A 57,671-nucleotide genomic window follows, 5' to 3' on the forward strand; every position below is an offset into this window, starting at 1 on the left:
CGGGACGCCGCGCAGACCACGATCGCCACCGCGCAGCGCATGTACGGCCCGGCCGCTGCCGCCGCCGTGCGCGCGGCGTTCGCGGCACGGCAGATACCCGGGATCGGGTAGCCGCGGGGGTACCTGCCCCAGGGCCCCGGACCCCGCCTCCGACCCCGCCCCCGGGCACACGGCCGCCTTCCGGCCACGGCACCTGCCGTGGCCGGAAGGCGGCCTTCGGCGTTTCCGGGAGTCCGCCGCTTTTACCGGGTGCTTACGGGCACGTCAAGTCCCGAGATCCCGGCACATGACCCGGGTGTGCCCCCCGGGGCTTACTTGTGGTGCGGGCCTCACCGGACAGCAAATCCGGAAAGGAAATGGGGCTCAGCGAAATCCCGGAAAACCGGGGCACGTCAATACATTCACTCAGCACAGGCAGGAGAAAGTCATGAACCGCAAGATTGAGACCACCGAGGCCGTTCGTCCGAAGCGCCGGGGATTCCGGCTGGCGACGCTGATCGCTTCGGCCGCAGTGATCTCCGGAGGCGTGCTCCTCCCGGCGTCCATGGCGACGGCGGCCCCGGTTCCGGCCCACGTGGCCACGGCCCTCCCGGCGGCCGGCGGCGCCGGTGGCGACGGTGGCGAAGGCGGCGGTGGCCTGGTCGGCGGCGGTGGCGGCTCCGGTGGCTCCGGCGGCGGCAGCGTCACCGGTATCGGCGGCGACGGCGGCAACGGCGGCAAGGGCGGCGACGGCCTCCTCGCCGGAGGTGGCGGCGGCGGTGGCGGTGGCGGCGGCGAAGGCGTGATCGGCGGCGACGGCGGCAACGGCGGCAAGGGCGGCACCGGCCTCTTCGGCGGCAGCGGTGGCGGCGGCGGCGCCGGCGGCGACGGCACGCTGATCGGCGGCAACGGAGGCAAGGGCGGAGCCGGTGGCTTCGGTGTCTTCGAAGGCGGCAAGGGCGGCAAGGGCGGCAAGGGCGGCTTCGGCGGCATCTTCGGCGGCCTCGGCGGAGCCGGTGGTGCCGGTGGCGGCAGCATCTTCTGATCCGCGCCACGCCTGACGGGGTGGAGGCCCTCCGGGGCCTCCCCCCACCCCCACCCCCACCTCTTCCCTCTCTTCTCCTCACTCTCCACTCCCGCACATCGGCTACACAGCTCACGACAACGGAGAACCCCCATGTTCACGATTTCCTGGCAGCGTCCGCTCATCCTGGCGGCGGCCTCGCTGGCTCTCGTCGCCGGTACGGCCTGCGCCGCGAACGCTTCGGAGTCCCACGCCCCGACGGGCACCAGCTCCTCGGTTACGGCCGGCCAGTCCTCGTTCTGCGGCAAGGGCGGCGAAGGCGGCGAGGGCGGCGAGGGCGGCAGGGGCGGTCAGCCCGGCCAGCCGGGTGAGCCCGGCAAGCCCGGTCAGCTCGGGTGCTTCCGGTTCGACGACCTGCCCGACAAGCCGAAGGAGAAGCTGACGGTGGTGGACAAGGTGCAGATGGTGATGATCCTGCTGGCCGACGACTCGGACGCGATGAAGGAACGGATCGCCGACAAGTACAAGATCTCGACCGAACAGCTCGACACCTGGAAGCAGCAGTACCTCGACGGCAACTGGTACGCCCTGATGGACAACGACGGCAACCCGTTCTGCCCGTGAGGCACGGGAACGGAAATCGGAAACGGAAAACAGAGACCACAAAGCTCGGGGAAGGGGCCCGGCCGGTCGGTGACCGGCCGGGCCCCCGCTTTTCCCGACCACTTCTCGACCACTTCTCGACCGCTGTCCTCTTGCACATTCCGAAAGGGAGAATCCCATGCGTGCGCGCTCTTGGAAGTTCCGTCTCGGCCTCGTCGTCTCCTCGGCCCTGATCGGCGCCGGTGCGATGACGAACGCAGCCACCGCGGCACCCGCGGCACCGGCACCCACGGGCCAGGTGGCCCAGGCGGCCGGCAGCCTGCACCTCGGCACCGGCACCGGTGACGGCGGGAACGGCAACTGGCTCGGCGGCGGCAAGATCGGCAGCGCGGTCAGCGGCCTCAAGTCGGGCAAGGGCGGCGTCAAGGTGGGCGACGGCAGCGTCAACGTCGGCGACCGGGTCTGCGCCGGCAACTGCTCCGGAACCGTCAACGGCACCAACGGCAGCAGTGGCGGCGTCTGTGTCGGACGGTGCGACGGCAGCGCCAACGGAGGCAACGGAACGAACGGCGGCCCGGGCGCGGACGGCACCAACGGCGGCAACGGCGGCGTCTGCGTCGGACGGTGCAACGGCAGCGTCAACGGCGGCAACGGAGGCAACGGCGGCAACGCCCTCCCCGGCGGCGACGGCGGGAACGGCGGCCGGGGCGGCGACGGCGGCATCTGCATCGGCGCCGGCTGCCAGACCAGCGGCCGCGGCGGCAACGGCGGCGCCGGCGGCAACGACGAGGACTGACCCGCACCGCTCCACGGCCCACGGGCCGCTCACCCGGCCGGCGCCCTTCACGGGGCGCCGGCCCGCGTGGTCCGGGGCGTACGGCGGTGCACGCCCATAGACTTCAGGCAGGGAAGGGGGCGGCTGATGGCCACGGCATCGAACCCGAGCCGGAACACGGGCCGGCCCTCCGACCTGATCGGGAAACAGATCGCGGGCTACCGGGTCGAGCGCATGATCGGCCGCGGCGGCATGGCCGTCGTCTACCGCGCGAAGGACCTGCGGCTTGACCGCACGGTGGCGCTCAAGCTGATCGCCCCGGAGCGTGCCCGCGACGACACCTTCCGGCAGCGCTTCACCCACGAGTCCCGGGTGGCCGCGAAGATCGACCACCCGCACATCGTGCCCATCTTCGAAGCCGGCGAGACCGACGGCGTCCTGTACATCGCCATGCGGTACGTCTCCGGCCTCGACCTGCGGGCCCTGCTGGACCGCGAGGGTCCGCTGCCCGTGGCCACCGCCCTCCGCATCGCCGGCCAGGTGGCCTCCGCGCTCGACGCGGCGCACGGCCACGACCTGGTGCACCGGGACGTCAAACCGGGCAACATCCTGGTCGCCGCGGGCACCGACAGCGACCACCCCGAGCACGTCTACCTCACGGACTTCGGACTGACGAAGAAGGCCCTGTCACTCACCGGGTTCACGACCGTGGGCGAGTTCGTCGGCACGCTCGACTACATGGCCCCGGAGCAGATCTCCGGGCGTCCGGTCGACGGCAGGTGCGACCTCTACAGCCTCGCCTGCGTGGTCTACGAGACCCTCGCCGGCGGGCCGCCCTTCGAACGCGACGAGGACGTGGCGCTGCTGTGGGCGCACCAGTACGACCAGCCCCCGCCGCTCACCGAACGCAGGCCGGACCTCGCGTCCGCCGCCGACGGGGTGCTGGCGAAGGCCCTGTCGAAGGTCCCCGAGGACCGGTACGGCTCCTGCCTGGAATTCGTGGCGGCCCTGCGCGCCGCCACCGGGACCGGCAACGGCCCGCGCACCGGACCGGTTCCCGCCGCGGCCCCGGTGCCGCCGCCCGAGCCCCCGGCCTGGGCCGGGCCGGTCTTCCGAGGCCCGGCGGGCGCGCCGTAGACCACGCGGACAGGTGCCCTGTGACGCGCCTGTGACAGTCGACGGACAGCGCCATGACGTCCCCCGGCCAGTCTTTTGAGCAAGGACATAAACGGACATTCCGCCACATGTTCCTCTGCTTCCGAAGGCGCGAGCAGTGAAGGCCCGATCCGATCCGTTCGGAGGAATCCCATGAGCCTCACCCTCACCATGCCGCAGGTCGAAGCCCCGGCCACCACCCTCGCCCCCCGCGAGCAGGAGGCACTGCGACACATCGCCGCCGGGTGCACCTACCTCCAGACCGCCCGCAACATGGGCCTCTCGAAGCACACCGTCGACGCCTACCTCCGCCGCATCCGGACCAAGCTGGGCATCTACACCACGGCCGAAATGGTTCGCACGGCCATCGCACTGGGCCTCTGACGCCTGACGGAACCGAACGGGCCGGCGCCCGCTCCCCACGGAGCGGGCGCCGGCCCGTGTCGTGCCGCCCGGACCCGGCGGCTCAGAACCCGGCCGGTCAGAACCCGGTCAGGGACTGCTCCGCCCAGATGGTCTTGCCGATCGGGGCGTGCCGGGTGCCCCAGCGCTGGGCGAGCTGGGCGACCAGCAGCAGTCCCCGCCCGCCCTCGTCGAAGGTACGGGCCCGCCGCATGTGCGGGGCGGTGCTGCTCGCGTCCGACACCTCGCAGATCAGGGTGCTGTTCTCGTGGATCAGCCGCAGCTGGACCGGCGGCTGGCCGTACCGGATGGCATTGGTGACCAACTCGCTCACCAGCAGTTCCGTGACGAAGGAGGCGTCCTCCAGCCCCCAGGCCGTGAGCTGGTCGGTGGTGTTCCGGCGGGCCTGGGCCACCTCGGACGGATCCGAGGCCAGGTCCCAGACGACCACCCGGTCCGCGTGCAGGGCCCGGGTCCGGGCGATGAGCAGGGCCACGTCGTCCTCGGGACGGTGGGTCAGCAGGGCCGCCAGCACCCGGTCGCAGACCGTCTCCAGGGTGGCTGCGGGACGGGTCAGCGCCGAGAACATCGTGTCGAGGGCCTCGTCGATGTCGTGCTCACGGGCCTGCAGCAGGCCGTCGGTGTACATGGCGAGGATGCTGCCCTCGTCGAGGTCGACCTCGACGGTCTCGAACGGCAGGCCGCCCAGGCCCAGCGGCGGGCCGGCCGGCACGTCCAGGAAGTAGACGGAGCCCTCCGGCGAGACCACCGCGGGCGGCGGGTGGCCCGCCCTGGCGACCGTACAGCGGCGGGTGACCGGGTCGTAGACCACGTACAGGCAGGTGGTGCCGATACCGCCCGCGGCGTCCCCGGAGTCCCGGTCCGTCTCGTCCGCGGACAGGTGGATGATGAGGTCGTCGAGGTGGGTCAGCAGTTCGTCGGGCGGCAGGTCGACATCGGCCAGCGTGCGCACCGCGGTGCGCAGCCGGCCCATGGTGGCCGCGGCACGGATGCCGTGGCCCACCACATCGCCCACCACCAGCGCCACCCGCGCCCCGGACAGCGGGATCACGTCGAACCAGTCGCCGCCCACACCGGCCTCGGTGCCGGCGGGCAGGTAACGGTAGGCGATCTCCAGCGCGGACTGGTCGGGCAGCGTGTGCGGGAGCAGGCTGCGCTGCAGGGTCATGGTGGTGGTGTGCGCCCGGTGGGGGGCGGGGGCCTCCGCCGCTTCCCGGCCGGTGTGGCCGGCGTCCTCCGGGGCGGCTCCGGAGCCGGCACCGGCGGGCAGCAGCATCTGCGGCCCGTCACCCTCGGTCGAGGGCCGGTCGTGCGCCGTCAGGCACACGGCGTGCACCCGGCCGTCCGCGCCCCGCAGCGGGTCCAGCGAGGTCGTCCAGCCGTGCTCCGCGCTCGTACCGGCGGGCCGGACGAAGGCCTCCATGTGCTGTGGTTCCCCGGTCTCCAGAGCCAGCCGCATCCTGCGCTCGACCTCGTCGCTCACCGGATCCGGGGCGATCTCCGGCAGCCGCAGGCCGCGCATCTCGGCCTCGCTGAGCGCCAGCGTGCGCTCCATGCCGGAATTCGCCCGCACCAGCCGCAGATCCGCGTCGAAGATGGCCTGGAAGCAGGGGGACTGGGTGAACGCCCAGTCCTTCAGCGGCTCCCCCGGAGGTGCGCTGGGACCGCCCGCCACGGCGGACACCAGGAACCACTTGGCCGTACCCCCGGAAGAGGTCCAGCGGTGCGCGATCAGCCCCACTTCCAGCCGGCGGCCGTCCCGGTGCCGCAGCACCACCGTGCCGCTCCACCGCTCCTGTCCGGGCGGGACCGGCGGCGCCGTGCCGTCGGTGCCGTCGGCGAGCAGCCGGTCGGCGGGCAGGCCCACGACCTCGGAGGGCGCGTAGCCGAGCAGGCGACTGGCGTCCTCGCTCCATTCGGTCACGATGCCCTGCTCGTTGACGGTGGCCGTGGCCGTGTACGCCGGCCCGTGGGAGGCGTCCGGCTCCTCCGGCCGCTCACCCGGAGAGGTGGGGAGTCGCTCCATCGCCGCTCATCTCACCCTCGCTCGTCTTCAGCCGCTGTCCCACGTGGACGTCCACGGCCAGGGGCTCCACTCACCAGGATGATCCGGCGGGCCGGGGAGCACCAACGCAGTGCGGCGCCAGGACGAGGGCGAGGACCGCTCCTCCCGCCCGCCACACCATCGCGCGGCGCCGTCCGCCGAGGACGGGCGGCTGCAGGCCGAGGAGCTCGACACGGCGGGGAGCGGCACCGAAGACGCTGCTCCGGTCGGCCTTGACCGCGGCCTCCTTCAGCGCCCACACCCCGGCCATCGCCTCGGGCCGGTCCGGGTCGACGAGGGAGAGCTCCCCGGCGGAGAGGACGCGGTCCGCGACCCGGCGCACCGCGGCGGCCGAGACCGTCTCGCAGAGGTCCACCCCGACCGGCTCCGGTGCCAGGGCCGCCGCGGTGTGGCGGGCGGTGTGGCTGATGGAGACGTGCACCCCGGGCACCGGGCTGCCGCCCACCAGGACGCGGGGGCTGCCGTCCTCCCGGGGGAGGATCTCCACCTCCTCCGCCGGCGCGGCGACGGCCTCGCCGACCAGGCGCTTGGCGAGACCGCGGCCGGCCACCCACTCGGCCTGCCGCCAGGCCGGCAGGGTCCGGACCAGGTGCTGCTCCGCCCGTGAGAGGTGCGGCGCCCGGTCGTGGCCGGTACGCCCGGCCACGAGGACGCCGGCTCCACCCCACCGGTGGACGCGGCCGGGCACGATCGGCGGAAACGAAGGGAAAGGGGACGGGGACGGGAAGGCGGTGTCCATGGCGGCGGCTCACGCGGCGGGCGCCAGGGCCAGGCGCCGCTGCTCGTGCTCCAGCGCGGACACGGCCTGCCGGATCTGGCCGGGCGTGTGGTCACAGGTGACGAAGAAGCGCAGCCGGGCCAGTTCCTCCGGTACGGCCGGGTGGAGGATCGGGTTGACACTGACGCCCTGCCGGAACAGGGCCTCCGCGAGCCGCAGGGTCTTCGACGAGTTCCCGACGATGGCCGGAACCACCGGCGTGTCCCGGCTGTCCCCGACGTCGACGCCCGCGTCGCGGGCGAGGCGGACGAACAGCGCGGCGTTCTCCGCCAGACGGGTCACGCGCTGCGGCTCGTCCCGCAGTACCCGCAGGGCGGTCAGGGAGGCGGCGGTGTCGGCCGGGGTCATGCCCGCGCTGTAGACGAAGCCCGGGACGGTGTAGCGCAGGAAGTCGACGACCGCGCGGGTCCCGGCGACGTATCCGCCACAGCTCGCCAGGGCCTTGGAGAGCGTGCCCGACCACAGGTCCACGGACGGGCGGTGGATGCCGAAGTACTCGCCGATGCCGCGCCCGGTGGCACCGATCGTTCCGACGCTGTGCGCCTCGTCGACCATCAGCAGCGCGCCGTGCCGGCGCTTGACCTCGACGAAGGCGGGCAGGTCGGCGATGTCTCCGTCCATGCTGTACACGCCCTCGACGACCACGAGCACCCGCCGGTACTGGTGGCGGACCTGTCCGAGCACGGCGTCGAGGGCGGCCGCGTCGTTGTGCGGGAACGGCCGCCGGGTCGCGCCGGAGAGCCTGCAGCCCTGCAGGATGCTGTCGTGCGCCAGGGCGTCGTGGACGACGAGGTCCCCGGGGCCCACCAGGTGCCCGATCACGGTGACGTTGGTGGCGTGGCCGTTGGTCAGGGTGACCGCGGCCTTGCTGCCGAGCAGGCCGGCGAGCTCCGCCTCGAGCTCCAGGTGCAGCGGGCGGCTGCCGGAGAGCAGCCGGCTGGCGGACACCGAGGTACCGCAGCGTTCGACGGCCTCCTTGGCCGCCTCGGTCACCCGGGGGTGCGTGGCCATGCCGAGGTAGTTGTAGCCGGCGAAGGAGAGGAGCTCCCGCCCGTCGACGACGGTCGTGTCCGTCATCCCGCGCTCGTGGACCAGGAAGTACGGGTTGGGCAGCCCGAGCCGGGCGAGCGTGCCCAGGCGCTCGGCATGGGCGGCGACCTCGGGGAAGCACTCGATCCGGGTGATCTCGTCGGGGAGGGGGACGGCGTCGGGCGCGTCCGGTGCACCCGCGGTCTCAGGGACACCCGGGGTCTTGGGGACATCCGGGATGTCCCGCGCGGGACGGTCCGTATGCGGGTCCGGGGGTGCGGCGGCCGCGTGCCCGTCCCCGGACCGCTGTTCGGGGAGGGGTGCCGGTACGGCGGCTCCGGCGGAGGCGCCCGGGGAGGCTCCCGGGGAGGTGCTCGCGATCATGGCCGCGATGCCGCCGACGGTCGGCCGGTCGGCAGCCCGCTCGCCGAGGGCGCACATCGGCCACTCCCGGCTCAGGGCGGTGAACAGGTCGGTCAGCATCAGCGAGTCGAAGCCCAGGTCATCGACCAGCCGCTGGTCCTCGCGCAGATGAGCCACCGGGAAGGCGCTGATCCGTGCCACGTGCGCGAACACGGAGCCGGTGACCTCGTCGTGCTCCCCGGTCGGCGCGGGCGCCTCCTCTCGTACCTCCTCCGGTATGTGCGGGGCTCCCGAGGCCGCCGGTTCCGGCGCGTCAGGCGCTGCCGGTGCGTTCGGTGCGTCCGGTGCCGCGGGCCGGTGTGCGGGGAGGGTCGAGGCCAGGCCGCTGAGCAGCGTCACCTGCTGTTGGACCAGCTGGAGCAGCTCGTTCAACAGGCCGTTCACCGGATGCTTCGCCGGATGGTTCATCGGGTGCTTCATCGGGGTCTCCGTCGAGGGCGCGGGGGTGGGCGCGGGTGCGGGCCGGGAGGGAAGGGAGACGGCGGAGGGGTCCTCCTGTGCCGCACGCCCGCCCGGCACCCAGTAGGACCGGGCGTCCAGCCCCGCCACCGGCAGGTCGAGCAGGCGGCGCTCCGCCACGGGAACCAGGGCGCGCGGGTCGACCGGGGCGCCGAGGACGGCCAGCTGTGCCAGGGCCCGGACGAAGCCGGTCGCCCCGTCCGCCGTGGTCCCGTCGACCGCGATCACGTGGAGGTCGTCGTGGCCGTAGAGGACCCGCTGGACCGAGCTGAGCAGCGAGCTGCCGCCGTTCACCTGCAGGAAGATCCGGGCCCCCTGGTCGTAGGCGGTGCGCACGGCATCGCCGAAGTGGACCGGCGCCGACGCGTGCCGGGCCCACAGCTCGCGCAGCTCGTCCGGGTCCTCGCAGAGCGCCGCGTTCACCGACGAGACGAACGGCAGGACGGGGCGTCCGACCATGCGCTCGGCCAGACCGGCGCGCACGGTGTGCTCCACGGACGCCAGCAGCGGCGAGTGGAAGGCGCCGGACACCTCCAGTGCCGCGGTGACGATGCCCGCCCGGGTGCAGGCCTCCCGCAGGGCGGCCAGCCCTCGCGGGCTGCCGCTCACCACGACCTGCCGCTGCTGGTTGAAGCAGGCGAGCCAGACGTCGTCGATGCCGTCGAGCAGCCGGCGGCAGGTCTCCTTGTCGGTCTGCACGGCGAGCATCCCGCCCGGCAGAGAGCTCTCGGCCTCGCGGAGGGCGGCGCCCCGGTGGACCAGCAGCCGGACGGTGTCCTCGGCGGTGAGTGCCCCGGCCGCCGCGGCCGCCGCGAACTCCCCGACGCTGTGGCCGAGGGCGAGGTCGGGGGTGACCCCGCAGTCGGCGAGGAGCCGGGTGGCCGCGATCTGGACGGTGCCGACCACCGGCTGGCACACATCGGTGGCGGTCAGCCGCCGCCTGAGCTCGTCGGCGTCCCCGAGGGCGGCCGCCGCCCGGCCGTACACCAGATCGGCGGGGTCCGGACCGGCGTCCCGCCGGGCCACCGCGCTCAGTGCGCCGACGGTCTCCCGGAAGCCGGGGAACCGCTCGTACAGGTGCCGCATCATGCCCGGGCGCTGGCTGCCCTGGCCGGGGAAGAGGAAGGCGGTACGGCGCCGTGCGGCCGGCAGCGGAGCGTCGGCGGCGAAGGCGCCGTCGCCGAGGTCGCCCCGGGCACCCTCCTGGAGCTGCCGGCGGGCATGCCGCAGCCGCTCGGTGAACGCGTCGGTGTCCGAGGCCACGATCGCCAGCCGGGTCCGCAGCGGTGCGCGCGAGCCCAGGGTGTGGGCCAGCGCCGCGATCGGCGGCCGGCCGGCCGGGCCGAGCGCGCTGAGCGCGTCGAGCAGCTCGCCGATGTGCCGGTCCAGCTGCTCCTGACTGCCGGCCGAGAGCAGGAGGAGCTGGGGTGCCACTCCTCCGGCGCGTACCGGGGGCGGGGCCGCGGCCGGGCGGGGCCGCTCCTCCAGGACCACGTGGACGTTCGTGCCGCCGAACCCGAAGGCGCTGACGGCCGCGCGCCGCGGGGTGCCCGCGGCCGTACCCGTGGACGGCCAGGGCAGCGCGGTACGGGCGAAGCGCAGCCCGGCCGCGGAGACGCCCAGGTCCGGATGGGGAGAGGTGTCCGGCTGGGGCACGATCGTGCGGTGGTGGACGACCAGCGCCGTCTTGATCAGCCCCGCGATGCCCGCCGCGGAGAGGGCGTGCCCGATGAGCGCCTTGCCCGCGCCCAGGTAGCACAGCGCGGGGTCGTCGTCGGGGTACTCGGTGCGCAGCCGGCGCAGTGCCTCGATCTCGGCCCGGTCGCCGGTGGCGGTCCCGGTGCCGTGGGCCTCCAGATAGGCCACCGACGAGGGAGCGACCCCCGCGTCCTCGTAGGCGCGGAGCAGGGCCCGCAGCTGGCCCTCGGGGGTGGGCACCAGCGGTCCGGGGGACGCGCCGTCGTTGGCCGAGCCGATGCCCTTGATCACCGCGTAGACGCGGTCGCCGGCGGCGAGCGCGTCGGCGAGCGGCCTGATGATGACGGCGCCAGCGCCCTCGCCGAGGACGAAGCCGTCGGCCGCCTCGTCGAACGGGCGGCACACCCCGGTGGCGGACAGCGCCCGCAGCCGGGAGAAGCCGACCAGACCGTCGGGGGTCAGGCTGAGGTACACGCCGCCGACCACGGCGATCCGGCAGCTGCCCTGGCGCAGCTGCGCGACCGCCTGTTCGAGGGCGACCAGGGACCCGGAGCAGGCGGCGTCGACGGCGAAGCCGGGGCCGCCGAGGCCGAACTGCCGGCTGACCGTGCCGGCCGCCATGTTGAGCAGGCTGCCCGGCAGGGTGAACGTCTGGACACTGCTGTGCGGACCCGCCTCGGCCCTGACGGCCGCCAGGCCGTCCGGGTCGTCCGCGTCCGCCGGGCGTACGGCGTCGGCCAGGGCCACGGCCCGGATGGGGGCCGACATCAGATCCTTGTAGTCGGACACCGACACGCCGACGAACACCCCGGTGTTCTCCCGGTCGAAGTCGCCCCGCCCCAGCCCCGCGTCGTCCAGCGCCTCACGGGTGACGTCGAGCATCAGCCGGTGCTGCGGGTCCATGGCCCGGGCGCGGGCGGGAGGGATCCCGTGGTGCAGGGCGTCGAAGCGGTCCACCTGGTCCAGGAAGGCGACCTGGTCGGTGTACGAGGCGTTGGCCGCCGACGGGTCGCCGGGCTCGTGGAACGGCGCGTGGTTCCACCGTTCCCGGGGGACGGCGGAGAACTGCCGCTCGCCGCTCTTCAGCAGCTCCCAGTAGGCGTGGACGTCGCGGGCGCCGGGGAATCGGCAGCCGAGTCCGGTGATGGCGATGTCGCTCATGACGGTCTTCCTCACGGTTCGTACGGGGCGGGGTGTCCGGGCCGGCCGTCAGCGGCCGGCGGGGGAGGGGGAGGGGGCGGGCGGAGGTGCGGAGAGCAGGGCCGAGGTCGGGCACCTGCCGGCGGCCGGGGGAGGACCGGTGGCCGGGCGCGCCACGGGCGGAGCCGTCGGCACCAGCGGCGCCGGCGGCCGCGGCACGCGTGGCCTCAGGGGCCGGGGCGCCCACCAGTTCAGGCCGCCCGCCAGGCGCATGAGCGCCGGTACGAGCACGCCCCGCACGAGCGTGGCGTCGAGGAGGACGCCGAGGCCCGCGCCGATCCCGAAGAACTGCAGGAGGGAGACCCGGGAGGTGCCGAAGCTCAGGAGGGTGAAGGCGAGCAGGGCGCCCGCGGTGGTGACGATCCCGCCGGTGTGCGCGATGCCCGAGACGATCGAGCGGGCGTTGTCCTGCCCGGCGTCGTGCGCCTCCTTGATGCGCGCGAGGACGAAGACCTCGTAGTCCACCGACAGGCCGAAGACGATGCAGAACAGCAGCACCGGCATGGTCGTGCTGAGCGGTCCGGGGGTGAAGCCGAGCAGGTGCTGCAGATGTCCCGTCTGGAAGATCCACACCATGGCCCCCAGGACGGCCGCGAGGCTCAGGGCGTTCAGGACGATCGCCTTCACCGGGAGCAGCACGCTGCGCGTGAACCCGAGCAGCAGGACGAACGTGGTGAGGGTGATCAGGGCGAGGGCGAGCGGGATCCGGTCCCCCACCGTGGCCTTGGCGTCGACCAGCACCGCGCTCGGTCCGCCGACCAGGACCTCGGCGCCCGCCGGGGCGGGAACCGCGCGGACCTCGTGCACGAGCCGCTGGGCGGCACGCGACTGCGGGTCGGCCTGCGGCACCACGGAGAGCAGCACCGGGCCGTCGGCGGGCGGCCGGGCCGCCGGTCCGGCGGACGCAGCCTGTGCGCCGGAGCCGGTGACGGCTGCGCGATCGCCGTGGCGGAAGGTGCCCTCGGGCCCGTTGACCCGGTCGACGTGCGGCAGCGCGGAGAGCCGGCGGGCGTAGTCCTGCCGGGCCTGCGGGGACGGGGTGCCCGTCATGACCACGGTGACCGCGCCCGCGCCCTCCGCGTCGAACGCGTCCCGTACCAGGTCGCCGGTCTGCCGGCCGGACGCGCTCACCGGCAGCGCCCGGTCGTCGGGGGTGGCGAAGCCGGCGTGTGCGAACGGCCCGGCGAGCACCACCAGCAGGCCGATCACCGGCAGCGCCGCGAGCAGCGGCCTGCGGACGACGATCCGCGCCAGCCCGGCCCAGAAGCGGGACCGGGAGCCGCCGTGGACCCGTCGGCGCCACGGCACCGCCCAGGCGTTCACCCGGCGGCCGAGGAGCGCCAGCAGGGCCGGCAGCACGGTCACGGCGCTCACCGCGGCGATCGCCACCACGGCGATGCCCGCGTAGGCGAAGGACCTCAGGAAGTACGGCGGGAACGCCAGCAGCGTGGCGAGTGCGGCGGAGACCGTCGCGGCGCTGAAGACGATCGTGTGGCCCGCGGTGCGCACCGTGCGCAGCGCGGCCTCGCGCGGAGCGAGTCCGCCCGCGAGCTCCTCGCGGAACCGGGAGACGACCAGCAGGCCGTAGTCGATGCCCAGCCCCAGGCCGAGCGCCGTGGTCAGGTTCAGGGAGAACACGGACACGTCGGTGACGGTGCCGAGAACGCTCAGGACCAGCAGCGTCCCGGCGACGGCCAGCCCCCCGATCAGCAGCGGCAGGGCGGCGGCCACCAGACTGCCGAAGACCAGGACCAGCAGGATCAGGGTCCCCGGCAGGACGAAGGCCTCGGCCCGCTTCAGGTCGGACTCCGAGAGGTCCTGCAGCTGGGCGTCGATCAGCGCGGGCCCGCCCACGTGCACGCTCAGGGCCGGTCCGGCCGCGGCCGTACCGCTCAGCTCTCCGTCCAGCCGCTTGACCCGCTCCGCGAGCCGCTCCCCCTCGCCGTCCACGTGCGCGAGCACCATGGCCGCGCGGCCGTCCCGGCTGCGCAGCTCCGCCGCGTCACCGTTCCAGTACGAGGTCACCGCGGTCACGTGCGGACGGGAGGCGAGGCGCGCGGTCAGGGCCTCGCCGGCGCTCCGGGCGGCCGGATCGTCGACCGAGCCGCCGGCGGTCCGGGCGACGACAACCAGGTTGGGCGAAGCGCCGAGGTGCTCGGCCGCCAGCCGGGCGGCACGGCTGGATTCGGAGCGCGGATCGTCGTATCCCCCGGTCTTCAGCCGGCCGGTCGCCTCCGCACCGAAGACGGCGGAGACGAGGAGGAACACGAGCGCGGCGAGCAGGACGAGTCGGGGACGACGGGTCGCGAATCCCCCTGCACGACGGAACATGGGTGCCTCCGGTCCGGGTGGCGAATCGGTCCTGCTCGGGCGCAGGAGCGTCGATTTCCACCGTGCCGGGAGGCGGGACGGGGCCGTAGCCCCGGCTATTCGTCACTTGACAGGAGCCGCGGAGGCGGTGCGGGCCGCCGGTGCACTACTCGTCGGCCGGCTGTTCTTGTTGCTGCTGGTCCTCCTGTTGCTGCTGGTTCTCCTCCTGTTGCTGTTGCGGCTGGTCTTGCTGCTGTTCCTGCTGCTGTTCCTGCTGCTGGTCTTGCTGTTGCTCTTGCTCTTGCTGTTGCGGCTCCTGTTGCTGCTGGTCCTGTTGTTGCTGGTCCTGCTCTTGTCCGGGTACGTCGCCGGGCTGCTCGGCGGGAGGTGCCTCGGTACGCGGTGCCTCCTCCGTTCGGGACACCTCGGGGGCGGGCGTGTCGGGCGCCTGGGAGGTCGGGGCCTCGGGCGCCGGGGTCTCGGCCGGCGCCTCGGTCTTGGGAGCTTCGCTGGTGGGCGGCGGGGCGGAGGGCGCCTCGGTCGTGGGGGACTGCGCCGGGGTGTCGGTCTTCGGCGTCTCGGTCTTCGGGGTCTCGGTCTTCGGGGTCTCGGTCTTGGGCGTCTCGCTCTCGGGGGTCTCGGCGGGCGAGGACTCCTTCGCCGGCGACTCGGGCGGCGGGGATTCGCTCGTGGGGGACTCGCCGGGGGCGGGAGAGGACTCCTCGGCCGGGGTCTCGCCGGCCGGCGTCTCGGTCTTGGGCGTCTCGGACTCCGGCGTCTCCGTCTTGGGCGTCTCGGTCTTCGGGGTCTCGGTCCTGGGGGATTCGCTCTGGGGCTCATCGGTCTTGGGGGTCTCGGCGGGAGAGGACTCCTTTGCCGGGGCCTCCGTCTTGGGAGTCTCGTCTTCCTTGGGCTTCTCGGTACCGGGGGGCTTGGTTTCGGTGGGCTTCTCGGTACCGGTGGGCTTCTCGGTGGCGGGGGCCTTGGTCTCGGTCGGCTTGTCAGTGCCGGGCGTCCTGGTGTCCTTGGGCGTGTCGGCCCCGGGGCTCTTGGTGTCCTCGGGCGTCTCGGCCCCGGGGCTCTTCGTGTCCGTGGGCGTCTCGGTGCCGGGAGGCTCGGTGTCCGTGGGGGGTGCGGTACCCGGGGGCCTGGTGTCCGTGGGCGTCCCGGTACCCGGCGTCCCCGTGCCGGTGGAGGGCTCGGGGGGCGGCGGCCACTTCGTCGGGGGCAGCGGCCAGTGCCGGGGCGGGGCCGGCGCCCGCCTGTCGTGCTCTCCGCGCTGGTCGCCCACGTTCCGGTTGACCCAGTGCTTGTCCTTCTGGTCGAAGAGGACGAAGACCTTGACCGGCTTGGGCGCGCGGTTGACCACCACGACGCTCTGCGGCCGGTATCCGGGCCAGGAGGTGCCCTTCTGCGCGGGCGTGCCCTGCTGCGCGACCGCACGGCTCAGCGGGTTGCCGCAGGCGCACCGCACCTTCGGCTCCCCGTGGTTGTCCACGAGCACGGCCGTACCGGCCTGGAGCACGGCCTGGTAGCTGATCGGGGTGCCGTCGCGGTAGCCGTGGTTGGTGACCCGGGTGTCCGACCGAAGCTGTACGGGCGTCAGCGAGCGCAGATAGCCGGGAACGGAGGTCTCCCGGACCCCCAGCACCGTGGCGAACGCCCGGTTCTTCGCTGGATCGGCGTTCAGGAAGCGGACCTGCTTCTCCACGTCGCAGCTGGCGGTGTTGCGGCTCCCGCCGTACAGACCGGGCTCCGATCCCGTGACGCTGGCGAGGACGGCGGCCGCGGTCGGAGGCGCGTCGGGCTGGGCGCCGGGCAGTGCCGCCGTCGTGTTGGCCGTCGACGGGGTGTAGGGATCGGGCCCCGAGGTGTTCGTGGGCTGGAGGATGATCTCTCCGGCCACGGCCGGACCGCCGTCCGGCCGGGTGAGGACGACGGCCAGGACCACGGCGCCCACCACGGCGGTGGTGACCGTGGCGATCCGCGGCACCGACCTCCACCAGCGGCCGTTCCCTCCGTTCCCGGGCGGCCGCCCGGACCCGCCTCCGCCGTCTCCGCCCCCTCCACCCCCTCCGCCGCCGGACGGCGGTGGCGTCGGCGGCGGCGGAGGCGGCGGAGGCGGAGTGGGCGGTGGAGGAGGCGGCGGCACGGAGCCCGCCGGATCACCGGAAGGGCGGCCGGAGAGGGGCCCGGCGGGCGGTCCCGTAGGACGTTCTGAACGCGGTCCGGAACTCATCTTCCCCTCCTCCGCCTCGACTGGGTGGGAACCGGCTGACGGCTGACGATAGGACCTTCGTTATGCCGCTTTGTGAGAGGTTTCACACCTTTGAGTCTTATTGTCCGCTCAGTCGGCGTGGAACCGCAGCATCTGGCGGCCCCCGGGACGGGCCCGGCCGGGCCGGCCGGTGGGGTCCCGGCGGGATGCGGCCCCCGGACACCCCTGGGCAACCCGCGCACTCCGTTAGCATGTTCGGATTCGCGACACGCCCTCGTCGCCCACCCTTCATCGGGGGGAGCATGTCATCCGGTCGATGAGTGGCTTATTTGACCAAAACCTAACAAATCGGCCAAACAATTGATAACAAAAGTATCGCGGTTGTTTTCTCGAATAGGCGGCGAAATGACGGTCGGGGGGCGTCGGGCACGGGTGGTTCTCTGGGCCGCTGCGGGGGTGGTGGTCCTCGGATTCCTCATCGCGCTGGAGATCACCGCACGCCACTACGGCCTGCGGGGGCCGATGACCAACCAGGTCCGCGAGGTGGTGTTCGCCCCCAAATCGGCGCCGCTGCTCTACGGCAGCATGGCGCTGATGATGACGGTGCTCACCTGGCGGCAGCGCTTCCTCTCGATCGGCACCGCGATCGGCATCGACCTCGTCTTCTTCCTGGTGCGCCTGGCGACGGACGCCAAGATGATGCCGGGCAACGGTGCGCTGTGGGTGGTCCTCGGCTGGGGGGTCGTCGCGCTGGCCCGCCGCACCGGCGCGGAACGCATGCTGCTGCTGAAGGGCGTCGGGCTCGGTCTGCTGCTGGTGACCGGCCGCAAGGTCGGTGACATCTGGCTGCTCATCACCTCGAACAGCCGTCCGATGGTGCTCGACCAGTACGTCGCGACCGCCGACCACGCGCTGGGCAACCCCTCCTGGCTGGCGGGCCGGCTCGTCAACGCCACCGGTCCGGTCGGCTTCCACATACTCGACTGGGTCTACGCCCAGCTCGGCGTGGCCGCGGTCCTCGTCTCCCTCTACGCGCTGCGCAACGTCGCGGCCGAGCGCCGGTTCCCGCGCCACCACCTGGTGCGCACCTTCCTGGTGATCGGCCTCCTCGGCCCCGCGTTCTACATGATCTTCCCGGTGGTCGGGCCGATCTACGCCTACGGTTCCGAGGCGGGCGCGCACTGGGCGGTGGCGAACCTGTGGCCGGACATCATGCCGCAGCCGTCCGCCACTCCGCGCCCCATGCCGTTCGACGGGATCACTCCGCGCAATTGCATGCCCAGCCTGCACACGGCCTGGGCCACCGCGATATTCATCCATTCCCGAAAGGGCCCGCGCGTTCTGCGGTTCTTCGGCACGTTCTGGCTCATCGCCACGCTCGGGGCGACGCTGGGATTCGGCTATCACTACGGCGCGGACATCATCGCCGGCGTGGTCTTCACGCTCACGATCGAAACGGCTCTGCGCGCGCAGGCACGCGGCTGGGACCGGGCGGGAATTCGACTGGTCGTCCACGGCACCACGGTCTTCACCGCCTTCCTGCTGTCCTACCGCTACCTGCCGGTGGAGATGTCCCGCCACCCGTGGGTGTTCGGCCCCCTCCTCGTCCTGGCCACCGCCTCGGTGATCTTCGGCTACGTACGGACCACCAAGCGGTGGGAACCGAAGGCCGTCGTACCCGCGCCGCGGCAGCCGGAACGGCAGCCCGAACTGGTCTGAACCGCGTCCCCGGACGCGGGCCGGTGGTCGCGTCGCCGCGCCGCCTGGACACTGTCCCCAGGGGGCCTGCGGCGCGGCGCCCCGGCGAGGCGGTGATGAGCATGGCCGGACCGGCCCGGATCGGCACCCGGACGGCCGTGGTACTCACGCTGGCCGTCCTGCTCGCCGCCAACCTGGCGGTGCACCGGTGGCCCGGCCGCCCCGGCCTGCTGACGGCCGTCGTGGGCACCGCCCTGCTGCTCGGCGTGCTCCGGTGGGCCGGCGGCACCCGCGCGGACGCGGGCCTGGCCCCCGGCACCCTCGCCCGCGGTGCCCGGTGGGCGCTGGTCCTGATCGGGCTGGTCGCCGCCGTCTACCTCGCCGGGGCTCTGCTGCCGGCCACCCGGGTGCTGTTCGAGGACCGCCGCCACGAGGCGATGACCGGGGGAGAGGTGCTGTTCCGGGTCCTCGTGCTGGTTCCCGTCGGCACCGTCCTGCTGGAGGAGACCGCCTTCCGCGGCGTGCTCTACGGGCTGGTGGACCGGGACCGCGGCCCGGTGTGGGCGACCTCCGTGTCGAGCGTGCTGTTCGGCCTGTGGCACGTACTGCCCTCGCTGGGGCTGGCCACCGCCAAACCCGCGCTGGGCGGCACCCTCGGGGACTCCGCGGCCGGCGCCGCCCTGGCCGTCCTGGCGGCCGTGCTGTTCACGGCGGCGGCGGGCGTCCTGTTCTGCGAGCTGCGCCGCCGCAGCGGCAGCCTGCTCGCTCCCATGGGCCTGCACTGGGCGGTCAACGCCCTCGGCTACCTCTTCGGGTTCCTGCTGCGCTGACCCGCCGGCCGGCGGGCCGGCGCAGCAGGAACCCGGCGGTCTCACCCCTGAGGCCCGACGATCTCCTTGAGCCGGTCCAGGTCCTGCGCCGTGAACCCGGAGGGCCGCATCACCGAGTTCCAGCCATCGACGTACGAGACCTTGTACGTGTGCCCGTGCCCGTCCGGCACGCCCGTGGAGAACGGCAGGTCGGCGGTGATCTGCCAGAACGTCACGAAGGGGATCCAGACCATCGACTCCAGCACGTCGTTCCCGGGAGCGGAGCCGATCCAGTCGGGCTCGGAGAAGACCAGGCTCGGGCTCCACCAGACGATCGGATCGGACGGGTGCATCAGGTAGAGCACCCGGGTGCCGTCCCACGGCTTGCCCGCCGGAGTGATCCCGGTCGCCGGGTCGTCGGTGAACCGCACGGTCCGCCCCTCCCGGTAGACGGGCTCCACCTCGGGACTCCCCGCGTCCCGCCCGTCACTGAACTCGCGGAACAGCGCGTTGAAGTTGGGCGGGCCGGCGAACAGCGTGCCGGCGGTGCGGTTGCGCAGGTCGTACTCCCCGCTGAAGGCCGTCTCCCCGCCGAACGACCCCAGGCTCTCACCCGCCACGAACAGGCGCGGGCGCTGGTCCGGGGGCAGCTTGGACCAGGTGTCGTAGACCGCGTCGAAGAGCTCGCGGCCGGCCTCCCGAGCCTTGGACTGGTCGACCAGGTAGGACATCCACGAGGGCAGGTACGAGTACTGCATCGCCACGGTGGCCGAGTCGCCGTTGCCGAGGTACTCGAAGGTGTCCACCGCGGCCGGGTCCACCCAGCCGCTCCCGGTCGTCGTCATCACCAGCAGGTTCTCGCGTGCGAAGCCGCCCGCCCGGTCGAGGTCGGCGACAGCCCTGGCCGCCCGGGTCTCCGCGTCCCCGGCGGTCTCCAGGCCGGCGTAGGCGCGGATCGGCTCCAGGGCCGCGCGGTGGGTGAACGTACCGATCTCCTGGGCCGACGGCCCGCTGCCGGCGAAGGCCCGTCCCTCCCGGCCCAGCGTGTCCCACGGGACGACCGAACCGGGCCCGCCCGAGCGCAGGGTCGTGGTGGGCTGGTGCACGCCCTCCGGCGTCTCGGTGTCACGGAGGGAGAACGCCTCGTTGGCCGTGTTCACGAAGCCCTGCAGCAGCAGCCCGTTGAACGCCGTCCAGGCCAGCACCACCACCGCCAGCCAGCCGACCACCCGCGCCGCCCGCTCGCCGATCCAGCGGTCGAGCAGCCGGGCGGTCCAGCGGTACGCGGCCCGGAGCCCCCGCCCGGCCAGCAGGAGCAGCCAGAAGACGACCACGGCGACGAACGGGCAGGCCACGGCGGTGAACACGTTGTACTCGGTGATCCCCATCAGCTCGCGGATCTCGTGCTGCCAGTACTGCCCGAGCCCGAAGGCGACGCCGAACAGCACGATCCCGGCGACCAGCAGGACCAGCCACGACCGGCGCGAGGGGACGCGTGCCTCCCGGTCGGCGAAGGCGCGCCACACACAGGCCGCCAGCACGCCGAGCCCGTACCCGATGGCCGCGCTGATACCGCAGACCACCCCCTGCAGGACGCCCCCGCGGGGCAGCAGCGACGGCGTGAAGGACACGCACGCCAGGAGGAGCGCGCCCCAGCAGCCGGGCAGCGTGAAGTGGAACAGCCGGCGGAGCCTCCCCGGCGCCGGCTCCTCCGGCGGGGACGCGGGGGGTCCCGGCGGGGACACATGAGGTTCGTTCGTCATGGCTGACCTCCGGGAGCGTGCTCCCCGGGCCCGCCGGGCCCGTCGGGCGGGACGGTCCACTCCGCTCCGGTGCGCGTACGGAACGCGGTGACGGCGGACTCCAGGGTGGGGAAGAAATGACGGGGGTCGATGGTGCGGTCCAGCTCGTACCGCTGGATCTTCCTCCGTACGGGATCCTTGAGCTCGGCGAACACCAGGTGCACGCCGTCCGCGTTGAGCTGCTCGTCGAGCTCCTCGAGCACGTCCGCGGCGGTGGTGTCCACGTCGGTCATGGGTTCCGCCGCGACCACGATCCAGCTCGGCTTCGGGTCCGCGGCGGCCAGCCGCCGGACCTCGTCGCGGAAGGCCCCGGCGTTGGCGAAGAAGAGCGGCGCGTCGAACCGGTAGATCACCAGGCCGGGCAGTCGCCCGGCCCGCGGGTAGGACCGCACGTCATGGAAGCCCTCCAGCCCCGGCACCCGCCCCAGCACCGTGTTGTACGGCCACCAGGCGCGCCCGAACACGTTGAGCACGGACAGCGCCACGGCGATGGCGATGCCGGGAAGCACACCCAGCAGGGCCACGCCGACGAAGGCCGAGGCGCACAGCAGGAACTCCGTGCGGCGCTGCCGCCACAGCCGCACCGCCCCCGGCACGTCGGCCAGGGACAGCGAGGCGGTGACGACCACGGCCGCCAGCGCCGGCTGGGGCAGGTTGCGGAACAGCCCGGGGACCAGCAGCAGCATCAGGACGATCAGAGCCGCCCCGACCACCCCGGTGAGCTGGGTCCGGGCCCCCGCGCGTTCCGCCACCGCCGTCCGGGACCCGCTCGTACTGACCGGGAAGCCCTGGAAGAACGCGGCCGCCAGGTTGGCCGCGCCGATGCCCGCCATCTCCTCGTTGCCGCGGACCTCCGCCCCCGTCCGGGCCGCGAAGGCCGACGCGTTGGAGATCGTGTCGGCCAGGGACACCAGGGCGATGCCCAGCGCACCGGCGAAGAGCGGGGCGAGGTCGGCGAGCCGTACGTCGGGCACGGTGAACGGGGGGAAGCCCTCCGGCAGCACCCCGACCAGGCCGACGCCGCGCTCGCCCAGGTCGAAGACGGCGGCCGCGGCGATCGCCAGGACCACCATCACCAGCACCGCGGGGACCTTGGGCAGGAACCGCTGCAGGACCAGGATCAGGACGATCCCGCCGATGCCGACCGCGGCGGCGGCCGGCACCACCGCCCCCTCGGCGATCTCGTGGACCAGGCCGGTGAACTCGCCGATCAGGCTGTCCGCGTCCACCGAGAAGCCGAGCAGCTTGGGCAGCTGGCCGATCAGGATCGTCAGGGCCAGCCCGTTCATGTACCCGATCATGGTCGGTTTGGAGATGAGGTCGGCGATGAAACCGAGCTTGGCCACCGAGGCCAGGATCATGATCACCGCCACCATGAGCGCCAGCATCGAGGCCAGGGCGACCGCCCGGTCCGGATCCCCGCCCGCCGCCACCAGCGGCAGCACGGTGGCCGCGATCATCGGCCCCAGCGAGGAGTCAGGGCCCAGCACCAGGATCCGGGAGGGCCCGCACACCGCGTACCCGAGCAGACAGAGGATCGACGTGTACAGACCGGTGATCGACGGCAGACCCGCCAGCTCGGCGTAGGCCATGCCCTGCGGCACCAGCAGGGTGGTCAGCACGACCCCCGCGACCAGGTCCTTGACCAGCCACTCGCGCCGGTACGTGGCCACCGCGCGGACCCCGGGCACGGCCCGCAGCCGGGCGAGTGCCCCGTGGCCGCTGTGCTCGGTGGTCACGGACGGTCCTCCCGCTCAGGAGCTCCTCGCCCGGCGGGCCAGGAGCTTGCCCAGCTCCCACACGAGCAGGAGCACGACGGCGGACAGCAGCGCCCAGCCGAACTGCCGCGCGTTGATCTCGGTCGTCCCGAGGATGCGCCGGAAGCCGTCCAGCTGGGTCACCATCACCGCCAGGAGAATCTGCGCCAGGGCGACCCAGTTCATCTGCTTGCTGTCGAACGTGGACGTCGTCAGCACGGACTCCGTCTCACTGCGGCATTCGAACGCCGCCACGACCAGGCAGAGCGCGAAGGCGGTGAACGCGATCGACTGGCCGGTCCCGGTGCTGCCGAAGTGGTCCTGACCGAGCCGGATCAGCCCGAGCAGGATCACCGTGATCGCCAGTCCGGCCAGCCCGACGGTGACCAGCACGGGCCGGGTGAGCACCGATTCCCCGCGGGGACGCGGTCTGCGCCGCATCAGTCCGGGGCTCTCCCGGTCGAAGCCGAGCGCGAAGCCGAAGGAGGCGTTGACGACGAAGTGGATCCACAGCACCTGCGGCGGGGTGAACGGCTCGCCCGCGGCGATGTTGAGCACCGTGGCACCGAGGAACGTCAGCACGAACGTGACCAGCAGGAGCAGCACGAACCGGATGTACTTGGTGAGGTTGTCGTAGATCGTCCGGCCCTGCTCCACGGCGTAGACGATGGTGGCGAAGTTGTCGTCGGAGAGGATCATGCGTCCGGCGTTCTTCGCCACGTCCGTGCCGCTGCCCATGGCGATGCCGATGTCGGCGGCCTTGATGGCGGGCGCGTCGTTGACGCCGTCCCCGGTCATCGCGACCACGTCGCCCTTCTTCTTGAGGGTGTTGGCGAGCAGCACCTTGTGCTCCGGCGCGACCCGCCCCACCACACCGATGCCGTCGATCCGGGCGAGCCGTTCCTCCTCGCTCATCGCGGCGAAGTCGGCGCCGAGCACCGCCTCACCGGGGATGCCGAGCTGCCGGGCGATCGCCGCCCCGGTCGTGACGTCGTCCCCGGTCACCAGGCGGACCGTGATGTGCGCGGACCGGGCGTCGGCCACCGCGGCCCCGGCCTCCTCCCGGGGCGGGTCGACCATGCCGACGAGACTGCTCATGCGCAGGCCGGTGACGTACCCGAGCAGGTCGCCGTCCGGATCGAACCCGTCCGGGTCCAGGTCACGGGTGGCGGCGGCCATCACCCGCCGGCCCTCGCCGCCCATCCGGGCGGTCTCCTCCTCGGCCCGGGCGCTCAGGTCGGCGTCCCACGGGACGGTCGCGCCCGCCGCGAGCGCGGTCGCCGCCCGCGCCATCACCGCGGGCGCCGCGCCCTTGACGAAGCAGCGGACGACCGGCCGCCCGGAGGTGTCGACCGCCGAGTTGAACGTCGCCATCAGCTTGTAGCCGGGGTCGAACGGGAGGGTGGCGAGCCGGGGCAGGGCAGCCCGGGTGCCCTCGGTGTCCAGTCCGGCCTTGTGCGCGAGCACCAGCAGCGCGCCCTCGGTGGGGTCGCCCACCACCGTGCCGTCCACCAGCTTCGCGTCGCTGGCCACCACGTACGGCAGGATCGCGTCCTCGATCCCCGAGGCGGCGGACCCCGTGGCGCCGGAACCTCCGGCATGGTGGACCCTCCCGTCGAGCCTGTAGCCCGTGCCCGAGACGGTGTACCGGTCGGTGGGGCTGAGCACTTCGACGGCGGTCATCTCGTTCATCGTCAGCGTGCCGGTCTTGTCCGAGTTGATCGCCGAGGTGAACGCCAGGGTCTCGACCGACGGCAGCTCCTTGACGATGGCGTTGCGCCGGGCCAGATTGAGGCTGCCGACGGACAGGATCGCCTGGGTGACGGTCGGCAGGGCCTCGGGGATGGCCGCGATGGCCAGCGAGACCGCGCTGACGAACAGGGCGTCCCAGGCCTGGCCGCGGCTGCGCCCCAGCGCGAACATCACGACCATGGTCAGGCCGGCAGCCCCGGTGATCCACAGGGTCAGGGTGTCGAGCTCCCTGGTGAGCGGCGGCACCTCCTTCTCGGTGGCCGACAGCATCCCGGAGATCTTGCCGAGCTCGGTGTCCTCGCCGGTCGCCGTGACCACCACGACACCGCTGCCGTGGGTGACCGGCGTGTTCATGAACGCCATGTTGGTCAGGTCGCCGGGAGCCGCCTTGCCGGCCGGCAGGATCACGGTGTCCTTCGCGGCGGGCACGCTCTCGCCGGTCAGCGCCGACTCGTCGATCTGCAGGGCGCTGGCCTGGACGATCCGCCCGTCCGCGGGCACCTGGTCCCCGGCGGAGATCAGGACGGTGTCGCCCACGACGAGCTGCTCGGCGGGGATCTCGGCCTCCGTGCCGTCCCGGCGCACCCGGGCCGTCGCCTTCATCATCGACTTCAGCGCGTTCATCGCGCTCTCGGCCTTGCCCTCCTGGCGCAGCCCCACGACCGCGTTCAGCAGGGTCAGCACGATCAGCAGGATCGCGGTGGTCCATTCCCGGATGAGCATCGAGACGACGGCCGCGGCCACCAGGACCAGCTGCATGTAGCTGCGGTACTGGGCGAGGAACCGGCGCCAGGCCGGTACCCGGGCCTCCTCGGGCAGCGCGTTCGGGCCGTGCGCCGCCAGGAGTTCCGCGGCCCGCGCCGCGGACAGACCGGCCGCCGGATCGACGCCGAACGCCGCCGCGACCTCCTCCGGAGTCCGTGCGTACCAGCCGTCGTCCGGAGGCCGGGCCGGTTCTCCCGTGAAATCCGACTCCACCGTCATGGTTCCGCCTTCGGTCCGCGGTCAGCCCCGCCCCTTCTTCCCCTTCTTCTCCTTCCTGTCCGCCTTGTTCCTCTCCGCGTACGGATCGGCCGACGCCCCGGCCGGGGCCTCCCGCTCCAGCTCCCGCCGGGTGGCGAGCAGCTCCTTCCGGGCTTCCTCGCCCACGTCGGGGTACTGCGGATCGATGCCGATCAGCGTGTGCGCGAGGACCGCCGCCGCGCAGATCCGCGCGAACCACTTGCGGTCGGCCGGTACGACGTACCAGGGGGCCCACTCGGTGCTCGTGGCCGACAGCATCGCGGAGAACGCCAGCTGGTAGTCGTCCCACCGGCGCCGCTCCCGCACGTCCGCCGCGGAGAACTTCCAGTTCTTCTCCGGCAGGTCGATCCGCTTCAGGAAGCGGATCCGCTGCTCCTCCCTGGACAGGTTCAGGAAGATCTTCACCACCTTGAACCCGTTGTCCGTGAGGTAGCGCTCCCAGTCGTTGATCTCGCGGTAGCGCCGCTTCCACACGTCGGGGCCGCGGGCGTGCTCCGGCAGCTTCTGCCGGAGGAGGTTCTCGGGGTGGACGCGCACCACGAGGACCTCCTCGTAGTGCGAGCGGTTGAAGATGGCGATCTCGCCGCGCTCCGGCAGCCGTTTGGCGTAGCGCCACAAGTAGTCGTGGTCGAGCTCCTCGGCGGAGGGCACCTTGAAGCTGCTGACCCGTACGCCCTGCGGGTTGACCCCGCTCATGACGTGGCGGATCGTGCCGTCCTTGCCGCCCGCGTCGAGTGCCTGCAGGCACATCACCACGCCGTAGGAGTCCGCGGCGGCGAGCCGGTCCTGGTACTCGGCGAGCAGCGAAACCCCGGACCGCAGCAGCTCGACCCCCTCCGCCTTCTTCAGCCCGGCCCGGTAGCGGGGGTCGAAGTCCCGGTCCAGGCGCACCTTCGACCCCGGTTTCACCCGCAGCGGCCGGATGAACTCCGCGATGCGTTCGGCCCTCTCGTCCGACATCACCGACCGTCCCTTCCCGGGGCCTGTGCCCTGGCGCTCATTGTCTGCTCGCCCCGGCAAGATCGCCCGCCGGGTTCCCGCCGGGTTCCCGCCGGTCCCGGCCGGGTCCCGGCCGCCCCCCGGTCACGGCCCGTGCCAGATCCGCTCGTAGGCCTCCCGGTAGCCCGGCGGGTCCCAGGACGTGGCCCCGCCGCTGTTCGCCGCCGTCACCACGTGGACGGGGGCGACGTAGCCGCTGGCGGGCCGGCCGGCGAAGGCGCGGTTGAACTCGTCGACGATCTGCCAGCCCTGCTGGTTCAGCGGCTCGGGGACGGTGGCGGCCTGGTACTGCTCGCTGTTGATGCGCTGGAAGGCGGACGGATCGCCGTCGCCCGCACCGATGTTGAAGGGCGGCCCCGCGCCGGGGCGGCCGGCGGCCCGCAGCGCCGGGGCGGCGTCGGCGAAGTACAGGTCGTTGATCGCGACGGAGTCCGTCCACCGGTCCCCGAACCGGGACAGCAGCGAGGAGACCTGCTGCGGGGTGCGCTGGGTCGCGTCGGGGATGGGGATGTTCTCCGTCGCCAGCAGCCGCACCCCGGGGCAGTCGGACAGCCGGCGTTTGATCAGCTCGGACTTGTTGCGGGCGAACGGGATGGAGTCGTCGGTGAAGACCACGGTCCCGGAATTCCCGCCCGACCGGGCGATGACCCAGTCCGCGCTGATCCCCGCCACCTCCTCCACCCTGGTGGTGATGTTGGTGAAGAGCCGGGGCCTGGTACTCGGCCCGGGGGAGCTGACGGCATGCCACCCGACCAGCGGAATGCCCGCGGCCTCGGCCCGCGCCGTCTGCTGCGCCGTCAGCAGGGGATCGAAGCCCCCGATGACGATGCCCGAGGGCTTCAGGGTGACCGCCTGGCTCAGCGCCGCCTGGATGCCCGCCGGGGTGCCGCCCCCGTCGATCACCCGGACCTGCCAGCCGATGGCCGCAGCGGCCTCCCGGACGCCCTGCGCGACCCCGGCGACCCCGGGATTGGTCATGGTCTGGGCGACGTACACCAGGGTCCTTCCGGGAACCGCCGCCGGGCCGCCCGTGGGCCCGTTCCAGGCGGGATCGGTCCGTTCGGCCCGCTCCACCGCCCCCTTCGCCCGGGCGAGCACGGCGGGACAGCGGGCGGCGGGTGACGCGGCCGGAGCCCGGTCCCGGCCGCCTCCACAGCCGGTGGCGAGAACGGACACGGCCGCCCACAGGGCCGCGGCCGCGAGGACGCTGTTGCGGTTCGGGTACACGGTGCTCCTGAGGTGAGGCGCTCGAGGGTGGTCAGTGGGTGTCCGGGGCCTGTGCGCGCAGCCGCCGCCGGGCCGTGTAACCGGACAGTCCGACGGCCAGCAGCAGCGTGCACCCGTTGAACAGCGGGGTGGCCCAGAACTGGGCGCCGAGCTGCCCGATCCCGGCCAGTCCGACGGCGAGCAGGGCGACGGCCACCAGGGTGCCGAGCGCGTTGGCGCGGCCCGGCCTGACCGTGGTGGAGCCGAGCAGCGCGCCGACGAACGCGGGCAGCAGGTAGTCCAGGCCCACGCTCGGGTTGCCGATCTGCTGCTGAGCGGCCAGCAGGACCCCGGCGACCCCGACGACCAGGCCCGATCCGGCGAAGGCGTAGACGGAGTACCGGCGCGTGGGGATGCCGATGATGCGGGCGGCACGCGGATTGGAGCCGACGACGTACAGGTACCGGCCCAGCGGCAGCCGCTCCAGCACCACCCAGAGGACGGCCACGGCGGCCGCCACGTAGAAGGCGGGCAGCGGAAGGCCGAGGAACCGCGCGTCGTAGAGACCGGTGAACGCGGCCGGCAGGCCGTCCGGGCCGGGCACGATCCGGCCACCGTCCGTCAGCCATCCGGTGAGGGCGTACATGATGCTGCCGGTGCCGAGGGTGGCGATGAGGGAGTCGATCCGGGCGAACTCGACGATCACCCCGTTCACGGCGCCGACCAGCGCCCCGCCGAGGACCACGGCCAGGCACGCGGCCGGCCACGGCGTTCCCGCGTCGACGATCAGGTACATCACCAGGACGTGCGCCAGGCCCAGCCCGTATCCGACGGACAGGTCGAACTTGCCGGTGGCGATCGGCAGCGTCACGCCGAGCGCGAGCAGCGCGGGGATCGACTGCCCGGACAGGATCGAGGACACGTTGTCCCGCGTGGGGAAGGTGTCCGGCAGCATGGCGGAGAAGACCGTGAAGAGCACGACGGTCAGGACCAGCAGCCCGTAGCTGCCGAGGAGGTGGTGCCCGCGCGGCGACCAGCGGGTCACGGGGCGGTGTCCCCGGTGATCGCGGGCATCGCCGAGGCGGCACGGGTGAGTGCGGCGGGCGTCAGGGCGGCACCCGTGAGTTCGGCCGCCACCGAGCCGCGGACGAACACCAGCGCGCGGTGGCAGAGGTCGGCGACCTCCTCGAAGTCCGTGGACACCAGCAGGATCGCCAGCCCCGCGCCGGCCGCGCCGTCGAGCAGCCGGTGGATCGCGGCCTTGGCGCCGACGTCCACGCTCGCCGTCGGCTCCTCCAGGACCAGCAGCTTCAGCCTCCCGCGCAGGGCCCGGCCGAGGACCACCTTCTGCTGGTTGCCGCCGGACAGGGTGGCGATGGCCACCTCGGCGTTCCGGGGGCGTACCGCGAACCGCTCGATCAGGGCCGCCGCCTCGCGCCGCTCGCGCCGGGGGAGGAGCGGGCGCCACCCCGGCACACCGGCCGCCCGGGGATTGGCCAGGAAGTTCTCCCGGACCGTCAGATCGGGGGCACAGCCCTCCTCCTGGCGGTTGGCGGCCACGAAACCGACCCCCCGGCCGAGGGCGGCGGCCACCGACCGCGGATGGTACGGGCGCCCGTCGAGCAGCACCCGCCCGACGGGCGGCGGCAGCACACCGGCCAGGGCGCGGCCCAGGTGCATGTGCCCGGCTCCGGTCAGCCCCACCATGCCGAGGATCTCCCCGGGCGCCAGGTCCAGGCTGACGGCCCCGGTGCGCCCGGTGGTCACCGCGTCCAGGCTCAGCACGGGCGGCCGGCCCGCGGGCACGGCGGAGGCAGGGCCGCGCCCGGTGGGCAGGCCGCCCGTGATGTCCCGGACCAGCCGGGCGGGCGGGTACCCTTCGAGCCGTCCCTGGCCGACCAGGCGGCCGTCGCGCAGCACCGCGAACGCGTCGGCGACCCGGTACACCTCGTCGAGCCGGTGGCTGACGTAGAGGATGCCGTGCCCCCGGTCCCGCAGCCGGTGCAGGACCTCGAAGAGCCGGGTGCAGTCCGCGGCGGGCAGGGTGGCGGTCGGCTCGTCCAGGACGAAGAGCGTCGCCGTGGGGGTTCTCCCCCTGGCTTCGCCGGGGGTACCCCCACCTGCTCGAGCGGAGCCGAGAGCCTGGGGGAGGGCCAGGGCCCGGGCGATCGCCACCAGGGAGCGCTCGGCGGGCGGCAGGTCCACGACGGGCGAGTCGGGGTCGAGGTGGCCCGCGACGATCGCCAGGGCCTCGGCGCAGCTCTCCCGGGTACGCCGCCACGAGATCAGGCCGCGCCGGCACGGGTAGCCCGTCCCGAGGGCGATGTTCTCGGCGACCGTCATCCACTCGACCAGGCCGAGGTCCTGGTGGATGAAGGACATCGCCGCGGAGGCCGCCTCGGAGCCCAGCGGGTGCCCGGCGACCGTCACCTCGCCCTCGTCGGCCCGGTGCACCCCGGCGAGGACCTTGATCAGCGTGGACTTCCCGGCGCCGTTCGGGCCCAGGAGGGCCAGCACGCTGCCGCCGTACAGGTCGAGGCCGACCCGGTCGAGTGCCACGGTGCCGCCGAACCGCTTGCCCAGACCCCGTATCCGCACGAGGGGTTCCCCGCCGGGGTGCCGGGGCCGGGGGCCCGTCGGGGTGTCGGATGGGTCTTGGGCGTCATGCACGGACGTCTCCGGGGCCGGCCTCGGACCTCCCTCTCGGGAGCGTGGGACAGGGTGGATGCTACTGGGAGGAAAGCGGCATCTCCGTGCATTGTGGAACGCGCGGTGGATGTCAGGCGGCATCCAGGGCGCATTCGGCCCAGATCACCTTGCCCTCGGGGGTGTAGCGGGTGCCCCACGCCTGGGACAGCTGTGCCACGAGGAACAGGCCGCGCCCGCCCTCGTCCGTGCCGGCCGCCCGCCGCAGGTGCGGGGCGGTGCTGCTGCCGTCGGAGACCTCGCAGATCAGGGTGCGGTCGCGGATCAGCCTTACCCGGATAGGCTCGCCGCCGTACCGGACCGCGTTGGTGACCAGCTCGCTCAGCATCAGCTCGGTGGCGAACCCGAGCTCCTCCAGCCCCCAGTCGGCCAGCCGGCGGGTGGCGGCGGCACGGATGTCGGAGACCCGTGCGGGGTCGGCGGGCACGTCCCACACGGCGATCCGGTCGTCGGGCACGGTGTGGGTGCGGGCGACCAGCAGGGCGATGTCGTCGGAGGGGTGCTCGGGAGCCATCGCGTCCATGACGGCCTGACAGGTGTCCTCGGGGGGCCGGTCGGGGTGCGACAGGGTGTGCCGCAGCTCGTCGAGGGCGAGGTCGATGTCGCGGTGGCGGTCCTCGACCAGCCCGTCGGTGTACAGGATGAGCGTGCTGTCCCGGGGGAGCTCGATCTCGGCCGTCTCGAAGGGCAGGCCGCCCAGACCCAGCGGGGGACCGGCGGGCAGGTCGGGGAAGGTCACGGTGCCGTCAGGGCCGACCAGCGCCGGCGGGAGGTGACCGGCCCGGGCCATGGTGCAGTGCCGCGAGGTCGGGTCGTAGACGGCGTAGAGGCAGGTGGCGCCGACGATGCCGTTGCTGCCCGTGGGGCCGTCGTCGCCCTCCTCCCGGTCCAGCCGCACCAGGAGGTTGTCCAGGTGGGTGAGGAGCTCGTCGGGGGCGAGTTCCAGCTCGGCGAAGTTGCGGGCCGCGGTCCGCAGCCGGCCCATGGTGGCAGCCGCGTGCAGGCCGTGGCCGACGACGTCGCCCACCAGGAGGGCGACCCGGGTGCCGGACAGCGGGATGACGTCGAACCAGTCGCCGCCCACCCCGGATTCGGCGGGCAGGTAGCGGTGGGCGACCTCGACGGCCCCCTGCTCGGGCAGGCCGCGCGGGAGCAGGCTGCGCTGCAGGGCCAGGGCCAGGGTGTGCTCCCGGGTGTAGCGGCGGGCGTTGTCGATGCACAGGGCGGCCCGGGCGCAGAGTTCCTGGGCCAGCCGGCTGTCGTCCTCCCCGTACGGGGACGGGTCGCGCAGGCGGTAGAAGCTGGCGATGCCCAGCAGGGCGCCGCGGGCGAGCAGCGGGACCGCGATGAGCGAGTGCACCCCGTAGTCGAGGAGCCGGCCGGACCGCTCGGGGCTCTGGGCGAACCAGCCGGCCGCGTCCTTCAGCTCGGGCTCCAGGACCGTCTGCCCGCTGGTCAGACAGCGCATGTGGGGGGTGCCGGGGCGGAAGTCCAGCTGCTCCCCGACCCGGTAGAGAGGGCAGTCGTCCGTGATGCCGTGGACCACCGTTCGGTGCAGGTCGGTCTCGGGGTCGAAGGTCTCGTCGCCGCGCAGCACGGCCTCGGGCAGGTCCACGGTGACGTAGTCGGCCAGGCCCGGTACCGCGAGCTCGGCGAGCTCCTCGGCGGTCCGGGTCACATCCAGGGTGGTGCCGATCCGGGCACTGGCCTCGGCCAGCAGCTCCAGCCGGCGCCGCGCCTGCACGGCGTACTTCCCGACCTCCGGCTCGCCTACGAGGACCAGACCGCGGACGCTGCCGGGGCGCGCAGCGCCGGTGCCGGCACCCGGCCCGGCGGCCGCCGGGCCGCTGCGGGGTGCGACGGAGAGGTGGTGGACGGGCGGTGTGTTGCTGCCGATCACGGCCTCGACGACCATGCCCTCCACCCCGGAGGGACTGGTGACCGGGTGGCTCAGCAGGGTCGCCTCCCGGCCGTGCGGCAGGGTCACGTCGACGGCGCCCCGCCGCGACAGGGCGATGAGCTCGGTCGCCTTCTCCTGGAGGATCCTCCGGTCGTGCTGATCCAGTTCCAGATCGGGCAGCTCGGCCAGTTCCTCCAGTCCGTCCGGCGCGGCCGGGACGGCCGGCCCGACGTGGCGCCCGTCCGGGGCGGCCCCGCCCGGCGCGGCGCGCCGTTCGGCGTCCAGGTAGGTCCGCAGCAGTCCGCGCTCGCGCTCCGAACTCTGCTCCGTCAGCCGCTGCTCGATCCTCTCGGCGGCCCGGCGGACCAGGACGGCCAGGGCCGGGCGTTCGTAGGCGTGCGGGTAACCGAAGCAGAGCACGCCCACGATGTGCCCGCTGAGCTGGTCCCGGATGGGGGCGGCGCAGCAGGCGCTGGTCTGGCTGCGTTCGGCGAAGTGCTCGGCGCCGTACACCTGGACCAGCCGCCGTTCCGCCAGCGCGAGACCGATGCCGTTGGTGCCGGCGTACCGCTCGGCGAAGACGAATCCCGGCACGCTCTGGATCGGGGGCAGGGTCCGGGCCAGCGCGGGGTCACCGAAACGGCGTTGCAGCACCGTGCCGTTCCCGTCGGCGACGGAGATGTTCATCTGGCTGCCGGAGAAACGGGACTGCAGCTGGTCGAGCACGGGTCCGGCCGCCCGGACGAGCCGGCTGTCGGGATCGAAGTCGTCCCGGTACGGCAGCTCGCTCTGCTCCGCGGACAGCCCCAGCAGCCGGCAGCGCAGCCAGGAGTTCAGGATCGGATTCCGCACCCCGGCTCCGACCGGCTCGCCCCCCAGGAACAGCTCACGGGAGCGTGCGGGGCCGATCTGTTCTCCCGTGACCCCCATCTGCATCACTTCCCCTGGCCGGGTCTGTGCCGCGAAGTTGAATCAGCGCCTTTGAGTATATTCCCGGCGATTTGCACCTTCACAGGAGAGCGACCGGATCGACCGGGGATCCCGTCCCGCCGGGGACGTTGAGGGGCGTCACGACGATCATGAACTCATGGCGACCCGCCGCGGCGCACGCGGCCGACAGCGCCTCCAGGTCCAGGTTGTCCAGCAGGGGCACCCCCATGGCCGCGACGGCCAGGGCGTGCACCGGGGAGTGCACCCCCTCGACCGGGGAGGGGCGCAGGTCGCTGTCCCCGTCGGCGCCGAGCAGGCTGATCCCGCGCCCGGCCAGCAGCGGCAGCGCGTCCACGTGGAAGCCCGCGCTCGCCGCGCCCACGTCCCACGGTCCCGCCTCGCGCAGGCGCCGGAAGCGGCCGGAGCGGAGCAGCACCGCACACCCCTCGTCGACCGTGACCCCGAGCGCCTCCTCGGCGGCCCGCACGTCGCGGGCGTGCACGGGCTGCCCGGGCTCGAGCCAGTCCGTCCCCAGCACGGCGGGCAGATCGAGGAGCACGCCCTTGGTGACGAGCGGGCCGAGCGCCGCCACCGAGCCGAAGCGGGCGCCGTCCGCGCCGATGACCTCGCGGGCCCGGTGCCCCCCGTAGAGCTGCCCGCGGTAGGCGACGTGGGAGAGCGCGTCGAGGTGACTGACGGACTTGCCGTGGTAGTCGACGGCGAGGAAGTCCTTGTGGGTGGCAGGCTCCGGCGGTTCCACATCGCCGAGGTCGGACATGTAGTGCAGGGCCGGCCTGGGGTTGTCGGGGCCGGGCCGGGTGTTCCAGGGCAGCCCCAGGGGTACCGCCGTCCCGTCCCGGACCAGGCCGGCGGCCCTCCGCACGTGGTCGGGGGTGACCCGGTTCCAGGCGCCCCGGTCGGCCCGCTCCCAGCGGCCCCAGGTGCGGACCGCGGCGAAGAGGGCGTCGAACTCCTGACGGGAGACCCGGGGAGGCTCCGCGGGGTCGGTGCTCACTCCTGTATCCCTACCCGGTCCGGGCGGCGGCCGGACATCCCGGTGAGCGTCCGGTGGCGGGGGCCGTGAAGCGCCCTGTAGCGCCATGAAGCGCCGTGAACAGCCGCGACGAGTGGCGTGCGCGGACCGGGGGGAGGCAGGCTGGACTCATGAGAGCGCCGTTGCGCGCGCCCCCGGGACCGGGAGCCGGCGGCCACCACCAGGTCCTCTTCCGACTCGCGGAGGCCGTGCCCTTCGCGATTGCCCTGCTGGTGCTCGTCATCGAGCTCACGCCCGCACACATCGTGTACACCGGTCCGATGCTCGTCGCGACACCCGCTCTCGCGGCGGTGACCATGGGCCCCCGGGGCACGCTCGCCGCGGCGGGGGTGGCGGTCGTGGTCAGCGTGATCACAGCCACCCACAACCAGGCGTGGGGCGGCCAGCAGGTCTACACGAACCTGTTCGCCCTGACCCTCGTGTCGGTGGCGAGCTTCATGACCAGCCGGGCGGTGAGCCGGCGCAGGGAGAACGAGCTCAACCAGATCCGCCGGATCGCCGCGGCCGCCCAGGAGGTCCTGCTGCGGCCCGTACCGGCCCGGCTGGGCCCGGTACGGGCCGCCAGCATGTACCTGGCGGCCGAGACCGGAGCCCAGATCGGCGGAGACCTCTACGACGCGGTCCAGACCCGCTACGGGATACGCATGATCGTCGGCGACGTCCGGGGCAAGGGGCTGCCCGCCGTGCGGGCCGCCGCGGTCGTGCTCGGCGCGTTCCGCGAGGCCGTGCACTACGAGGACGACCTGGTGGAGGTCGTCAACCACTGCGGAGCGGCCCTGCGGCGGGACGCCGCACTCGCCGGCTCGGGCCGGTCGGGCGGTGAGGACTCCCTGATGGAGGGGTTCGTCACCGCGGTCGTGGCCCAGATCCCGGACGGCGACGGCGTCGAGCTGATCAACCGGGGGCATCCGGCGCCCCTGCTGCTGCGCGACGGCACGGTCCACTCCCTGACCCCCAGCACCCCCCTGCCACCGCTGGGCCTGGAGGAGTTCATCACCGGGCCGCCCGGGCGGCTGGACAGCTACTCCTTTCTGCCCGGGGACCGGCTGCTGCTGCACACCGACGGGGTGATCGAGGCCCGCGACGGCGACAACACCTTCTTCGACCTGGCCGGGGCCATGCAGCGGATGGGCGGCCATACCCGGAAGGCGTTCCTGGAGGGCCTGCGCCAGGCCCTGATCCTGCACACCCGGGGCCGTCTCTCGGACGACGTGGCCATCCTCCTCGTCGACCGGCTGGACGCGTGACCGTAGGGGCTCTGGCCGGTGTGACCGGACGGGCCGGAGTCGCGGCACGCGAAAGCGACCTACGAAACGGTCTCCCTGCGCCGGCATGGTCCGGATCAGGTGATGGGGGTCGCCTTCGGGTCGGGGACCGTCGGGCCTCTCAGCCCTACCGTTGCAGTCGGCCAGGGCGGCAAACCTGCTTCCGCCACAGTCGGCTACTCCGGTCGGACTCCCTCGCTCGCTTCGTAGGTCTTACATCAAGCATTGCCCGTCACAGGCCATCGAAACCTTTTTGTCCGGTCTTGTGAAGATTTTTCTCGCCGGCCGGCCTCAGGGGCAGCCCCAGGGGCAGCCCAGGGGCGGACTCGGGACTCGGGGGCAGGCTCCTGGCGGCCGGCCGGCGCCCGCCGCGACGCCCGGAGCGGGAGGGCGGTCGGCGGGGAGCGGAACGGCGGCTTGCAATTTCAGGTACGGATATGGGCGGACAAGCAGGCTTCTGGGGTGCCTGCTTGGCCGTCACGTCCTGTTCCGTGAAAAACCGAGCATTCGATTATCAAGCTGTCATTTCTCGGCAAGGAGACAGGTTCCAGGGCATTGCCTGAGCGGGGGCCCGGATGGTATTTTTCGAGTCTGCGCCTTATGGGGACGAGTCGCGACGGTCGGGAGTGGGGGGAGTTGCGAGAGGGCACGTGAGGCGGATCAGATCCAGTTCGAATCGCGGGCGATCCGTAAGGCGTCAATCCGGTTGCGTGCTCCCAGTTTCGTGACCATCGACGAGAGGTAATTGCGCACGGTGCCCTGGGAGAGGTGCAACCGTGCGGCGATCTCGACCACCGTGTCGCCCCGGGAGACGTGCTCGAGCACGGAGAATTCGCGCAGGCTCAGCGGGCAGTTCTCGTTGACCAGTGCGGCGACGGTCAGTTCGGCGTCGAACACCCGCTCGCCCTGGTACACGCGGTGGATGGCCTCGAAGAACTGGCGCGGCGGAACGCTGCGCTCCACCATGCCGCCGATGCCGGCCGCGAAGGCTTGACGGACCACGGACCGGGTGAACGCGGTCGCGAGTAACATGCTCCGGCAGCCCGGGAGGCTCGCGATCTTCTCCGCGACGACGATCGCGTCGCTGTCCGCTCCCTCGAAGCTGATGATCACCACGTCCGGCTTGTGCGACTCGGCGAACTGCAGTGCATCGAGATTGCTTTCCGCTGAACCGACGACACGTATCTCCTCGTGTCGTTCGAGTAGTGCGGTGAGTCCGAATCGGGACAGGTGCAGGTCATCGGACACCAGTACATCGATTCCCACTGGATCCCCCAAAGTAGTTCCTCGACCGGCCGGTCGGGCCGAAAGTAGCAACTCGCGTCCGAGAATAGCGAACGCGTGCGAAAATTTGAAGCAGGCACTCCCACCCGAGGCGTGAATTGCGGAAAGGCGGAGCCGCCCTGGAGTGAAACGGATGCGTTTCGAGGCGTGCCCGGAGGCCCTGCCAGCATCACCGAACTGCTGCAACGCAACAGAATCGGCCGGTACCGGATCGGTGAACAGCAGTCGCAATTCCGGTTCCGGATGGAATGCCTGTCCCGGGGTTGGTCCCCCCCGGGCTCGGTGCGCGCACGGTCGGTCACCCCGCCCGCCGGCCGGCCCTGGTCATGGGCTGGATCCGGTGCGGTCGGGTTCCCCCTGAACGCCGTGCGGGGTGCGGCTATCCGCGGCGGTGAGTCCGCCCGCGAGGTCGATCCCGTCGCGCCGCCTGGTAACGCACGTTCATTTCTCTCCTTCGGGTGTGGCAGTCGCACCAGGGCTCCTGCCCTCGGGTGCGTTCAGCAGAAGGAGGCGTACCTCGCGGGTGGCGGCAACGCGTGTCCCGCGTACGCGGAAAAGCGAAACCGGCGCCGCAGTCGTGATGCTGTGACGGCGACGCGGGAATGGGCGCAGCAGCCGGGTGGTGCGCTGAGGTCAGCCAGGGGTTATCGCCGGATCAACTCATGCTGGAGCTGCTGCACGGTTCGCGCGGCAGTCCGGGCGCTGTGGAGTCCTGCAACGGTCGCCATGCTTCCATGTGTTGGCGTAGGTACACAAAGCCCCCGAGTAAACCACCAGTCAAAGATTGACTGAGCACGTTTCCCCCGTCTTCCACCCGTATAGGTGTACGCGGTCACACGGTAGCGGTGGGGCGGCTGATTGTCACCCCTCCTGCTCGAGGCGCAAGCGTACTCTTCTCGATGCCTCAACTCGGTCTATATGTAGGTGTGTTGGAGGCCGCGATCAGCGTGGCCGGCGGTCGGTCGCAGGGGCCCGGGCGGCTCTCCGCGCAGGCCACGGGCCGGGTCCGGGTGACCGCCGACCCGCGCCGGCCACGAGCCGATCGCCCCTTCCTCCGGCGTGTCCCCGGCGTGTCCCCGGCGCCTCTGCGCAAGTTGACGGGGCATCAGCCATGCGGGCGCGGTAGGGTAATATTCGGACGCGTTTCGAAATGGCGGGGGCGGGTTGGCCGGGCGGGGCGGCGGGGCCGCCCGGGCGGAGTGGGGGACCGGAGGTGTGGGGGTGCGGGGGCGCTGCCCCGGATGCCCCGGCGCGCCCCGGACCGGGGTGCGCACACCGCCCCGTCCCCCGTCGCCGCCCGCGTTCGGAATGCCGGTGTTTCCACGCGTGTCGGCAGTGCGCCATTAAGCGTGTTCATGTCTCGGGGTTCACGAGATCGCTACTCGCAGGTACGCTCCAAATTCGACGACCGCAATCCGCCGAAGCCGGCCGGGCCGAGCCCCGTCCCGGGCCTCTCCGGACGCCGTGCAGGATTAACCGCAAGTCGTGAGAAACGCATATGCGAATGACCGGGGCGGACGTTGTAGCTTGGGCGGCGGAAACAGATACGTGACGGTATCCGTCGGCGGAAGTCTCACAGCTTCGCGCGTCGTGTTCGCGAGCTGACGAGCCGGACCGCCGAGCGCGCTCGTGCCGGTTGACCCTGGTCAGAGCCATGGCGCGATGCCGTCACAACCGGATCGGTCCGGCATTTGAGTGCCCGGGAACTGTCGACTCGGCGGGCATCGAACTGGGAGGAACCACAGCATGAGCATTCCTGTCTACATTACGTCGGCCGCGACCTGGATTCCGTCCGCGGAATCGTGCAAGGACGCGCTGGCCGAGGGCAGGTACAGCGACGAAGAGAACGAAGTCAATGACATCCCCTGCCTCCCGGTGGCCTCGGCCGGCATATCTGTTCCGGACATGGGTGTGATTGCGGGACGCAAGGCCCTCGAACGCGCCGCCGACGTGGTCGGGGAGCGGGTCGACCTGATCCTGCACGCCTCGATCTACCACCAGGGCCGCGACCACCACTGGAACTCCGCCCCCTACATCCAGCGCGAGCTGGGGATCACCGACGCCTTCGCGCTGAACGTGGAGGGGATGTCCAACGGCGGCATGGCCGCCATGGACCTGGCGGTGGCCCAGCTCGAGACCGGACGTGCCAAGAGCGCCCTGATCACCACCGCCGACCGGTTCTGCCCGCCCGGCTTCGACCGCTGGCGGGGCTCGTACGGCATCGTCTTCGGCGACGGCTCCACCGGCATGGTGCTCTCCACGACCGGCGGCTTCGCCCGCATCAAGGCCATCGCCTCGCTCACCGACGCCACCCTGGAGCCGCTGCACCGGGGCACCGACCCGTTCACCTCCTCGTACGGCGAGGTCATCGACGAGAACCTGCGCGTGGCCAAGAAGTCCTACCTGGAGGAGGTCGGCAAGGAGTCGGTGCTGCAGCGCGCCGAGGAGGCACTGCTCAGCGTCGTCCGTACGGTCTGTGAGAAGACCGGCCACAAGACCGACGACTTCGCCAAGGTCCTGCTGCCCAACATGGGCAACCTGATGATGCACGTCCAGTTCTACAACCCGCTGGGCATCACCGCCGAGCGCACCCTGTGGAACTGGGGCCGCTACACCGGACACCTGGGCGCCGGAGACCTGACCGCGGCCGTGGCCCGCCTGGTGGAGACCAAGGAGGTCAGCCCCGGCGACCACGTGCTCCTGGTCGGCGCCGGCGGCGGATACTCGCTGACCGCGGCGGTCGTCGAGATCGAGTCGCTGCCGGAGTGGACCGAGATGACCACGGACTTCGAGCTGCCCGCCGACGTCGCCCGCTGAGACCGCAGCCGGCGTTCGGGGGCGAGCGCCGGCTGCCCCGGGCCCGTCGCGCCCGTCGCGCCCATTCGGCCGTGACGGCCCTTCGGCACCTCCCTCGCACCCCGCCGTATCCGTGACCCGAGGAGAGACACGTGCCCCTCGACCGTTTCATCCGTGCCCTGATCCAATGGCAGGCTGTCGACCGACCGGCACCGGTGCGCACGCTCACCGTGGAGCAGGCCCGCCGCCGGTACGCCGACAGCGCTGCCCGCACCCGCGGCGGCGCCGCGCCCGAAGCGGTCGCCGCGGTGTCGGACCGGCTGATCGGCGCCCGGGACGGCAGCTTCGGGGTGCGCGTCTACCTCCCGGTCACCGACCGGGGCCGCCTGGTGACCTACCTGCACGGCGGGGGCTGGGTGGTCGGCGACGTCGACACCCACGACGGGGTCTGCCGCCGCATCGCCGCCGCGCTCGGAGCGGTGGTCGTCTCCGTCGACTACCGCCGCGCCCCGGAACACCCGCACCCCGGCCCCCTCCAGGACGGCATCGCAGCCGCCGAATGGGCGGACGCCGGCTTCCCCGGGCGGGAGCACGTGATCGCCGGCGACAGCGCCGGCGCGAGCCTGGCCGTGGGGATCGCCCTCCACGCGCGCGACCACGGCACCATGGGCTTCGCCGCGCAGCTGCTGGTGTACCCCCCGGCCGATCCGGACCTGACGTCGGAGTCCGTCACGGCGTACGGCTCGGGCTACCTGTCCGACGCCGACGACCTGCGCTGGTACTACGAGCAGTACGTGCCGGAGCCGCGGCGCGGCACCGACCCGGCGATCGACCTGCTCCGCGCCGATCACCGCGGGCTGCCGCCGGCGGTGATCGGCACCGCCGAGTACGACGCGCTGCACGACGACGGCGTCGCCCTGGCGGCGCGGATGGCCGCCGACGGCGTCGCGGTGCAGCAGGTTCCGGCGCCCGGGCTGGTGCACGGGTACCTGCTGCTGGCTGATGTCGTCCCCGCCGCCGCGGAGGCGACGGGCCGGGTGCTGGCCGCCGTCGAGCACGCGCTGACCCCGGTGGCGGTGCCGCACTAGCCAGGCCCCCGGCCCCGGGCCGGGGGCCCCAGTCCTGCAGCCCCGGGCGCCGTGCCGGTTGCCCGGCGCCGGCGTGGCCCGGGCCCGTAGGGCTTCCGGAGACTTCCGACCCACCGGCCGGCGGCGCCCCGCCGCGCGCCGTGGACCGCCTCCCCGCCTCCCCGGCTTTCCCGGCCTCCTCAGCCTCCTCAGCATTCTCAGTCTTCACAGCCTTCCCGGCTTCCTCACTCTTCCGGACCATCCCGGCTTTCCCCGGCCCTGACGGGCAGACGGTGCACCCGGACGGCGCGCGCCGGCCCGCGTGCACGACGACCGGCCAACAAGGAGACCTGACCGTGAGCACCACCGGACCGCATACGACCGTGGACGTGCGCACCCTCCGCGACGCCCTGCTGCTGCGCAGCGAGAAGCAGCCCGACGAAACCGCCTTCGTGTTCCTCCAGGACGGCGAGTATCCGCAGGAGACGCTCACCTACCGCGAACTCCACCACCAGGCCGGCCTACGGGCCGCCGCCTTCACGGCCGAAGGCCTCGCCGGCCGGAGCGCCGTGCTCGCCTACCCCGCGGGACTGGAATTCGTCCGCACCCTCCTGGGGTGCATGTACGGACGGGTGGCCGGCGCCCCGGTGCAGGTGCCCCGGCGACGCGACGAGGTCGAGCGGATGCGCCGGATCGCCGACGACGCCGGCACCACGACCGTGCTGACCACCACCGACATCGCCCGGGACCTCCTGGAGAACTTCGGGGACATGCCGGCCCTGGGCGGACTCACCCTGCTCGCCACCGACACCCTCCGCTACGACGCGGCCACGCCCCTGCCGGCGCCGCCCGGTCCCGAGGACACCGCGCTCCTGCAGTACACCTCCGGCTCGACGGGCAACCCCAAGGGAGTCGTGGTCACCCACGCCAACTTCCTGGCGAACGTGGCCGAGACCGACGAGGTGGGCCCGTGCGAGCCGGACGGCACCGTGGTGAGCTGGCTGCCGCACTTCCATGACATGGGCATGCTGTTCGGCATCGTCATGCCCCTGTGGGCGGGCATTCCCTCCTATCTGATGCCCCCGGAGGCTTTCATCCGCCGCCCGATCCGCTGGCCGGAGGCCATGGCCCGGTTCGGCGGAACGCACTCCGGCGGCCCCAGCTTCGCCTACGAGCTGTGCGCGCGGGCCGCCGCGGACGGCAAGGCCGGCTCGGTGGGCGACCTGTCCCGCTGGCGGCTGGCGGCCAACGGCGCCGAACCCGTCCGCTGGTCCACCATCCGCGCCTTCACCCAGGCGTTCGCGCCCCACGGCTTCGACTCCCGCGCCATGTGCCCCGGTTACGGCCTGGCGGAGAACACCCTCAAGGCCACCGGCTCCCGTCCGGAGGACGAGCCCGCCGCCCTGTGGGTGTCCGCCGCCGCCCTGCGTGACGGCACCGCGCTGCCCGCCGCCGAAGACGCCGAGGGGGCCGTGCCGCTGGTCAACAACGGCGGCACGGTCGGCCGCACCCGGGTACGGATCGTGAACCCCGTGACCCGGCGGAACCTCCCCGAGGGCCGGGTCGGCGAGATCTGGATCACCGGCCCCTGCGTGGCGGCCGGCTACCTGGGCCGCGAGGCGGAGAGCGAGCAGACCTTCCGGGCGCGGGTCGCCGGACCCGGTGCCCCCACCGATCCCCACCTGCGCACCGGCGACCTCGGCTTCCTGTACGGGGGTGAGCTGTACGTCACCGGGCGGCTGAAGGACGTGATCATCCGCAAGGGCCGCAACCACTACCCGCAGGACTTCGAACTGTCCGCCGAACGCGCCGTACCGGGACTGCACCCGAACAGCGCGGCCGCGTTCTCCTGCGACGACGGCGAACGCGAGCGGCTGGTGCTGGTCGTCGAGGCCGACGGCCGGCTGCTCAACACCACCGGCGCGGAAACCATTCGCCGCCGCGTGTACGACGCGGTGCGCGAGGGCCACCGGATCACCCCGGACGAGGTCCTCGTCGTACGGCGCGGGGCGCTGCCGAAGACCTCCAGCGGCAAGGTGCAGCGCCGGGAGTGCAGGCGGCGCTACGAGAACGGGGAACTGAACGCCGCGGGTGAAAGGGCCCGGTGACGGGTAGTCTGCCCGGCGTTGATTCCTCCATTGCGTTTGTGTGAAATGCACGGTGACGTATGTGAAGTTAATCTGTCGCGACGCGAACTCCGGCTGATACGGTCGGGATTGTTCCGCAGATTTCAGGCAGGGGGGCCGGTACTGTGCCAGACCAAGCTGTAGCAACGGATACGCCCTGGGAGAAAGTGGCGGATTCGATCGAGTTCATTCCCGCCGAATACGCCGTCAGGACCCAGCCGGAATCCGTGGCGCGGGAAATGCTGCGCTGCGGGCCGGCGGAGATCGACGGGCTCGTCGGGGCGGGACTGCCCTTCGAGGAGCGGTCGGGGGTGCGCCATTTCGACGCGAACGACCTGTACAACCTCGGAATGTACTCGGGCAGGTCGAACACTCAGCCGGAGCTCGCGTTCCGCATGCTCTTCCGGTTCGCCGGCCGTTCGATGGACGACCTGCTCCGCGAGAAGACCTGGGAATTCCGGGTCCACCTGGAATGCACGGAGTGCGACGGGGTCGCGCCGTGGCGGTTCGAGGCGCCCGACGCCGTCCGTTTCGGCGGGCGCGTCGACGGCGGTACGGCCCCCGGGCCGAGCGCCGGGTCCGCCGAGTACGCGGCCACGGTCACCACGACCGGCGCGCGGACCCCGCTGGTCTCCTCCGAGCTGCGGGGGCTGACCCGCGACTACCTCGGGGCCGGCTACCGCTGGCAGATGATCCCCGTGGCCATGCAGGCCGACTACCGGCTGGTGCACGACCTGGGCGCGACGAGCTGCATCGCGGCGAGCCTGCTTCTGGCCGAGCGGTTCCGCGCCGCCGGGTACCGGGCCGAGGCGAAGCGGGGCTGGTTCTGCGGCGTGCTCGGCGGCGCCCTGGACCTGCCGCACGCCTGCGTGGAGGTCGAGGACGAGGACGGCGTGCTCAAGACCGTCGACATCGCCAAGGCGCAGCTGGCGGCCCGGCTGTCGGCGGACACCGGGGACTTCCAGGAACTGTGCATCGGGTCGATCTACAACAAGGTGATTCCGTCCACCGCTTCCGGTAACGGGTCCTTCGGTTATCACGAATGTGGCTCACCGCTGCCGGTCCATGTGCGCGCGGATATTCGATCGGTGCGTTGAAGCTGAATTCTCGAGCCACTCTCGTTTGGAAGGATGAGTCAAGATGGCGGTACGTGAGATCGAACCGGTCGTGCTGGAGCTGAACCGGCTGGAGCAGCTGGCCGAGTCGGGTTACTACAACCCGTACACGATGTTCGACTGGCCCGAGAAGATCGAGCCCGACCTGCCGTGGATGAGCGAGAGCCTGACCACGCTGGCCGGCACCCCGATGTGGGACGAGCTGACGCGCGAACAGCAGATCGCGCTGACCAGGTACGAGGCGATCAACTTCTTCAGCCTCAACATCCACGGCATCCGCGAGCTGATGAGCGAAGTCGTGATGCGCATCCACGAGCGGACCTACGCCGACGTCTCGGAATTCCTCCACCACTTCATCGGTGAGGAGAACGAGCACATGTGGTTCTTCGCGCAGTTCTGCCTGCGCTACGGCGGCAAGCTCTACCCGGCGCAGCCCACGCTGAAGGCCGACTCCGTCGACCACCTCTCGCCGGTGGCCCGCGAGCTGATCGTGTTCGCGCGCATCCTCATCTTCGAGGAGATCGTCGACTACTACAACGCGCACATGGCGACGGACGAGTCGCTGCCGCACATCGCCCGAGAGATCAACCGCGTCCACCACCAGGACGAGAGCCGGCACGTCGCGTTCGGCCGGATGATCTTCACCAACCTGCTCGGCCAGGTGGAGAAGCGGGACCCGGCCGAGGTGCCGGTGGTCGCCGAGTACCTGGAGAACTACCTGCAGTACAGCATCGGCACCCTCTACAACCCGGCCGCCTACCGCGACGCCGGCATCCCGGACCCGCTGGCCCTGCGCCGTCGCGCGCTGGAGCACCCGGCCCGGATCGAGGCCCACGACCAGGTGCTGAAGCGGACCCGGAAATTCCTGTCCAAGTCCGGCGTGGGCCGTGAGGTGATCAAGTGACGACCGAACCGATGCAGGCGGTCCGCGAGTTCATCACCGGCCGCAACCCCAGACTCGGGCAACTGGCCGACGACCTGGACCTGATCGACAGCCGTGCCATCAACTCCCTGGCCTTCGTGGAGTTCATCTTCCTGCTGGAGGAGCTGACCGGGGAGCCGATCGACCCGGAAGACCTGGACCTGGACGACTTCCGCACCCTCGACGCGCTGGAAGCACGATTCTTCAAGAAGGAGCCGGCCAGATGACCACAGCGACCGACAACGGCCTCGGAGTTCTGGGCGGCACCCAGCTCAAGCTGCTCCGGGCCACCGACGCGGTGTTCCTGCGCCTGGCCGAGGGCTGGGACGCGCCGGAGTTCCGCTACCCGTTCCTGATGCGGTGTCAGGACCTCGACACCTTCGACTACTACGACAACTTCCCGCACCTCGGGCTCACCGCGACCCGGCTCGACCCGGAGCGCCTGGGCGGCCTGCTGGGCGGGGCGTCCCGGCCCGTGGACCGGATGCCCACCGAGGTGATGGAGCCGACCGCGTTCGCGCTCCCCTCGGCCGCCTGCTACTCGGTCTACGTCGACCTGGCCGGCTCCAAGCTGCCCGAAGAGGGCACCATGGTGACCACGGTCGGCACCTGCTTCCGCAACGAGGACCACTACCGGGGCCTGCAGCGGCTGCTCGGCTTCTCCATGCGGGAGATCGTCTGCATCGGCCCCGAGGACCGGACGAAGGACCACCTGCTCCGCGCCAAGGACGCCGTCACCGCCCTCTGCGCCGAACTCGGCCTGGACATGAAGATCGAGGTCGCCACCGACCCGTTCTTCGACAAGAACAGCGGCAAGGCGAAGATGCAGCGGCTGTTCCCGGTGAAGGAAGAGTTCATCGTGGGCGGCCTGTCCATCGGCTCGGTCAACTACCACCGGAACTTCTTCGGCGAGCGGTGCTCCATCGAGGCCGGCGACACCACGGCACACACCAGCTGCCTCGCCTTCGGCCTGGAGCGGTGGGTGCACACCCTCACCGAGCGGTTCGGCAGCGCCGAGGCCGCCCTGTCCGCGGTCGAGAGCCTGAGCTGATGCGCCCCACACTGGCGGCGGTGCTGGGCCTGGACGTGGGCCTGCTGCAGTCGGGCATGGGCGGTGTCGCCGGCGCGGAGCTGGCCTGCGCGGTGTCCAACGCCGGCGCGGCGGGCTGCGCGGGCGGCTACAAGCTCTCCGGCGGCGCGCTGTCGGCCATGCTCGACCGGCTGGCCACGGGCACCGACCGGCCCGTGGGCATCAACCTGATCCCCGAGGTGGTCGGCCCGGAAGAGCTCGACCGCCAGCTGGCGCAGGTGCTCGAAGAGACACCGCGGCACGTGTACGTATCCCTCTTCGGCATGCCCGACGACAGGGTGTTCGACCGGGTCGCCGCCGCCGGCCGGCACCTGGTGGTGCAGGTCGGGACCGTCGAGGACGGCGTCCACGCTGCCGACCTGGGCGCCGTGGTGGTGGCCCAGGGCATCGAGGCCGGCGGCCACCTGCTCGGCACGTCCACGCGTGACGAGCTGGTCGCCGGGCTCCGCGCCAAGCTGCCCGCGGCGTGCATCGCCGCTTCCGGAGGCATCGGATCGCCCGAGGAGGCGGCCCGGGCCGTCGAGGCCGGCGCGGACGGCGTACTGCTCGGCACCGCCTTCGTCGTCGCGCACGAATCACGGGCCCACGAACGCTTCAAGACACTGGTGACCGCGGCCGCCGAGAGCGACACCGTGATCACCGACGTCTACGAGATCGGCTGGCCGGGCCGGCGGCACCGGGTCCTCTCCACGCCCGTGACCGCCGACCCGGCACAGCCGAAGAAGTTCATCGGCAAGACGGTGGTCGAGGGCAAGCCGTACCTGGTGCCGCGGTTCAGCGCGGCGGTTCCCACCGAAGCCACCACCGGCCGGATCGAGGAGATGGCGCTGTACTGCGGCCTCTCCTGCGGCGCGATCCCCGCCCGGACACCGGCCGCCGAGGTCGTCGCCCGCTTCGCGGGCGTGCTCCCGGGTTCCACCGAGGTCAAGAACTAGCGAAGGACGAGGACAATGACGGACACCGAAGCGCCACAGAGCCCCTACGACCTGACCTACCTGGAGGACACGGAGCGCATCCGCACCCGGGACGGCGTCGAGCTCTACTACGAGTCCCACGGCGAGGGCGACACCACGGTCCTCACCCTCAACAACTTCTTCATCACCGCCCCGTTCTGGCGGTCCCACACCCAGTCGCTCATCCAGAACCACCGGGTCGTGAGCTACGACCTCGCCAACCACGGCCGCTCCACCCGCCTCGACCGCGAGCCCACCTGGGAAGAGCACGCGGCGGACGTGATCGGCCTCCTCGACGGCCTGGGCATCGAATCGGCCTACCTGGTCGCCACCTCCGCCTCCACCCAGATAGCCCGGGACGTGGCGCTGGCCCACCCCGACCGGGTCAAGGGCCTGGTGCTGGCTGGCCCCGTCTACGGCCTCCGCGGCTTCCGGCGCCACCGGCAGCTGAACAAGTCCTGGCTGCTGACGCTGCAGAACCACGGCATGGCCGCGCTGTACAGCCAGATCTACGCCGAGGTGATCAGCGGACAGATGAACGAGGAGGGCGGCACGCCGGCCTTCCTCGGGTTCCGCGAGAGCTTCATGGCCATGTCCACCCCCGAGGAGCTGGCGAACGGCCTCTCCCTCGTCCAGACCGGCGACACCGACCCCGAGCTGCTGACCCGCGTCACCGCACCGACGGTGATCTACCTCGGCGACGACGACATCCTGCTGAGCCCGGGGCGCGGCCGGGACGTGGCCGCCCTGTTCCCCGACGGCCGCCTGGAACTCGTCCCGAACGCCGGCCACGTGCCCTTCCTCGACGACCCCGACGGCTTCGAGGCGGTCATCCACAAGCTCATCGAAGAAGTGGAAGCGCGTGACTGACACCGAGGTCCGGCAGCGGATCCGCGACCTCCTGGTCGAGCTGTTCGGCGGGGACCGCTTCGCCGACGGCATCCCGGACTCCGTGTCCCTGCGCGAGGCCGGACTGCCCTCCACCGGACTGGTCAGTCTGCTGGTGGCGATGGAGGACGCGTTCGGGTTTGAATGGGACGACGACGTCCAGCCGGAGGTACTGCGTTCCATCGACTCCCTCGCGGGCCACGTCCTGGCGCTGCGCGGCTGACGGCCCCGGCAGGGCGGGACGTACCGTGGCGGTCGAACTGGAACTCCCCGCGGGCGTGGCACCGGAGACGGCGGTCGCCTGCCGCCCGGTTCCCTGGCCCCACGGTCCGGCCGAGCAGTTCACGGCGGGCCGCCGCGCGGCCGCCGCGGCCCTGGCGGCGGCCGGGTCGGCCGAGCGGACCGTGCCGAGGGAACCCGGCGGCCGGCCGCGCTTCCCGAGCGGGTTCGCCGGTTCGATCTCCCACACCGATCACCTGGCGGTCGCCGTGGTGGTCCCCGGTGCCGCGGCGGTCGGGGTCGACATCGAGAACGCGACCGTCAGTCCACGGGCGGCCGCGTTCGTCCTCCGCGAGCGGGAGCGGCGCCTGCTGCTCCCGTCCGCCGGGCCGTACACCCCGCGCGATCTGTTCGCCGCCAAGGAGGCCGCCTTCAAGGCCCTGAACGGCATGGGCGCACTCGGGGAGTTCGTGTTCTGGCGGATCGAACTCAGCAGCTCGGACGCCGGGTTGACCGCGTCGTACCGCGGTGAACCGGTACCGGTGTGGGTCCGCTCGGAAGCAGATCTCTCGTTCGCCGTGTCGATACGGCGCTGAACTCCGCGATGCGCCTCCTCCTTCTGAGCCCGCACCGGCCGAAGGAAAGGCGTCCGAACGGGGAAGGAAGGCAATGAGCCACGACATTCTCGCGGTCGTCGACGAACTGTTCCGTCGAGAACTGCAGGTACCCGACATCAACCACGACGTCCCACTGGTGGACTACGGCCTGGACTCCATCCGCTCGATCAACCTGATCGTCGAAATGGAGTCCCGGTTCGACGTGCACATCTCGGACGAGCAGGCGGCCTCCATGCAGACCCTGCGCGAGGTCGTGGACCAGGTCACCGCGTCGCTGGCGGTCACGGTCGGGCACGGGGACGGTGACGCGTGAACGCCCGAGCCGATTTCGCACGGTACGCCCGGCCGGAGTTCGCCCGGCTCTTCCGCGCGCTGCACCTGGACGTGACCTACACGGCCGGCCAGGGCGACCACCTCACCCTGGCAACGCCGGACGGAGCCGGGGGAGCCCACGGAGCAGACAGCACCGACAGCACCGACAGCACCGACGGCAGCGACCGGGTCCTCGACCTCGTCGGCGGCGCGGGGTCCTCGCTGTTCGGCCACAACCACCCGGCCCTGCTGGCCGTCGCCCGCAGCTGCTTCGACGAACGGACCCCGTTCCACGCCCAGGCCAGCATCCGCCCCGGAGCGGCCGAGCTGGCGGAACGGCTGTCCGCGATGGTCGGCGCCACCACCGGATCGAGCTACGTGGTCACCCTCGGCAGCACCGGAGCCGACGCGGTGGAGGCCGCGGTCAAGCACGCGACGGTCGAGCACCGCCGGCGGCTCGGCGCCCTGCAGGAGGAGTGCGAGGTGTCCCTGCGGCGGATCCGCCGCGACGGTCTGGCCGCAGTCCCCTGCGCGACCGGGCCGGCCGAAGGACGTCCCTGCGCGGAGGTACTGACCGAGACCCTCGACCGGATCGCCGGGATGCGGCGGGCGGAGCCGGTCTTCGCCTCCCTGCGGAACGCCTTCCACGGCAAGACGGCCGGCGCCGCCACCCTGACGCACGGCGGCAACGTACCCGCGGACCTGCACGTACCGGGCCCGCGGCACCTGCGCCTGCACGACTGGACGCCCGAGGCGGTGGCCACCGCGTTCGACGCCGAATGCGTGGCGGTGCACACCCTCCGGGTCGACGCCGCCGGGGTGCCGCACTCCGAGGTCCTCCGGCTGTCCCCGCTCGCCGCCTGCTTCGCCGAACCCGTCCAGGGCGAGGCCGGGGTGCACGAGGTCCCGGCCGCGACCCTCGCCGCCCTGCGCGAGCTCGCCGACCGGCACGGCGCGGCGCTGGTCTTCGACGAGATCCAGTGCGGCATGGGACGCACCGGCACGTTCCTCGCCTCCGAGACCTCCGGTGTGACCGCCGACTACTACCTGTTCTCGAAGTCCCTCGGGGGCGGCCTCGCCAAGGTCTCCGCGATGCTGGTCGCCGCCGACCGGTACGTACCGGACTTCGGCCGCCACCACACGTCCACCTTCGCCGACGACGACTTCTCGTCGAGGATCGCGACGGCCGCCCTGGACCTCTCCGTGACCTACCGCGACCGCATCACCGAGACCGGCACGCTGCTGCGCGACCGGCTGACGGAGGTCGCCGCACGGTGGCCGGACGCCGTCGTCGAGGTACGCGGCCGCGGGCTCCTCCTGGGCATCGAGTTCGCCCTGCCGAACCCCGGATCGGCCCTGCTGCAGGGGGTCTTCGACTCCGAGTCGCTCGGCTTCGTCATTGCCGGCCGGCTGCTGCACGCGCACCGGATCCGGGTCATGCCCACGCTGTCCGCCCCCACCACCGTCCGCGTCCAGCCCTCGGCGCTGCTGGAGCCGGCCGACGTGGACCGGGTCGCCGCCGCCTTCGACGAGGTCGCCGGCCTGCTGTCCCGCGGCGACTACGCCACCCTGCTGGAGCACCTGACCGTACCGCCGGCCGGCGAGTGGCAGCCGCGGCAGCACGTCCCGGTGCCCCGCCGCGACCGGGCGGCTCAGCACGGCGGCAAGCGCTCCGGCGTACGGCGCGTCGCCTTCCTCGCCAACCTGGACGTCCCCGGGAAGCTGTCGTCCATGGCGCCGGAACTCTCGGCGTGGACGGAGGAGCAGTGCGAGGCGGCGCTCGACCGGATGTGGGGCGAACTCGACCCGTACGAGGTCGCCCGCCACCGCATCACCTCCGCGGCCGGGGGAGAGGTCGAGGTCATCCTGGTCGCGGCGCCGTTCACCGCCGCCCAGGCCAATGCCGCACTCCGGGCCGGGCAGCGGGCCTGGCTGAGCCGCACCGTGCTCGACGCGGTGGAACTGGGCGTCTCGCTCGGCGCCGAGGTCATCGGGCTCGGGGGCCACACCTCGATCGTCACCAACGCCGCACGGGACGTGGTGGAGTGCGACGTCCGGGTCACCTCGGGCAACTCGCTGACCGCCGCCTGCGCCTACGACCTGCTGCTCCAGCAGCTGGCCGGCTCCGGTCCGGGCGAACGCCGCGTCGGCGTCGTCGGCGGCATCGGCAACATCGGCGCGGTCATGGCCGAACTCGTCGCCCCGCACTGCGAATCACTGGTCCTGGTAGGCCGGCCCGGTTCGGCCCGCCGGCTCGCCACCGTCGCCGACCGCTTCTCCCACCTGACGGACGTCGAGGTGGCCGAGGACATGGCCGCGCTGCGCGACTGCCCGATCGTGGTCAGCGCCACCAACTCGGCCGACCCGGTGATCCTCCCGAACCACCTCTCCGGTGACCGCAAGGTCCTCGTCTGCGACCTCGCGGTCCCCGGCGACGTGCACCCGGCGGTGGCCGGGCTGCCCGGCGTGGACCTGGTCTCCGGCGGCCGCATCCGGCTCCCGGGCGGACAGACCCCCCGCTTCCCCGGCATCACGCTGCCACCGGGAATCGTCTACTCCTGCCTGGCCGAGACGATCCTGCTCGGCCTCGAACCCGGGACGCCCAGCCCCTCGTACGGCGGTCTCTCCTCGGCGGGCGTGCTCGCCGCCAGGGACCTGGCCGTCCGGCACGGCCTGCATCCCGCCCGCATCGTCTCCGACGATGTCTCGGTACAACCGTGGATCGTCGATCAGCTCACCGGCGCTATCGAGGAGAACATCGGATGACCGCACTTCGCCCGCGTTTCCCCAGCATCCTGCACGCGTTGGCGGCAGAGGCAGAACGAGGCTCCGACGCGTCCGGGGTGACCCTGGTACCGGAGCCAGGCAGGGAGGAGACGCTCCGCTACGACGAACTCCTGCAGGCCGCCCGGCGGTGCGCGGCCCACCTTGCCGAACACGGTGTCGGCCACGGCGACCGGGTGCTGCTCTGCCTGCCCACCGGCTCGCAGTTCATCGTCTCCTTCTTCGGGGCCCAACTGCTGGGGGCCGTGCCGACGGCGCTCTCGCTCCCCATGAGCCTCGGCGGTGCCGCCGGGTTCGAGGGCCAGGTGAAGGACCTCGTGGGATACCTGCGGCCCGCGGCCGTCATCACCACGTCGAAGGTGATCGAAGCCATCCCCCACCTCGGCGACACCCACCTGCTCCACGGCGCCGGGCTCCTCGCCCGCGCCATGACGGCCGACGCGCCGCTGCACCCCGTCCGGCTGCCGGACGGTGACGACCTGGCACTCATCCAGTGCACCTCCGGGTCCACCGGCACGCCCAAGGGCGTCATGATCTCGCACGCCAACCTGGCCGCCAACTGCGAGCAGTCGGCGAGCGCCATCGACTGGTCGCGCGCCGACACCGTGGTCAGCTGGGCGCCGCTCTACCACGACATGGGCCTGATCACGGGCCTGCTGTGCCCGGTCTTCGTCGGGTCGCGCACGGTGCTCATGCCGACCACGCGCTTCCTGCGGGCGCCGGGGGAGTGGCTGCGGCTGGTCAGCGCGCACCGCGGTGCCATCGCGGCCGCGCCCAACTTCGCGTACGGCTACGCCGCCGGCCGGGTGCGCGACGAGGAACTCGAGGGCGTGGACCTTTCGTCCTGGCGGGTGGCGGTCTGCGGCGCGGAACCCGTCCAGCCGGCCACGGTGCGGCGTTTCGTCGAGCGCTTCACGAAGTGGGGGCTGCCCGAGAACGCGTTCACCCCCTGCTACGGCATGGCCGAGGCCACCGTGGCCATCACCAACACCGGGGTGGAGGCGCCGCTGGTGTACGACTGCATCGACCGGCAGGCGGCCGCCGGCGAGGGCCGGGTGGTCGACGTCGACCCGGAGAGCGCGGAGGCGCTGCAGGTGGTCGACTGCGGCCGGCCGGTCGCCGGCACGGAGGTGCGGATCGTCGACAACGACGGCAACACCCTGGGCGAGGACCGGATCGGCCACATCCAGTTCCGCGGCCCCTCGCGCACGGCCGGCTACTTCAACCTTCCGGAGGCCACCGCCGCGTCGGTGGACGCACCGGACTGGTGGAAGACCGGAGACGTCGGCTACCTTCGGGACGGCGGCTTGCGGATCACCAGCCGGGCCAAGGACCTGGTCATCATCCGCGGCGCCAACTACTTCCCGTCGGACTTCGAGCAGGCCGCGGAGACCGTGCCCGGGGTGCGCCTGGGCAATGTGATCGCGGTCGGGTACCGGGACGACCGGAGCGATTCGGAGGAACTGCACCTGGTCGTCGAGACGGAGCTGGAGAGAGAGCGGCACGAGGAGCTGCGCCGGGCCGTCGGCACCGCCGTCAGCTCCCGGACCGGTGTCCGGGCCGCGGCGGTCCACCTGGTGCCCAAGCACAGCATCCCCAAGACGACCAGTGGGAAGCTGCAGCGGTCGAAAGCGCGGGAGATGTTTGTCGAAGGATGGCTGCCCTCCGGGGCCTGATCCGGCCGGGGGCGGGGGCGGGGGCGGGGGCCGGGGCGGGTCGGCGCACACGGCGCCGGACGCCCCGGCCCCCGTCGCGCAGACGCGCGTCCTCCGGCACGGGACTGTCGATCTTCACCGGAAGAGTGGATCCACATGCAAGCTGACATCGATGTGACGTCCGAGGAACGCAACGAGGTGGTCAGAGGGCTCGACCCGCTGAGGCTGGACGAGGACCTCCGGGCGCTGGCGAAGATGAACGAGGCCGGGGACGTGGCCGCGTTAACGCGGGTGCTCGGCGAGGCGCTCCCGTGCGAGGACAGGGTCTCCGCCTTCACGGTGCCGGAGTGCCTCGCCGCCATGCGCGACCTCGGGATGTACCTGGGCAGCCTCAAACGGCACGGGGTCTGCGCCTTCGAGGTCGTCCCCGGAGCCACCCGGTCCTTCCAGCTGCTGGGCCTGCGTACGCGGATGATCCCGCGGGACACGGTCTACCACTACACGTGCTGGAACCCGGTGGGCGACCGTGAACGGCTGTACAGCGGACAGCAGATGGAGCGCAGCCTCATCGACGCCGTACGGCGGTGCGTTCCGCATCTGGGCCGCGCCGTCGCCGTGGGCTGTTCCCTGCAGGACGAGGATCCGGGCAGTCCCGCCCACGCCGAGATGCTGGCCCGTCTGGCGGCGCACGTGACGGCGGCCGACCGGGCCATGGGCGAGGTGATGGCGACGGTCACCCCCGAGTTCTTCGCCCTCGAACTCAGGCCGTTCTTCGAGGACGTGGACATCGCCGGCCGGACGTACATGGGCCCGGCCGCGGCGCACATCCCGCTCTTCCTCATCGACCTCCTGCTGTGGGCGTCGGACCGCGGCAGCCCGGAGTACCTGGACTTCTGCCGCGAGGTCGCCCTGCACACCCTGCCCGACTGGCAGAAACGTTACGTCGACTGGGTGCGGATGCCGTCCCTCACCTCCCGGATCGCCAAGGCGCTCTGCGACCCGTGCACGGCGTCCGGGTCGGAGGCGGTCCAGGCCGGCGCCAGGGGGCTGCGGCAGGCCCTCCGGTCGCTCACCGCCTTCCGCGGGAAACACCTGGTGATGGCGCGCCGCGCCTATCACGAGGAGGTCCGGCTCTACGAACTGGGCAGTGGCGGGGGAAGCGTGGGCCTCCTGGAGGAGATCCTCACCCTCACCCGGGAGAACGGCGCCGTGATCGGCTCCGCCCTCACGTCATGAGGATCGCGATCGCCGGGGCCGGGATAGGCGGCCTGGCCGCCGCGCTCAGTCTTCACGCGGCAGGGTTCGACGACGTCACCGTCCACGAGGCCGATCCCCGTGTCCGTTCGCTCGGCTTCGGACTGAACATCCTGCCCAACGCCGTGCGCGAGCTCGCCGAACTCGGCCTGCTGGACGCGCTGGACCGGCGGGCCGTACGCACCCGGGAACTGGCCATGTACAACCCGCACGGGAACCTCGTCTGGCGGGAGGACCGCGGACTGCGGGCGGGCTACCGCTGGCCGCAGCTCTCGATCTCGCGCTCCCACCTCGTCCTGGTCATGGCGGAGGAGGTGCGCCGCCGCCTGGGTGACGGTGCCCTCGTCACCGATGCCCGGCTCGTCGGCCTCGGCGGTTCCGCCGGTACCGGCGGGACCTCCGCGACCTTCACAGACCGGGCGGGCTCGCCGCGCACCGTCCGGGCGGACCTGCTGATCGGCGCGGACGGCATTCACTCGGCCGTGCGGGCCGCCCTCCATCCCGGTGAGGGCCCGCCCCCGGCGAACGGCATGACCATCCTCCGGGGAACCGCCTGGGGAGACCCGTTCCTGACGGGAAGCTCGATGGCCGTCCTGGGGGACGACCGGCGGCGGCTCGTCCTGTACCCGATCGAAACGGACAGGAGCACCGGCCGGACCCTGATCAACTGGGTGGCCGCCCTCCCGGACGCGGACACGGACACGGACACGGACGCGGACGGAACGGACGGGCGGACGCCGGTGCTGCGGCACTTCGGCGGCTGGTCGCCCCCCGGAGTGGACCTGGCCCGCCTCCTCCGGGACACCCCGGAGGTGCACCGCCACCCGATGGCCGACAGGGACCCCCTCCCGCGATGGACGTCCGGCCACGTGACGCTGCTGGGCGACGCCGCCCACGCCATGTACCCCGCCGGATCCAACGGGGCCACCCAGTCCGTCATCGACGCGCGCGTGCTCGCCGCGCACCTCGCCCGGCACTCCGAGCCCGGCGCGGCCCTGCGGGCGTACGAGGAGGAACGCCGGCCCCAGATGACGGAACTCCAGCGGAGCAACCGCTCCCTGGGCCCGGAGCGGGTCATCACCCTGGCCCATCACCGGGCCCCCGGCGGCTTCGCCGACGTACGGGAGGTCTTCGGCGAGGAGGAACTCGCCGAGATCTCCCGCGGCTATGCCGAGACCGGGAAATTCGACCAGGAATGGGTCAACTCGAGGCCCTCACTGTCCGTCCGCCGACGTGGAGCAGAGAAGTGACAGACACAGACCGGCAGGACACGGCGTCCGAGGCCGTCAAGGAAACCGGCTTCATCACCGCGGTGATCAGGGCCATCGAGAACGACCGTCCCGACCCCTACCTGGTGGACCGTCATGCGGAGCTGCTGAGCACGCCGAGGTCGCGGGCGATGGCGGACGAGGCGCTGGCCGCCGGTGGCACGGTCGGATCGGTGATCGTACGGGGCCGGTTCGGCGACATCGCCCTGGCCCGGAGCGTCGCCGACGGGATCACCCAGGTGGTCTGCCTCGCGGCGGGCGGCGACACCCGTGCCTGGCGCCTCGGCCTCCCTGCCCGCACCACGTTCTTCGAGGTCGACCTGCCGGGCCAACTCGCAGCCAAGGAAGCGCTGCTGGATCCTGTACGCGACCGGCCGTCATGCCGGCGCATCGGCCTGAGCGCCGACCTGCGCCACGACACCTGGCCCGGAGAGCTGCACTCCGCCGGCCACGATCCGCACGCACCCACGGTCTGGATCGTCGAAGGCCTGCTCCCGTACCTCCGGCTCGACCACTTCACCCAACTGATCGCGCGCATCCGGGAGATGTCCGCCTCCGGCTCGGTCCTGCTCGTCGACGCCCCGCACGCCGACTACTTCACCGACCCGGCGAACGAGAGCTTCCTGGCCTTCATGGAGTCCCGCGGGTCCGCCTTCCGGCTGGGCCTGGACGACTTCGGCGGCTTCCTGCGCCGACACGGCTGGCAGGCGGAGGCGTACACCCTGCACGCCCTCGCCGAAGGCGCCTGCCCCTGGCTCCCCACCCCGCCGGCCCGCTTGTGCCCGCCTCGCGACCACCACTGGCTGGCCCGTGCCCGTCTCGGCTGACGGGGGCGTGGAAGTGCGGTGCGGCGGGCCCGGGTTCCGGGTCCGCGGCTCGCCCGGTACGGCCGGTGCCGGCGGTGCGGCGCCGGGACGGTTCGGCCGTGCTGGGTCAGCCGCGCCGGTCACCCGGCCTGTGGCTGTGGCGTCACCGAGGTGGACTGGGCCAGGAGTCCGTCCGTGAAGGCGCGGAGTCCGAGGGTGAAGGTGTCCTGCGTGGCCAGCTTGATCCACTGCTCGCTGAGCGCTGCCAGACGCGGCAGTTGGGACGTGTCGCCGAGGTGCGCGAAGTCCGCGGCGGTGGGCAGCTCGTCGACCGCCTGCGCACGGGCGGAGTGCGCGCGGACGAGGATCTCGCCGACCGTGTAGTACCAGATGCTGCGGAAGACGTACACGGACTGTTCCGGGGTGCAGCCGTGCTCGACGGCTCCGGACAGGATGGCTTCGACCAGCCACAGGGCCGAGTCGCCGAGCCGGGCGATGAAGCCGTCGGTGGTGAGGACCTCCGCGGCCCACGGCCACGCCGCGAGCGAGTCGTGGATCGCCGCGGCGGCCGTGATGATGCGCTCGCGCGGCTCGGGCGGCAGCTCGGGCTGCGGGATCTGCTCGGCGTACTCGCGGATCAGCAGCAGGAGCAGGTCCTCCTTGTCGCGGACGTGGTGGTAGAGGGTCGTCGCCCCGATGCCGATCTCGGCCGCCAGCCGGCGGATGGTCAGTTTGTCCCACCCGTCTCGGTCGATGAGCCGGCGTGCCGCGGTCAGGATCTGCGTGCGCGATGTGACGGGGGGTCGGCCGACGCGGCCGTGGGGTGTGTTGGGAGACATCGTCCCATCATGCCCTAGCCGAACGCCGTGGCCAGTCCCTCTCCGAAGCATTTTCGAACTATCTCCGATTCCTCGTCGCTCGACAGCGGGGCGGGCGCGGTGTTAATTTCAGAACGAGTTCGGAAACTCTACTGATACGAGAGCGCAGAGGACTGGCTTGCTGTGACAAACACGGACTTAACTAGCGGATCGACCGTCACCAGCCGGGACGCCCGTCCAGGGCTCACCCTTGCCGCGGTGGCCGTCGTCCAGTTCATGGTGTCCCTCGACCTGTCGGTCGTGAACGTGGGACTGCCGGAGATCAGGACCAGCCTCGGCTTCAGCGAGGTGGGCCTGACCTGGGTGATCCATGCCTACGCCCTCACCTTCGGCGGACTGCTCCTGCTGGGCGGCAAGATCGCCGACCTGTTCGGCCACAAGCGGCTCATGATGCTCGGCCTCCCGGTGTTCGGCCTCGCCTCCCTGGTCGGCGGCTTCGCCACCGAACCCGGCCACCTGGTGGCCGCCCGCGCCGTGCAGGGTGTCGGTGCCGCGGCCCTCGCGCCGGCCGCGCTGGCCCTGCTGACCGCGACCTTCCCCTCCGGCAAGGAACGCGTGAAGGCCTTCGGCGTGTGGAGCGCGATGAACGCCGCCGGC

43 protein-coding genes (2 of these 43 running past the window's edge) are annotated in these 57,671 nt (G+C 72.4%); 27 read left to right on the forward strand and 16 right to left on the reverse strand.

Going from position 1 to position 57,671, the window contains the following annotated elements:
* The 6 genes from ACGFQ9_RS14055 to ACGFQ9_RS14080 all read left to right on the forward strand — a co-directional run.
* Positions 1 to 111: the 3' end of a M4 family metallopeptidase gene (locus ACGFQ9_RS14055; protein ID WP_393574009.1), read on the forward strand. It extends 942 nt beyond the left edge of the window; 111 of the gene's 1,053 nt are visible here — the last part of the coding sequence; its start codon lies beyond the left edge, outside the window; its stop codon occupies positions 109 to 111.
* 316 nt (positions 112 to 427) lie between these two features.
* Entirely contained in the window at positions 428 to 1,024 is a 597-nt protein-coding gene (locus tag ACGFQ9_RS14060; RefSeq protein ID WP_393574010.1) for a hypothetical protein, read from the forward strand.
* A 132-nt stretch (positions 1,025 to 1,156) separates the two neighbouring features.
* On the forward strand, positions 1,157 to 1,627 hold the full coding sequence (locus tag ACGFQ9_RS14065) for a hypothetical protein (RefSeq protein WP_393574011.1): 471 nt from the start codon (positions 1,157 to 1,159) through the stop codon (positions 1,625 to 1,627).
* A gap of 157 nt (positions 1,628 to 1,784) precedes the next feature.
* On the forward strand, positions 1,785 to 2,402 hold the full coding sequence (locus ACGFQ9_RS14070; protein WP_393574012.1) for a hypothetical protein: 618 nt from the start codon (positions 1,785 to 1,787) through the stop codon (positions 2,400 to 2,402).
* 126 nt (positions 2,403 to 2,528) lie between these two features.
* Positions 2,529 to 3,518: a serine/threonine-protein kinase gene (locus ACGFQ9_RS14075; RefSeq protein ID WP_393574013.1), complete on the forward strand. Its 990-nt coding sequence runs from the start codon at positions 2,529 to 2,531 to the stop codon at positions 3,516 to 3,518.
* A 171-nt stretch (positions 3,519 to 3,689) separates the two neighbouring features.
* Positions 3,690 to 3,920, forward strand: a complete 231-nt coding sequence (locus ACGFQ9_RS14080) for a response regulator transcription factor (RefSeq protein WP_393574014.1) — start codon at positions 3,690 to 3,692, stop codon at positions 3,918 to 3,920.
* 97 nt (positions 3,921 to 4,017) lie between these two features.
* On the opposite strand, the gene ACGFQ9_RS14085 is transcribed toward ACGFQ9_RS14080, so the two are convergent.
* From ACGFQ9_RS14085 to ACGFQ9_RS14105, 5 genes are all read right to left on the reverse strand, one after another.
* Positions 4,018 to 5,985, reverse strand: a complete 1,968-nt coding sequence (locus ACGFQ9_RS14085; protein WP_393574015.1) for a SpoIIE family protein phosphatase — start codon at positions 5,983 to 5,985, stop codon at positions 4,018 to 4,020.
* A 70-nt stretch (positions 5,986 to 6,055) separates the two neighbouring features.
* Positions 6,056 to 6,670: a 4'-phosphopantetheinyl transferase family protein gene (locus ACGFQ9_RS14090; RefSeq protein ID WP_393574016.1), complete on the reverse strand. Its 615-nt coding sequence runs from the start codon at positions 6,668 to 6,670 to the stop codon at positions 6,056 to 6,058.
* Positions 6,671 to 6,772: 102 nt separating this feature from the next.
* Positions 6,773 to 11,572: an aminotransferase class I/II-fold pyridoxal phosphate-dependent enzyme gene (locus ACGFQ9_RS14095; RefSeq protein ID WP_393574017.1), complete on the reverse strand. Its 4,800-nt coding sequence runs from the start codon at positions 11,570 to 11,572 to the stop codon at positions 6,773 to 6,775.
* A 48-nt stretch (positions 11,573 to 11,620) separates the two neighbouring features.
* The gene (locus ACGFQ9_RS14100; RefSeq protein WP_393574018.1) at positions 11,621 to 13,942 is read right to left on the reverse strand and encodes an MMPL family transporter; all 2,322 of its coding nucleotides are present in this window, start codon (positions 13,940 to 13,942) and stop codon (positions 11,621 to 11,623) included.
* A 145-nt stretch (positions 13,943 to 14,087) separates the two neighbouring features.
* Complete coding sequence (locus ACGFQ9_RS14105) at positions 14,088 to 15,914, reverse strand: DUF6777 domain-containing protein (RefSeq protein WP_393574019.1); 1,827 nt, start codon at positions 15,912 to 15,914, stop codon at positions 14,088 to 14,090.
* 630 nt (positions 15,915 to 16,544) lie between these two features.
* Between ACGFQ9_RS14105 and ACGFQ9_RS14110 the strand changes: the two genes are divergently transcribed.
* Both ACGFQ9_RS14110 and ACGFQ9_RS14115 read left to right on the forward strand, forming a co-directional pair.
* Positions 16,545 to 17,858 (forward strand): phosphatase PAP2 family protein, encoded by a 1,314-nt coding sequence (locus tag ACGFQ9_RS14110; RefSeq protein ID WP_393574020.1) that lies wholly within the window; start codon positions 16,545 to 16,547, stop codon positions 17,856 to 17,858.
* A gap of 101 nt (positions 17,859 to 17,959) precedes the next feature.
* The gene (locus tag ACGFQ9_RS14115) at positions 17,960 to 18,667 is read left to right on the forward strand and encodes a CPBP family intramembrane glutamic endopeptidase (RefSeq protein WP_393574021.1); all 708 of its coding nucleotides are present in this window, start codon (positions 17,960 to 17,962) and stop codon (positions 18,665 to 18,667) included.
* A gap of 41 nt (positions 18,668 to 18,708) precedes the next feature.
* On the opposite strand, the gene ACGFQ9_RS14120 is transcribed toward ACGFQ9_RS14115, so the two are convergent.
* The 9 genes from ACGFQ9_RS14120 to ACGFQ9_RS14160 form a co-directional block, all read right to left on the reverse strand.
* Positions 18,709 to 20,409: an alpha/beta hydrolase gene (locus ACGFQ9_RS14120; RefSeq protein WP_393574022.1), complete on the reverse strand. Its 1,701-nt coding sequence runs from the start codon at positions 20,407 to 20,409 to the stop codon at positions 18,709 to 18,711.
* Positions 20,406 to 22,187 (reverse strand): SulP family inorganic anion transporter, encoded by a 1,782-nt coding sequence (locus ACGFQ9_RS14125; protein WP_393574023.1) that lies wholly within the window; start codon positions 22,185 to 22,187, stop codon positions 20,406 to 20,408. The genes ACGFQ9_RS14120 and ACGFQ9_RS14125 overlap by 4 nt, the downstream gene beginning before the upstream one ends.
* Positions 22,188 to 22,202: 15 nt before the next feature.
* Entirely contained in the window at positions 22,203 to 24,941 is a 2,739-nt protein-coding gene (locus ACGFQ9_RS14130; RefSeq protein WP_393574024.1) for a cation-translocating P-type ATPase, read from the reverse strand.
* 21 nt (positions 24,942 to 24,962) lie between these two features.
* On the reverse strand, positions 24,963 to 25,940 hold the full coding sequence (locus tag ACGFQ9_RS14135; protein WP_393574025.1) for a polyphosphate kinase 2 family protein: 978 nt from the start codon (positions 25,938 to 25,940) through the stop codon (positions 24,963 to 24,965).
* Positions 25,941 to 26,063: 123 nt separating this feature from the next.
* Positions 26,064 to 27,206, reverse strand: a complete 1,143-nt coding sequence (locus ACGFQ9_RS14140) for a substrate-binding domain-containing protein (RefSeq protein WP_393574026.1) — start codon at positions 27,204 to 27,206, stop codon at positions 26,064 to 26,066.
* Positions 27,207 to 27,237: 31 nt separating this feature from the next.
* The gene (locus ACGFQ9_RS14145) at positions 27,238 to 28,230 is read right to left on the reverse strand and encodes an ABC transporter permease (protein ID WP_393574027.1); all 993 of its coding nucleotides are present in this window, start codon (positions 28,228 to 28,230) and stop codon (positions 27,238 to 27,240) included.
* The gene (locus tag ACGFQ9_RS14150; RefSeq protein ID WP_393574028.1) at positions 28,227 to 29,855 is read right to left on the reverse strand and encodes a sugar ABC transporter ATP-binding protein; all 1,629 of its coding nucleotides are present in this window, start codon (positions 29,853 to 29,855) and stop codon (positions 28,227 to 28,229) included. The genes ACGFQ9_RS14145 and ACGFQ9_RS14150 overlap by 4 nt, the downstream gene beginning before the upstream one ends.
* A gap of 109 nt (positions 29,856 to 29,964) precedes the next feature.
* The gene (locus ACGFQ9_RS14155) at positions 29,965 to 32,721 is read right to left on the reverse strand and encodes a SpoIIE family protein phosphatase (RefSeq protein WP_393574293.1); all 2,757 of its coding nucleotides are present in this window, start codon (positions 32,719 to 32,721) and stop codon (positions 29,965 to 29,967) included.
* Positions 32,722 to 32,800: 79 nt separating this feature from the next.
* The gene (locus ACGFQ9_RS14160) at positions 32,801 to 33,736 is read right to left on the reverse strand and encodes a cyclase family protein (protein WP_393574029.1); all 936 of its coding nucleotides are present in this window, start codon (positions 33,734 to 33,736) and stop codon (positions 32,801 to 32,803) included.
* 149 nt (positions 33,737 to 33,885) lie between these two features.
* On the opposite strand from ACGFQ9_RS14160, the gene ACGFQ9_RS14165 reads away from it, so the two are divergent.
* On the forward strand, positions 33,886 to 35,022 hold the full coding sequence (locus ACGFQ9_RS14165) for a PP2C family protein-serine/threonine phosphatase (RefSeq protein WP_393574030.1): 1,137 nt from the start codon (positions 33,886 to 33,888) through the stop codon (positions 35,020 to 35,022).
* A 678-nt stretch (positions 35,023 to 35,700) separates the two neighbouring features.
* Here ACGFQ9_RS14165 and ACGFQ9_RS14170 read toward each other — a convergent pair.
* Positions 35,701 to 36,288 carry a response regulator transcription factor gene (locus ACGFQ9_RS14170; RefSeq protein WP_393574031.1) on the reverse strand — a complete coding sequence of 196 codons (588 nt, stop codon included), beginning with the start codon at positions 36,286 to 36,288 and terminating at the stop codon, positions 35,701 to 35,703.
* A gap of 1,782 nt (positions 36,289 to 38,070) precedes the next feature.
* Between ACGFQ9_RS14170 and ACGFQ9_RS14175 the strand changes: the two genes are divergently transcribed.
* The 17 genes from ACGFQ9_RS14175 to ACGFQ9_RS14255 all read left to right on the forward strand — a co-directional run bounded on the left by ACGFQ9_RS14175 (position 38,071) and on the right by ACGFQ9_RS14255 (position 56,217).
* A complete protein-coding gene (locus ACGFQ9_RS14175) occupies positions 38,071 to 39,141 on the forward strand; it encodes a ketoacyl-ACP synthase III family protein (protein WP_393574032.1) in 1,071 nt (356 codons plus the stop codon).
* Positions 39,142 to 39,272: 131 nt separating this feature from the next.
* Positions 39,273 to 40,208 (forward strand): alpha/beta hydrolase, encoded by a 936-nt coding sequence (locus ACGFQ9_RS14180; RefSeq protein WP_393574033.1) that lies wholly within the window; start codon positions 39,273 to 39,275, stop codon positions 40,206 to 40,208.
* Between the two features lie 335 nt (positions 40,209 to 40,543).
* Positions 40,544 to 42,295, forward strand: a complete 1,752-nt coding sequence (locus ACGFQ9_RS14185; RefSeq protein ID WP_393574034.1) for a fatty acyl-AMP ligase — start codon at positions 40,544 to 40,546, stop codon at positions 42,293 to 42,295.
* A gap of 185 nt (positions 42,296 to 42,480) precedes the next feature.
* Positions 42,481 to 43,410 (forward strand): hypothetical protein, encoded by a 930-nt coding sequence (locus ACGFQ9_RS14190; protein ID WP_393574035.1) that lies wholly within the window; start codon positions 42,481 to 42,483, stop codon positions 43,408 to 43,410.
* Between the two features lie 43 nt (positions 43,411 to 43,453).
* Positions 43,454 to 44,332, forward strand: a complete 879-nt coding sequence (locus ACGFQ9_RS14195; RefSeq protein WP_393574036.1) for a diiron oxygenase — start codon at positions 43,454 to 43,456, stop codon at positions 44,330 to 44,332.
* Positions 44,329 to 44,577 (forward strand): acyl carrier protein, encoded by a 249-nt coding sequence (locus ACGFQ9_RS14200; RefSeq protein ID WP_393574037.1) that lies wholly within the window; start codon positions 44,329 to 44,331, stop codon positions 44,575 to 44,577. The genes ACGFQ9_RS14195 and ACGFQ9_RS14200 overlap by 4 nt, the downstream gene beginning before the upstream one ends.
* Entirely contained in the window at positions 44,574 to 45,401 is an 828-nt protein-coding gene (locus ACGFQ9_RS14205) for an aminoacyl--tRNA ligase-related protein (RefSeq protein WP_393574038.1), read from the forward strand. The genes ACGFQ9_RS14200 and ACGFQ9_RS14205 overlap by 4 nt, the downstream gene beginning before the upstream one ends.
* The gene (locus ACGFQ9_RS14210; RefSeq protein WP_393574039.1) at positions 45,401 to 46,375 is read left to right on the forward strand and encodes an NAD(P)H-dependent flavin oxidoreductase; all 975 of its coding nucleotides are present in this window, start codon (positions 45,401 to 45,403) and stop codon (positions 46,373 to 46,375) included. Before ACGFQ9_RS14205 ends, ACGFQ9_RS14210 begins: the two co-directional genes overlap by 1 nt.
* A gap of 15 nt (positions 46,376 to 46,390) precedes the next feature.
* The gene (locus tag ACGFQ9_RS14215; RefSeq protein ID WP_393574040.1) at positions 46,391 to 47,263 is read left to right on the forward strand and encodes an alpha/beta fold hydrolase; all 873 of its coding nucleotides are present in this window, start codon (positions 46,391 to 46,393) and stop codon (positions 47,261 to 47,263) included.
* Positions 47,256 to 47,504 carry a hypothetical protein gene (locus ACGFQ9_RS14220; protein ID WP_393574041.1) on the forward strand — a complete coding sequence of 83 codons (249 nt, stop codon included), beginning with the start codon at positions 47,256 to 47,258 and terminating at the stop codon, positions 47,502 to 47,504. The genes ACGFQ9_RS14215 and ACGFQ9_RS14220 overlap by 8 nt, the downstream gene beginning before the upstream one ends.
* 25 nt (positions 47,505 to 47,529) lie before the next feature.
* Positions 47,530 to 48,096 (forward strand): 4'-phosphopantetheinyl transferase superfamily protein, encoded by a 567-nt coding sequence (locus ACGFQ9_RS14225; protein WP_393574042.1) that lies wholly within the window; start codon positions 47,530 to 47,532, stop codon positions 48,094 to 48,096.
* 73 nt (positions 48,097 to 48,169) lie between these two features.
* The gene (locus tag ACGFQ9_RS14230; protein ID WP_393574043.1) at positions 48,170 to 48,430 is read left to right on the forward strand and encodes an acyl carrier protein; all 261 of its coding nucleotides are present in this window, start codon (positions 48,170 to 48,172) and stop codon (positions 48,428 to 48,430) included.
* Positions 48,427 to 51,195 (forward strand): aminotransferase class III-fold pyridoxal phosphate-dependent enzyme, encoded by a 2,769-nt coding sequence (locus ACGFQ9_RS14235; RefSeq protein WP_393574044.1) that lies wholly within the window; start codon positions 48,427 to 48,429, stop codon positions 51,193 to 51,195. Before ACGFQ9_RS14230 ends, ACGFQ9_RS14235 begins: the two co-directional genes overlap by 4 nt.
* Entirely contained in the window at positions 51,192 to 52,889 is a 1,698-nt protein-coding gene (locus ACGFQ9_RS14240; protein ID WP_393574045.1) for a fatty acyl-AMP ligase, read from the forward strand. The genes ACGFQ9_RS14235 and ACGFQ9_RS14240 overlap by 4 nt, the downstream gene beginning before the upstream one ends.
* Positions 52,890 to 53,024: 135 nt before the next feature.
* On the forward strand, positions 53,025 to 54,104 hold the full coding sequence (locus ACGFQ9_RS14245) for a monodechloroaminopyrrolnitrin synthase PrnB family protein (RefSeq protein WP_393574046.1): 1,080 nt from the start codon (positions 53,025 to 53,027) through the stop codon (positions 54,102 to 54,104).
* Positions 54,101 to 55,372 (forward strand): FAD-dependent monooxygenase, encoded by a 1,272-nt coding sequence (locus tag ACGFQ9_RS14250; RefSeq protein WP_393574047.1) that lies wholly within the window; start codon positions 54,101 to 54,103, stop codon positions 55,370 to 55,372. The genes ACGFQ9_RS14245 and ACGFQ9_RS14250 overlap by 4 nt, the downstream gene beginning before the upstream one ends.
* On the forward strand, positions 55,369 to 56,217 hold the full coding sequence (locus tag ACGFQ9_RS14255; protein WP_393574048.1) for an SAM-dependent methyltransferase: 849 nt from the start codon (positions 55,369 to 55,371) through the stop codon (positions 56,215 to 56,217). Before ACGFQ9_RS14250 ends, ACGFQ9_RS14255 begins: the two co-directional genes overlap by 4 nt.
* Positions 56,218 to 56,336: 119 nt before the next feature.
* On the opposite strand, the gene ACGFQ9_RS14260 is transcribed toward ACGFQ9_RS14255, so the two are convergent.
* Complete coding sequence (locus tag ACGFQ9_RS14260; RefSeq protein WP_393574049.1) at positions 56,337 to 57,035, reverse strand: TetR/AcrR family transcriptional regulator; 699 nt, start codon at positions 57,033 to 57,035, stop codon at positions 56,337 to 56,339.
* A 237-nt stretch (positions 57,036 to 57,272) separates the two neighbouring features.
* Between ACGFQ9_RS14260 and ACGFQ9_RS14265 the strand changes: the two genes are divergently transcribed.
* Positions 57,273 to 57,671 carry the 5' portion of an MFS transporter gene (locus ACGFQ9_RS14265; RefSeq protein ID WP_393574050.1) on the forward strand. The gene runs 996 nt beyond the window's last position, so only the first 399 of its 1,395 coding nucleotides appear in the window; it begins with the start codon at positions 57,273 to 57,275; its stop codon lies beyond the right edge, outside the window.

It is taken from the genome of Streptomyces sp. NPDC048603, assembly GCF_043199475.1.
Taxonomy (GTDB): domain Bacteria; phylum Actinomycetota; class Actinomycetes; order Streptomycetales; family Streptomycetaceae; genus Streptomyces.

Bases quoted from the DNA above. Each gene is read 5' to 3' on its own strand.
- ACGFQ9_RS14060 (WP_393574010.1), top strand. From the start codon at position 428: ATGAACCGCAAGATTGAGACCACCGAGGCCGTTCGTCCGAAGCGCCGG.
- ACGFQ9_RS14065 (WP_393574011.1), top strand. From the start codon at position 1,157: ATGTTCACGATTTCCTGGCAGCGTCCGCTCATCCTGGCGGCGGCCTCG.
- ACGFQ9_RS14070 (WP_393574012.1), top strand. From the start codon at position 1,785: ATGCGTGCGCGCTCTTGGAAGTTCCGTCTCGGCCTCGTCGTCTCCTCG.
- ACGFQ9_RS14075 (WP_393574013.1), top strand. From the start codon at position 2,529: ATGGCCACGGCATCGAACCCGAGCCGGAACACGGGCCGGCCCTCCGAC.
- ACGFQ9_RS14080 (WP_393574014.1), top strand. From the start codon at position 3,690: ATGAGCCTCACCCTCACCATGCCGCAGGTCGAAGCCCCGGCCACCACC.
- ACGFQ9_RS14085 (WP_393574015.1), bottom strand. From the start codon at position 5,985: ATGGAGCGACTCCCCACCTCTCCGGGTGAGCGGCCGGAGGAGCCGGAC.
- ACGFQ9_RS14095 (WP_393574017.1), bottom strand. From the start codon at position 11,572: ATGAGCGACATCGCCATCACCGGACTCGGCTGCCGATTCCCCGGCGCC.
- ACGFQ9_RS14100 (WP_393574018.1), bottom strand. From the start codon at position 13,942: ATGTTCCGTCGTGCAGGGGGATTCGCGACCCGTCGTCCCCGACTCGTC.
- ACGFQ9_RS14110 (WP_393574020.1), top strand. From the start codon at position 16,545: ATGACGGTCGGGGGGCGTCGGGCACGGGTGGTTCTCTGGGCCGCTGCG.
- ACGFQ9_RS14115 (WP_393574021.1), top strand. From the start codon at position 17,960: ATGGCCGGACCGGCCCGGATCGGCACCCGGACGGCCGTGGTACTCACG.
- ACGFQ9_RS14120 (WP_393574022.1), bottom strand. From the start codon at position 20,409: ATGACGAACGAACCTCATGTGTCCCCGCCGGGACCCCCCGCGTCCCCG.
- ACGFQ9_RS14130 (WP_393574024.1), bottom strand. From the start codon at position 24,941: ATGACGGTGGAGTCGGATTTCACGGGAGAACCGGCCCGGCCTCCGGAC.
- ACGFQ9_RS14135 (WP_393574025.1), bottom strand. From the start codon at position 25,940: ATGTCGGACGAGAGGGCCGAACGCATCGCGGAGTTCATCCGGCCGCTG.
- ACGFQ9_RS14155 (WP_393574293.1), bottom strand. From the start codon at position 32,721: ATGGGGGTCACGGGAGAACAGATCGGCCCCGCACGCTCCCGTGAGCTG.
- ACGFQ9_RS14165 (WP_393574030.1), top strand. From the start codon at position 33,886: ATGAGAGCGCCGTTGCGCGCGCCCCCGGGACCGGGAGCCGGCGGCCAC.
- ACGFQ9_RS14175 (WP_393574032.1), top strand. From the start codon at position 38,071: ATGAGCATTCCTGTCTACATTACGTCGGCCGCGACCTGGATTCCGTCC.
- ACGFQ9_RS14195 (WP_393574036.1), top strand. From the start codon at position 43,454: ATGGCGGTACGTGAGATCGAACCGGTCGTGCTGGAGCTGAACCGGCTG.
- ACGFQ9_RS14205 (WP_393574038.1), top strand. From the start codon at position 44,574: ATGACCACAGCGACCGACAACGGCCTCGGAGTTCTGGGCGGCACCCAG.
- ACGFQ9_RS14210 (WP_393574039.1), top strand. From the start codon at position 45,401: ATGCGCCCCACACTGGCGGCGGTGCTGGGCCTGGACGTGGGCCTGCTG.
- ACGFQ9_RS14215 (WP_393574040.1), top strand. From the start codon at position 46,391: ATGACGGACACCGAAGCGCCACAGAGCCCCTACGACCTGACCTACCTG.
- ACGFQ9_RS14230 (WP_393574043.1), top strand. From the start codon at position 48,170: ATGAGCCACGACATTCTCGCGGTCGTCGACGAACTGTTCCGTCGAGAA.
- ACGFQ9_RS14240 (WP_393574045.1), top strand. From the start codon at position 51,192: ATGACCGCACTTCGCCCGCGTTTCCCCAGCATCCTGCACGCGTTGGCG.
- ACGFQ9_RS14245 (WP_393574046.1), top strand. From the start codon at position 53,025: ATGCAAGCTGACATCGATGTGACGTCCGAGGAACGCAACGAGGTGGTC.
- ACGFQ9_RS14250 (WP_393574047.1), top strand. From the start codon at position 54,101: ATGAGGATCGCGATCGCCGGGGCCGGGATAGGCGGCCTGGCCGCCGCG.
- ACGFQ9_RS14260 (WP_393574049.1), bottom strand. From the start codon at position 57,035: ATGTCTCCCAACACACCCCACGGCCGCGTCGGCCGACCCCCCGTCACA.